Source organism: Streptomyces sp. UF-297, assembly GCF_058245575.1.
Window position 1 is genome coordinate 1 of the sequence record NZ_JBSIBZ010000061.1, and the last position, 57,671, is coordinate 57,671.

The 57,671-nt window shown below is 71.9% G+C and carries 46 protein-coding genes and 1 tRNA gene; 19 read left to right on the top strand and 28 right to left on the bottom strand.

From position 1 onward, the window contains the following. Nucleotides 1–61: 61 nt before the first annotated feature. From AC4IJH_RS28675 to uvrB, 4 genes are all read right to left on the bottom strand, one after another. The gene (locus AC4IJH_RS28675) at nucleotides 62–1,045 is read right to left on the bottom strand and encodes a TerC family protein (protein ID WP_490854793.1); all 984 of its coding nucleotides are present in this window, start codon (nucleotides 1,043–1,045) and stop codon (nucleotides 62–64) included. 269 nt (nucleotides 1,046–1,314) lie between these two features. Next, nucleotides 1,315–3,219, bottom strand: a complete 1,905-nt coding sequence (locus tag AC4IJH_RS28680; protein WP_490854794.1) for a TerD family protein — start codon at nucleotides 3,217–3,219, stop codon at nucleotides 1,315–1,317. A gap of 95 nt (nucleotides 3,220–3,314) precedes the next feature. Continuing rightward, nucleotides 3,315–3,893, bottom strand: coding sequence for a TerD family protein (locus AC4IJH_RS28685; RefSeq protein WP_490854795.1), 579 nt, complete (start codon nucleotides 3,891–3,893; stop codon nucleotides 3,315–3,317). A 181-nt stretch (nucleotides 3,894–4,074) separates the two neighbouring features. Continuing rightward, complete coding sequence (gene uvrB, locus AC4IJH_RS28690; RefSeq protein ID WP_490854796.1) at nucleotides 4,075–6,225, bottom strand: excinuclease ABC subunit UvrB; 2,151 nt, start codon at nucleotides 6,223–6,225, stop codon at nucleotides 4,075–4,077. A 413-nt stretch (nucleotides 6,226–6,638) separates the two neighbouring features. Here uvrB and AC4IJH_RS28695 point away from each other — a divergent pair, with 413 nt between their 5' ends. The 3 genes from AC4IJH_RS28695 (at nucleotide 6,639) to AC4IJH_RS28705 (ending at nucleotide 8,908) form a co-directional block, all read left to right on the top strand. Then, on the top strand, nucleotides 6,639–7,550 hold the full coding sequence (locus AC4IJH_RS28695; RefSeq protein ID WP_490854797.1) for a glycerophosphodiester phosphodiesterase: 912 nt from the start codon (nucleotides 6,639–6,641) through the stop codon (nucleotides 7,548–7,550). Nucleotides 7,551–7,709: 159 nt separating this feature from the next. After that, nucleotides 7,710–8,306 (top strand): methylated-DNA--[protein]-cysteine S-methyltransferase, encoded by a 597-nt coding sequence (locus tag AC4IJH_RS28700; protein ID WP_490854798.1) that lies wholly within the window; start codon nucleotides 7,710–7,712, stop codon nucleotides 8,304–8,306. A gap of 53 nt (nucleotides 8,307–8,359) precedes the next feature. Beyond that, nucleotides 8,360–8,908 (top strand): DUF1697 domain-containing protein, encoded by a 549-nt coding sequence (locus tag AC4IJH_RS28705; RefSeq protein ID WP_490854799.1) that lies wholly within the window; start codon nucleotides 8,360–8,362, stop codon nucleotides 8,906–8,908. 58 nt (nucleotides 8,909–8,966) lie between these two features. On the opposite strand, the gene AC4IJH_RS28710 is transcribed toward AC4IJH_RS28705, so the two are convergent. The 6 genes from AC4IJH_RS28710 to AC4IJH_RS28735 all read right to left on the bottom strand — a co-directional run bounded on the left by AC4IJH_RS28710 (nucleotide 8,967) and on the right by AC4IJH_RS28735 (nucleotide 13,687). Continuing rightward, complete coding sequence (locus AC4IJH_RS28710) at nucleotides 8,967–9,557, bottom strand: DUF1349 domain-containing protein (RefSeq protein WP_490854800.1); 591 nt, start codon at nucleotides 9,555–9,557, stop codon at nucleotides 8,967–8,969. Between the two features lie 49 nt (nucleotides 9,558–9,606). Next, nucleotides 9,607–10,086, bottom strand: a complete 480-nt coding sequence (locus tag AC4IJH_RS28715) for a type II toxin-antitoxin system PemK/MazF family toxin (protein WP_490854801.1) — start codon at nucleotides 10,084–10,086, stop codon at nucleotides 9,607–9,609. A gap of 256 nt (nucleotides 10,087–10,342) precedes the next feature. Beyond that, a complete protein-coding gene (locus AC4IJH_RS28720) occupies nucleotides 10,343–10,993 on the bottom strand; it encodes a nucleoside/nucleotide kinase family protein (RefSeq protein WP_490854802.1) in 651 nt (216 codons plus the stop codon). Nucleotides 10,994–10,997: 4 nt separating this feature from the next. Then, nucleotides 10,998–11,456, bottom strand: coding sequence for a hypothetical protein (locus AC4IJH_RS28725; RefSeq protein ID WP_490854803.1), 459 nt, complete (start codon nucleotides 11,454–11,456; stop codon nucleotides 10,998–11,000). Nucleotides 11,457–11,586: 130 nt separating this feature from the next. Beyond that, on the bottom strand, nucleotides 11,587–12,393 hold the full coding sequence (locus AC4IJH_RS28730; protein ID WP_490854804.1) for an IclR family transcriptional regulator domain-containing protein: 807 nt from the start codon (nucleotides 12,391–12,393) through the stop codon (nucleotides 11,587–11,589). Between the two features lie 349 nt (nucleotides 12,394–12,742). Continuing rightward, complete coding sequence (locus AC4IJH_RS28735; RefSeq protein WP_490854805.1) at nucleotides 12,743–13,687, bottom strand: quinone oxidoreductase family protein; 945 nt, start codon at nucleotides 13,685–13,687, stop codon at nucleotides 12,743–12,745. Nucleotides 13,688–14,148: 461 nt separating this feature from the next. Between AC4IJH_RS28735 and AC4IJH_RS28740 the strand changes: the two genes are divergently transcribed. Both AC4IJH_RS28740 and AC4IJH_RS28745 read left to right on the top strand, forming a co-directional pair. Further along, on the top strand, nucleotides 14,149–14,346 hold the full coding sequence (locus tag AC4IJH_RS28740; RefSeq protein ID WP_490854806.1) for a hypothetical protein: 198 nt from the start codon (nucleotides 14,149–14,151) through the stop codon (nucleotides 14,344–14,346). Next, nucleotides 14,309–15,817, top strand: a complete 1,509-nt coding sequence (locus AC4IJH_RS28745) for an NAD(P)/FAD-dependent oxidoreductase (RefSeq protein WP_490854807.1) — start codon at nucleotides 14,309–14,311, stop codon at nucleotides 15,815–15,817. Before AC4IJH_RS28740 ends, AC4IJH_RS28745 begins: the two co-directional genes overlap by 38 nt. 412 nt (nucleotides 15,818–16,229) lie before the next feature. On the opposite strand, the gene AC4IJH_RS28750 is transcribed toward AC4IJH_RS28745, so the two are convergent. From AC4IJH_RS28750 to AC4IJH_RS28760, 3 genes are all read right to left on the bottom strand, one after another. After that, a complete protein-coding gene (locus AC4IJH_RS28750; protein WP_490854808.1) occupies nucleotides 16,230–18,092 on the bottom strand; it encodes a helicase-associated domain-containing protein in 1,863 nt (620 codons plus the stop codon). Nucleotides 18,093–18,106: 14 nt separating this feature from the next. Further along, nucleotides 18,107–19,723: an SWIM zinc finger family protein gene (locus AC4IJH_RS28755; protein WP_490854809.1), complete on the bottom strand. Its 1,617-nt coding sequence runs from the start codon at nucleotides 19,721–19,723 to the stop codon at nucleotides 18,107–18,109. 83 nt (nucleotides 19,724–19,806) lie between these two features. Continuing rightward, on the bottom strand, nucleotides 19,807–22,752 hold the full coding sequence (locus tag AC4IJH_RS28760) for an SCO1167/SCO6262 family helicase (protein ID WP_490854810.1): 2,946 nt from the start codon (nucleotides 22,750–22,752) through the stop codon (nucleotides 19,807–19,809). A 399-nt stretch (nucleotides 22,753–23,151) separates the two neighbouring features. Between AC4IJH_RS28760 and AC4IJH_RS28765 the strand changes: the two genes are divergently transcribed. Next, nucleotides 23,152–24,894: a UvrD-helicase domain-containing protein gene (locus AC4IJH_RS28765; protein WP_490854811.1), complete on the top strand. Its 1,743-nt coding sequence runs from the start codon at nucleotides 23,152–23,154 to the stop codon at nucleotides 24,892–24,894. Between the two features lie 29 nt (nucleotides 24,895–24,923). After that, nucleotides 24,924–25,208 carry a DUF6343 family protein gene (locus AC4IJH_RS28770; protein ID WP_490854812.1) on the top strand — a complete coding sequence of 95 codons (285 nt, stop codon included), beginning with the start codon at nucleotides 24,924–24,926 and terminating at the stop codon, nucleotides 25,206–25,208. Here AC4IJH_RS28770 and AC4IJH_RS28775 read toward each other — a convergent pair. The 7 genes from AC4IJH_RS28775 to rpsA all read right to left on the bottom strand — a co-directional run bounded on the left by AC4IJH_RS28775 (nucleotide 25,190) and on the right by rpsA (nucleotide 32,495). After that, a complete protein-coding gene (locus tag AC4IJH_RS28775; RefSeq protein ID WP_490854813.1) occupies nucleotides 25,190–25,642 on the bottom strand; it encodes a tetratricopeptide repeat protein in 453 nt (150 codons plus the stop codon). The two genes, AC4IJH_RS28770 and AC4IJH_RS28775, sit on opposite strands and share 19 nt — an antisense overlap. 332 nt (nucleotides 25,643–25,974) lie before the next feature. Beyond that, on the bottom strand, nucleotides 25,975–26,217 hold the full coding sequence (locus AC4IJH_RS28780; RefSeq protein WP_490854814.1) for a DUF3592 domain-containing protein: 243 nt from the start codon (nucleotides 26,215–26,217) through the stop codon (nucleotides 25,975–25,977). Nucleotides 26,218–26,543: 326 nt separating this feature from the next. Then, complete coding sequence (locus tag AC4IJH_RS28785) at nucleotides 26,544–26,933, bottom strand: cupin domain-containing protein (RefSeq protein WP_490854815.1); 390 nt, start codon at nucleotides 26,931–26,933, stop codon at nucleotides 26,544–26,546. 38 nt (nucleotides 26,934–26,971) lie between these two features. Continuing rightward, the gene (coaE, locus tag AC4IJH_RS28790) at nucleotides 26,972–27,586 is read right to left on the bottom strand and encodes a dephospho-CoA kinase (RefSeq protein ID WP_490854816.1); all 615 of its coding nucleotides are present in this window, start codon (nucleotides 27,584–27,586) and stop codon (nucleotides 26,972–26,974) included. A 252-nt stretch (nucleotides 27,587–27,838) separates the two neighbouring features. Further along, complete coding sequence (locus tag AC4IJH_RS28795; RefSeq protein ID WP_490854817.1) at nucleotides 27,839–28,828, bottom strand: proteasome assembly chaperone family protein; 990 nt, start codon at nucleotides 28,826–28,828, stop codon at nucleotides 27,839–27,841. Nucleotides 28,829–28,958: 130 nt separating this feature from the next. Continuing rightward, the gene (locus tag AC4IJH_RS28800) at nucleotides 28,959–30,506 is read right to left on the bottom strand and encodes a flavin monoamine oxidase family protein (RefSeq protein WP_490854818.1); all 1,548 of its coding nucleotides are present in this window, start codon (nucleotides 30,504–30,506) and stop codon (nucleotides 28,959–28,961) included. Between the two features lie 477 nt (nucleotides 30,507–30,983). Beyond that, nucleotides 30,984–32,495, bottom strand: a complete 1,512-nt coding sequence (rpsA, locus tag AC4IJH_RS28805) for a 30S ribosomal protein S1 (protein WP_490854819.1) — start codon at nucleotides 32,493–32,495, stop codon at nucleotides 30,984–30,986. Nucleotides 32,496–32,871: 376 nt separating this feature from the next. On the opposite strand from rpsA, the gene AC4IJH_RS28810 reads away from it, so the two are divergent. After that, entirely contained in the window at nucleotides 32,872–33,699 is an 828-nt protein-coding gene (locus AC4IJH_RS28810) for a class I SAM-dependent methyltransferase (protein ID WP_490854820.1), read from the top strand. Nucleotides 33,700–33,733: 34 nt separating this feature from the next. After that, complete coding sequence (locus AC4IJH_RS28815; RefSeq protein WP_490854821.1) at nucleotides 33,734–36,367, top strand: ATP-dependent RNA helicase; 2,634 nt, start codon at nucleotides 33,734–33,736, stop codon at nucleotides 36,365–36,367. A gap of 21 nt (nucleotides 36,368–36,388) precedes the next feature. Here the strand turns inward: AC4IJH_RS28815 and AC4IJH_RS28820 are convergent, their stop codons facing one another. From AC4IJH_RS28820 to AC4IJH_RS28835, 4 genes are all read right to left on the bottom strand, one after another. Continuing rightward, complete coding sequence (locus AC4IJH_RS28820; RefSeq protein WP_490854822.1) at nucleotides 36,389–37,072, bottom strand: hypothetical protein; 684 nt, start codon at nucleotides 37,070–37,072, stop codon at nucleotides 36,389–36,391. A gap of 36 nt (nucleotides 37,073–37,108) precedes the next feature. After that, nucleotides 37,109–38,128, bottom strand: coding sequence for a cell envelope lipid trafficking protein PgfA (gene pgfA, locus AC4IJH_RS28825; protein ID WP_490854823.1), 1,020 nt, complete (start codon nucleotides 38,126–38,128; stop codon nucleotides 37,109–37,111). 14 nt (nucleotides 38,129–38,142) lie between these two features. Continuing rightward, on the bottom strand, nucleotides 38,143–38,277 hold the full coding sequence (locus AC4IJH_RS28830) for an SPW_0924 family protein (RefSeq protein ID WP_490854824.1): 135 nt from the start codon (nucleotides 38,275–38,277) through the stop codon (nucleotides 38,143–38,145). Nucleotides 38,278–38,562: 285 nt separating this feature from the next. Further along, complete coding sequence (locus tag AC4IJH_RS28835; protein WP_490854825.1) at nucleotides 38,563–40,527, bottom strand: lytic transglycosylase; 1,965 nt, start codon at nucleotides 40,525–40,527, stop codon at nucleotides 38,563–38,565. A 175-nt stretch (nucleotides 40,528–40,702) separates the two neighbouring features. Between AC4IJH_RS28835 and AC4IJH_RS28840 the strand changes: the two genes are divergently transcribed. Further along, nucleotides 40,703–41,545, top strand: a complete 843-nt coding sequence (locus AC4IJH_RS28840) for a DUF4184 family protein (RefSeq protein ID WP_490854826.1) — start codon at nucleotides 40,703–40,705, stop codon at nucleotides 41,543–41,545. On the opposite strand, the gene polA is transcribed toward AC4IJH_RS28840, so the two are convergent. Further along, entirely contained in the window at nucleotides 41,531–44,269 is a 2,739-nt protein-coding gene (gene polA, locus AC4IJH_RS28845; RefSeq protein ID WP_490854827.1) for a DNA polymerase I, read from the bottom strand. The genes AC4IJH_RS28840 and polA overlap by 15 nt on opposite strands. 134 nt (nucleotides 44,270–44,403) lie before the next feature. Between polA and AC4IJH_RS28850 the strand changes: the two genes are divergently transcribed. The 7 genes from AC4IJH_RS28850 to AC4IJH_RS28880 all read left to right on the top strand — a co-directional run bounded on the left by AC4IJH_RS28850 (nucleotide 44,404) and on the right by AC4IJH_RS28880 (nucleotide 53,414). Next, entirely contained in the window at nucleotides 44,404–46,686 is a 2,283-nt protein-coding gene (locus AC4IJH_RS28850; RefSeq protein ID WP_490854828.1) for an FdhF/YdeP family oxidoreductase, read from the top strand. A 103-nt stretch (nucleotides 46,687–46,789) separates the two neighbouring features. Next, a complete protein-coding gene (locus AC4IJH_RS28855; protein WP_490854829.1) occupies nucleotides 46,790–47,263 on the top strand; it encodes a PaaI family thioesterase in 474 nt (157 codons plus the stop codon). A 500-nt stretch (nucleotides 47,264–47,763) separates the two neighbouring features. Continuing rightward, nucleotides 47,764–48,984 (top strand): branched-chain amino acid ABC transporter substrate-binding protein, encoded by a 1,221-nt coding sequence (locus AC4IJH_RS28860; protein WP_490854839.1) that lies wholly within the window; start codon nucleotides 47,764–47,766, stop codon nucleotides 48,982–48,984. 102 nt (nucleotides 48,985–49,086) lie between these two features. Further along, complete coding sequence (locus tag AC4IJH_RS28865) at nucleotides 49,087–50,016, top strand: branched-chain amino acid ABC transporter permease (RefSeq protein ID WP_490854830.1); 930 nt, start codon at nucleotides 49,087–49,089, stop codon at nucleotides 50,014–50,016. Nucleotides 50,017–50,021: 5 nt separating this feature from the next. Continuing rightward, on the top strand, nucleotides 50,022–51,806 hold the full coding sequence (locus AC4IJH_RS28870; RefSeq protein ID WP_490854831.1) for a branched-chain amino acid ABC transporter permease: 1,785 nt from the start codon (nucleotides 50,022–50,024) through the stop codon (nucleotides 51,804–51,806). Nucleotides 51,807–51,813: 7 nt separating this feature from the next. After that, nucleotides 51,814–52,698, top strand: coding sequence for an ABC transporter ATP-binding protein (locus AC4IJH_RS28875; protein WP_490854832.1), 885 nt, complete (start codon nucleotides 51,814–51,816; stop codon nucleotides 52,696–52,698). Beyond that, on the top strand, nucleotides 52,695–53,414 hold the full coding sequence (locus AC4IJH_RS28880) for an ABC transporter ATP-binding protein (protein ID WP_490854833.1): 720 nt from the start codon (nucleotides 52,695–52,697) through the stop codon (nucleotides 53,412–53,414). Before AC4IJH_RS28875 ends, AC4IJH_RS28880 begins: the two co-directional genes overlap by 4 nt. A gap of 197 nt (nucleotides 53,415–53,611) precedes the next feature. Here the strand turns inward: AC4IJH_RS28880 and AC4IJH_RS28885 are convergent, their stop codons facing one another. Further along, the gene (locus AC4IJH_RS28885; protein WP_490854834.1) at nucleotides 53,612–54,274 is read right to left on the bottom strand and encodes an ANTAR domain-containing response regulator; all 663 of its coding nucleotides are present in this window, start codon (nucleotides 54,272–54,274) and stop codon (nucleotides 53,612–53,614) included. A gap of 95 nt (nucleotides 54,275–54,369) precedes the next feature. On the opposite strand from AC4IJH_RS28885, the gene AC4IJH_RS28890 reads away from it, so the two are divergent. Beyond that, nucleotides 54,370–54,444, top strand: a tRNA-Leu gene (locus tag AC4IJH_RS28890). 108 nt (nucleotides 54,445–54,552) lie between these two features. After that, complete coding sequence (locus AC4IJH_RS28895) at nucleotides 54,553–55,323, top strand: transcriptional regulator (protein WP_490854840.1); 771 nt, start codon at nucleotides 54,553–54,555, stop codon at nucleotides 55,321–55,323. Nucleotides 55,324–55,347: 24 nt separating this feature from the next. Here AC4IJH_RS28895 and pyk read toward each other — a convergent pair whose 3' ends face one another. Beyond that, nucleotides 55,348–56,784 (bottom strand): pyruvate kinase, encoded by a 1,437-nt coding sequence (pyk, locus tag AC4IJH_RS28900; RefSeq protein ID WP_490854835.1) that lies wholly within the window; start codon nucleotides 56,782–56,784, stop codon nucleotides 55,348–55,350. A gap of 157 nt (nucleotides 56,785–56,941) precedes the next feature. Continuing rightward, nucleotides 56,942–57,655: an SIMPL domain-containing protein gene (locus AC4IJH_RS28905; RefSeq protein WP_490854836.1), complete on the bottom strand. Its 714-nt coding sequence runs from the start codon at nucleotides 57,653–57,655 to the stop codon at nucleotides 56,942–56,944. Nucleotides 57,656–57,671 lie beyond the last annotated feature (16 nt).

Genomic DNA, 57,671 nt, shown 5'->3' on the forward strand with positions numbered 1-57,671 from the left:
CCCCCCCCCCCCCCCCCCCCCCCCCCCCCCCCCCCCCCCCGCCGCTTGGTGTGACGGCAGGTCAGGCGTCTATGGACTGCCCGGCCTTCGTCTCGGCCTCGGCCTGCTTCTTGGAGGCCCGCAGGCTGGTGACCGTCGTGATGACCAGCACACCGCAGATGACGGCCAGCGACACCGGGGTGCTGATCGTCGGGACGTGCACCCCGGACTCGTGCAGGGCGTGCAGCACCAGCTTCACACCGATGAAGCCGAGGATGACCGACAGGCCGTAGGAGAGGTGGACCAGCTTCTTCAGCAGACCGCCCAGGAGGAAGTACAGCTGCCGCAGGCCCATCAGCGCGAAGGCGTTGGCGGTGAAGACGATGTACGGGTCCTGGGTGAGGCCGAAGATCGCGGGGATGGAGTCCAGCGCGAACAGGACGTCGGTGGTGCCGATCGCCAGCATGACGATCAGCATCGGCGTCATCAGCCGCTTGCCGTTCTCCATCACGAACAGCTTGGTGCCGTGGTACTGGTCGGTCGAGGGGAAGCGCTTCTCGACCATCTTCAGGAAGCGGTTCTCCTCGAACTCCTCGTCCTGCTCCTCGGCCCGCGCCTCCTTGATCAGCTTCCAGGCGGTCCAGATGAGGAAGGCGCCGAAGATGTAGAAGACCCAGGAGAAGTTGGCGATGATCGCGGCGCCGGCCCCGATGAAGCCCGCGCGCAGGACCAGGGCGATGAGCACGCCGATCATCAGGACGCGCTGCTGATAGATCGCGGGGACCGCGAACTTCCCCATGATCAGGATGAAGACGAAGAGGTTGTCCACGCTCAGGGACTTCTCGGTGATGAAGCCCGCGAAGAACTCACCGGCGGGCTGTCCGCCGCCGAACAGGAGCAGGCCGAGCCCGAAGAGCGCGGCCAGTGCGATCCAGACCGCGGTCCAGATCCCGGCCTCCTTGATGGAGACCTCGTGCGGTTTGCGGCCGCCGATGAAGAAATCGGCGGCGATGAGGGCACACAGACCGAGGATGGTCAGGACCCACATGGTCAGGGAAACGTCCACTGCTCCTCCGGCAGAGTCGTACGGCACTAACAGCGTCGTCGCTGCCGGAGGTCTCTTCCACCCGAGATCGCCGCTTGGCGGTGATCACTGAGCAGGGCCGGCGCCCCGGGATCGTCAATCCGTGATGACGGGTACGCCGCAGCAGGGAATACTCCCCTCCGCACAAGAAAGAGTAAAGGAATGCCAAGGAATAGTAAAGAGCGGGGCTTTCTGGCTGGTCAGAGCGATGTCATGGACGGCCGGTCCGGCGCGGCCCGTACCGTCCGCGGTCAGCGGGCGTAGCCCCGACGGGGCGCGAGGGCCGTGTCCAGAACCTGCCGCAGCACCGGGCTGCCGTGCGGCGGCAGCGGCGGCTCGTACGTCCAGGCGTGCCCCACCCAGGGGTCGGCGAGGTGACTGTCGGGCACCGGCGTGATCCGCAGCAGCGCGCGCCACAGCGGGTCCAGGACCGGCCCGTACTCCTGGGCATCCGCGCGGTCGGCGACCATCAGCAGATGCACGCCGACCGCCGGGCCCTCGTCGGCCAGATAGCGCAGCTGGTTGACGGCGCGGTCGTCGAAGCCGTGCGGGAAGTCATGAACGATCAAGAGCTGGCTGCCCAGGTCCATGTCCTCGGGCAGGGAGTCCACGGCGCCGCTGCGGACCGCCATCTGCACCAGCTCCACGCGCCGGGTCAGGGCGGCCAGCACCGCGGTGACGCCCTCCGTGCCGGCCGCGGGCGGCTGCCGCAGCGCGCCGGACTCGGTCAGCGGGGCGAGCGCGGGCGCCGCCGCACCGGCCGGGTCGATGACGTGGACCGCGAACTCCTCGGGCGGGTGGACCGCCAGCAGCCGCACCGCGATCGCGACGGCGGTGTCCATGGCGAGCCGGCGCACTTCGGAACCGCTCAGCAGCGTGGCCGCATCGCCCGCTGCCCGGCCGCTGTCGATCCACAGCCCGCGGTCCAGGGGGAGGCGTACGAGCATGGGGATGCGCAGGTCCATGCGCTCGGGCAGATGCAGATCGCCCAGGCGCAGCGCGGCCGGGGGCTCCTCGGGGAGGGTGTGGCGCTGCCAGACCGGGCTGTCCCAGCGGGCCAGGGAGGGCGGCAGCGCGGGCTCCACGACGGCGGCTTCGGCGGCGAGCTGGGCCAGGTCGCGGTCCAGGACCTCGCGGGCCTGGGCGACCAGGCGGGTGTGCTTGTCGTGGGCCTCGGCGCGGGCGGCGTCGGCTGCGGGGCCGAAGCGGGTGTGCGGGTCGGCGAGCGCCTCGTCCAGCTCGCGCTCCAGGCGCGACTCGGCGAAGTCGGCGGCGCTGCGGTAGGCGGCGGTGGTGCGGGCCAGGTCCTCGAACATGCCCCAGACCTGGTTGTAGAGCCGCTCCTCCATGGTCCGGCCCTCGGCGTCGCCCGCGACGGGCTGGTGGCCGCCGGGCGGCGGGGCGGGCGCCTGCGAGACGGGGACGGCGGGGGCACGGCCGGGGTGGCGGTAGTCGATGCCGCTTCGCGAAGCAGCGGGAGCCGCGGCGCCGGTGGCGGCCGTCGCTCCGGTGGCGGGCCGGGCCGGGTCGCTGCCGCCGACGGCAGCCGTCCGCAGGGGGCGCTCGCCCTCGGCCGTACGGGGCGGGGCGGCGACCGAGCGCGCGGCGCCGCGTACCACCTCGTCCTCGATGGCGGCGGCCAGGCGGGCGGCGTCCGGCAGCCCCTGGTCGTGCAGCATCGCGGCCAGGCCGCCCGCGTACCCCTGGCCGATCGCGCGGACCTTCCAGGCGCCCTGGCGGCGGTACAACTCCAGGGCCACCACGGCGGATTCGGAGCCGAGGTCGGTGATGGTGTAGCCGGCGACGGCGGTGCCGTCCAGGCCCGTGACGGCGATACGGGGCGCGGGCAGGGCGCCGAAGCGCACCGGGCCGCTGGTGCCCGACGGCAGCGCCAGCAGCACGCTCACGCGGTGCACCGCGGCGGGCAGCGCCTGGAGGTCCAGGGCGAGCCGGTGGTCGGCGGCGGCCTGCCGGGGCACTTCGATGCCGGTCAGCCGGGGCGCACCGGGGTGGGCCACCGCGTCGGCGTCGGGCAGCCTGCCCTGCTCGTCGCCGAGCGTGACACCTGCCACGACGGGACCGCCCGCCGAGATCCGGATCTCCAAACGGGTCCGGTCCAATGGATGGTTCTGTCCCCGGACCAACTCGGCCGTCATCGTCGTCTCCCCCTGTGGTGTTCTGTACGCCGCTCGGCGCGGCCGCCGGGGCTGCGTGTGCGCCCCGGCGGACCGCCGTGTGCCGGCCGCTGTGCTTAAAGGTGCGGCAGGATCGCCGGGACCACGTCCTGGAAGGTCCGGCCGACCGAGGGCTCGCCGATGGCGGTCATCTGCCAGCCCGCGCCGCTGCGGTGCACCTTGGTCATGATCTGCGCGGTGTAGTTGCCGCCGCCGGTGAGGGTGTAGCGGGCCAGCTCCTGGCCGGTGTTCTCGTCGACGAGGCGGCAGAAGGCGTCCTGCACCTCTTCGAAGGTCTGGCCGGTGAAGGAGTTGACGGTGAACACGATCGTGTCGACGTGCACCGGCACCCGGGCCAGATCGACCAGGATCGCCTCGTCGTCGCCGCCCTGTCCGGCGCCGCCGACCAGGTTGTCGCCGGTGTGCCGCACCGAGCCGTCGTCGCTGACCAGGTGCTGGAAGAAGACCACGTCCACCGGCTGCTTGTCGGCGAACAGCACGGCCGAGGCGTCCAGGTCGATCTCGCGGGTGCGCGAACCGAACAGGCCCCGGCGGCGGGCGGAGCGCCAGCCCAGGCCCATCCGCACCGCGGTCAGGCTCCCCCCGCCGGACTTCTCCAGGCTGATGCCCTGACCCTTCGACAAGTTGACCGACACGGCCGTCCCCTGCTTCCTCGCTCGTGATCCCCTGGCCGCCTTGCCGGCGGCCCCACTCGACCCTATGCACCGGGGCGGGCGGCCGGCGCACCCACCCCGCTTTTTGTGGCATTCCTGCAACACAGCCTGCCGTGTCCGTACCTGCGGCGGTACGGTGCGCGGGCCCCCCGTGACAGCTGTGTCAGCGCAGCCCCGCCTCCCGCATGTGCCGCAGCTCCTTCTTCAGCTCGCCGACCTCGTCGCGCAGCCGGGCGGCGACCTCGAACTGCAGCTCGGCGGCGGCCGCGCGCATCCGGTCGGTCATCTCCTCGATCAGCTCGGCGAGTTCGGCGGCGGGGCGGTCCGTGGGGGTGGCTTTCGCCTTGCCCTTGGCGCCCTTGGCGGACGTTGCCGCCTTGCCGCCGAGCGCGGGGACCGGGGCCTTGCCCTTGGCGCCCTTGTCCTGCTTGCCGTCGGCCGCCTTGCGGTAGCCGGAGCCCAGCAGCTCCTGGGTGTCGATCTCCTCGCGCGCGATGGTCGCGACGATGTCGCCGATCTTCTTGCGCAGCGGCTGCGGGTCGATGCCGTGGGCCTTGTTGTAGGCGAGCTGCTTGTCGCGGCGGCGGTTGGTCTCGTCGATGGCCTTGGCCATGGCCGGGGTGATCTTGTCGGCGTACATGTGCACCTGGCCGGAGACGTTGCGGGCCGCGCGGCCGATCGTCTGGATCAGCGAGGTGCCGGACCGCAGGAAGCCCTCCTTGTCGGCGTCCAGGATCGCCACCAGGGAGACCTCGGGCAGGTCCAGGCCCTCGCGCAGGAGGTTGATGCCGACCAGGACGTCGTACTCGCCGGCCCGCAGCTCGCGCAGCAGCTCCACCCGGCGCAGGGTGTCCACGTCGCTGTGCAGGTAGCGGACCTGGATGCCCAGCTCCAGGAAGTAGTCGGTGAGGTCCTCGGCCATCTTCTTGGTGAGGGTGGTGACCAGGACGCGCTCGTCCTTGTCCGTGCGCGTACGGATCTCGTGCACCAGGTCGTCGATCTGGCCCTCGGTGGGCTTGACCACGACCTCCGGGTCCACCAGGCCGGTCGGCCGGATGATCTGCTCCACGAAGCCGTCGCCGCGGGAGAGTTCGTACTGGCCGGGGGTGGCGGAGAGGTAGACGCTCTGGCCGATGCGCTCCTGGAACTCCTCCCACTTCAGCGGGCGGTTGTCCAGCGCGGAGGGCAGCCGGAAGCCGTGCTCGACCAGGGTGCGCTTGCGCGAGGCGTCGCCCTCGTACATCGCGCCGATCTGCGGGACCGTGACATGCGACTCGTCGATGACCAGCAGGAAGTCGTCGGGGAAGTAGTCCAGGAGGGTGTTGGGCGGGGAGCCGGGCTCGCGGTCGTCGAAGTGCATGGAGTAGTTCTCGATGCCGGAGCAGGTGCCGATCTGGCGCAGCATCTCGATGTCGTACGTCGTGCGCATGCGCAGCCGCTGGGCCTCCAGGTGCTTGCCCTGCTTCTCCATCGTGGCGAGGCTGTCGGCGAGTTCGGCCTCGATGCCGGAGATGGCCTTCTCCATGCGCTCGGGGCCTGCGACGTAGTGGCTGGCGGGGAAGACGTACAGCTGCTGGTCGTCGCTGATGACCTCGCCGGTGAGCGGGTGGAGCGTGGACAGCGCCTCGATCTCGTCGCCGAACATCTCGATGCGCACGGCGAGTTCCTCGTAGACCGGGAAGATCTCGATGGTGTCGCCGCGCACCCGGAAGGTGCCGCGGGTGAACGCGAGGTCGTTGCGGGTGTACTGGATGTCCACGAAGCGGCGCAGCAGCTGGTCGCGGTCGATCTCCTCGCCGACCTTGAGCGTCACCATGCGGTCGACGTACTCCTGGGGCGTGCCCAGGCCGTAGATGCAGGACACGGAGGCGACCACGACCACGTCACGGCGGGTGAGCAGCGAATTCGTCGCGGAGTGGCGCAGCCGCTCGACCTCCTCGTTGATGGAGGAGTCCTTCTCGATGTACGTATCGGACTGCGGGACGTACGCCTCGGGCTGGTAGTAGTCGTAGTAGGAGACGAAGTACTCGACGGCGTTGTTGGGCAGCAGTTCGCGGAACTCGTTGGCGAGCTGGGCCGCGAGGGTCTTGTTGGGCGCCATGACGAGGGTGGGGCGCTGCAGCTTCTCGATCATCCACGCGGTGGTCGCCGACTTGCCGGTGCCGGTCGCGCCCAGCAGGACGACATCCTTCTCACCGCCGCGGATGCGTCGCTCCAGCTCGGCGATGGCCGCCGGCTGGTCGCCGCTGGGCTGGTACGGGCTGACGACCTCGAAGGGCGCCACCGTGCGTTCGATCTTTGATACGGGCCGCATGTGGTCCACCGTACGACCCGCCACTGACAACCGGGCCCCTCAACGCTGCGACCTGCGGTGACGCTCGGTGACGCGGGGGCGTCCACAGGGTGTCCGCACGCCGTCGTACAGGCCTGTGCGAGATGAATTCCGCGGCGGCGCCGATTGCGCAAGGCCGGATCAGGACAGAGCACCGTCAGGAGCGATCCTCCGGCCACCGGGCGGGAAAGCCGGGGCCCGGGGGCTTGCACCGGGCCGGGACCGCATGTCCGTTGCGCGGGCCGAGGGGGACAACCCGGCCCATCGGCATCCAAACATGGGGCAGAGGCCACTTCTCGTTCAATAGCTGTCCATCCCGCGCCTGTCTTCCGGTACGCCGCAACTGCGACCCTCTGCCCGTCCGCCGCCCGTGCACCACGTCATGAGGAGCCTGTATGCGTGTCCGTTCCGCCGCAGCCGTCACCGGTACGCTCGTGGGCCTGTCCGCGCTCTTCCTCCCCGCAACAGCGGCCGCGACCACGACCACGGCAGACACAACCAGGGCCACTGCCGCGGCCGGTCAGCACAAGACGGTGGTCGTCGCCCACCGGGGCGCCTCCGCCTACGCCCCCGAGAACACCCTCGCCGCCGTCGACGCGGCCGACAGACTCGGTTTCGCCTGGGTGGAGAACGACGTCCAGCGCACCAAGGACGGCGAGTTGGTCATCATGCACGACCCGACGCTCGCCCGGACGACCGATGTCGAGCGGGTCTTCCCCGGCCGCGCCCCCTGGAACGTCTCCGACTTCACCCTGGAGGAGATCGAAAAGCTGGACGCGGGCAGCTGGTTCAGCGCCAAGTACGCCGGTGAGCGGGTGCCCACCCTTGAGGACTACATGGACGCCGTCGAGGACAACGGCCAGAAGCTGCTGATGGAGATCAAGAAGCCGGAGCTGTATCCGGGCATCGAGCGGCAGACGCTCAGGGAACTGCGGCGCCAGGGCTGGCTGGACCGCCAGCACGTCAAGCGCCGGCTGGTCATCCAGAGCTTCAGCGCCGACTCGGTCAAGAAGGTCCACGCGCTGCGCAGTGACATCAAGACGGGCTTCCTGGGCACCCCCGACGTCGCGGACCTGCCCGCGTACGCGAAGTTCGCCGACCAGATCAACCCCAACCACACCACCATCGACGCCGGTTACATCGCCGCCGTCAAGAAGGTGCGGGGCGCGCACGGCCGCCCGCTGGAGGCCTACGCCTGGACCGTGGACAGCGGGCCCAGGGCGCTCCAGGTCGCGCGGATGGGCGTCACCGGCATCATCAGCAACAAGCCGGACGTCGTACGGGACGCGCTCAGGGACGCGAAGTAGTCCCGGGCGCTCCGGGCCCGGCCGCAGCGGTGCGCGTGCGCGTGCGGGTTCGTACGCCTCGTACGGGTGCGTACGCCTCGTACGGGTCACCCGCCTCGTACGGGTACGTCCGCGGGCCGGGCGCGGGGCGTTGTCAGTGGCGGGTCCTACTCTGAATCCGTGACGAATTCACAGGGGTCGCCGGGGCCCGAAAGCCCTGCCCGGCCGGACAGCGCGGAGACTCAGCAACGGCGCGAGTGGGCCTGGCGGGTGCTGGAGACCCCCATCGGCCCGCTGCTGCTCGCGGCGACCCAAGAAGGCCTGGTGCAGGTCGGCTTCCACAGCGATGCGAGGACGACCCGCCGGGCCCTGGCGCGCCTCACCCAGATCTTCGGCGGTGAACCGCTGCCCGGTATACCCCACTTGACCACGGCCGTGACGGAACTGACCGCGTACTTCGCCGGTGAACTGCACGACTTCAGCGTGCCGTTGGACTGGTCGCTGTCCTCGGGGTTCAACCAGCGCGTGCTGCGCGAGCTGGCGGCGCATGTCCCCTACGGCAGCGTGGTCGGCTATCAGGACCTGGCCGACCGGGTCGGCGAACCGGGCGCCGCCCGCGCGGTCGGCGCGGCCATGGGCTCCAACCCCCTTCCCATCGTGGTCGCCTGCCATCGCGTGGTGGCCAGCGACGGCGGGATCGGCGGCTTCGGCGGCGGTCTGGAGACCAAGCGCCGACTGCTGGCCCTGGAGGGCGTCCTCCCCGAACCTCTCTTCTGAGCCCGCCTGAGCCCGCCGCGGCCCGAGTGACCCCGTACGAAAGGCACCCCAGCATGCCCCGCCATATCGCCCTGCTCCGCGGCATCAACGTCGGCGGCCACCGGAGGTTCCCCCTGGCCCGCCAGCGCGAGGTGGCGCAGTCCCTCGGCCTCAAGGACGTCACCGTCCTCCTGCAGACCGGCAACATCGTCTTCGCCGACCCCGGGATGCCGCCGGAGGAGACCGCCCGCGCCCTGGAGGCGCGGATCGCCGCCGAGATGGGCTTCGAGGTCCCCGTCATGGTCCGCACCCGCGACGAACTGGCCGCCACCGTCGCCGCCAACCCCTTTCCGCAGGCCGTGGCGGACCCCAAGTCCCTGCACGTCACGTTCCTGTCCGAGGCGCCGCGGGACACCTCCGGGCTGGACAGCCTGGATCTGGCGTCCTACGCACCGGACCAATTCCGGCTGGCCGGCCGCGAGTTGTACCTGTGGTGCCCGGACGGCATCGGCCGCTCCAAGCTCGCCGTGGCGCTGACCAACGCCTCCGTACGGCTCGGCGGCACGGCCACGGCGCGCAACTGGAACACCGTCTCCAAGCTGCTGGCGCTGGCGGACGCCTGAGGCGGCGACGGCGGGGCGGGCACGGCGCGGCGCGGGCCGGGGCAGCCCCGGGCCGGGCTCAGTGCAGTGAGACGTCGGCGGCCCCGGCCGCGAAGCGGGTGAAGCGCACCCGCAGCCCCGCCCGCTGCGGCGCGCAGCAGTAGGGGCCCGCGGTGGCGTGCGCGTTTGGTGCCAGCGGGGCCAGCCGTACCGTGCGCCACGGTTCGTGCTCGCGCCGCGCCCGTACGGTCAGCGCGTCCCCGGCCCGGCTGACGCGCACGGTGACCTCGCGCCCCGCCCACTGCGGCACCGGCGCCAGCGACCAGTCCGAGCACCCGTGGGTGACCACCGCGCCCAGCTGCGGCACGCCGTCGCTCATCTCCACCCCGGCCTTGACCCAGGTGCGTTCGTCCACCCGCACCATCGCCCCTGCCTGGTCGTACAGCTCCTCGAAGGCGGCGACGAAGGACACCTCGACCGCCGTGCCCGACGGGAACGGCACCAGCAGGGCGTGGCCGCTGTCCCGCACGAAGCCGTAGCCGGTCCGCCGCCAGAAGTCGCTCCCGCGGGCCGCCGTGACGCTCAACCCGCCGCCGGTGCGCCGCACTTCGAGCGGCGGGTTCAGCCACTGCCCCGCGTCCCAGCCGAGGTCCGTCATCGCGCCGTCCATCCCGCCCCTTCCTCGCTCCCCGGCCCTGCCCCCGTCCCGGTCGGCGCGCTCAGCGCCAGCCGTAGCACTCCCGCAGCCGCCCCACCACCAGGTCGAAGCGCGGCCGGTCCAGGGCGCAGGCCTCGCGCCGCATGCCGTCCGGGTGCACCCGCAGCACCCGGTCCAGGCCGACCCAGGAGTCGCGTCCCGCGCTGTCCCACGGCCCGGCGCCGATCCCGACCCACTCGCGGTCGTGGTCGTGGCGCTTGCTGGAGAGTTGTACGGCCAGCAGGGTGCCCAACTGCTCGCGGGCCACGACCAGTACGGGCCGGTCCTTGCCGCGGCCGTCGTTCTCCTCGTACGGGACCCAGGTCCACACGATCTCGCCGGGGTCCGGGTCGCCGTCGGGGTCGGGCGCGTAGGAGGTGCGCACCGGGCCGACCTCGTGCGGGCGGGCCTCCACGGTCGCGGCGGGCCCGTGGCTTCCGGGCCGCGCCAGGTCTCCGTCGTGCCCGTTCCGTCCGTCTCGTTCATCGAAAGGCGTGCTCACGCGCTCACGCTAACCGGCGGGGCCGGGCGGCGGCGAGGGCGACACCCGCCGCTCGCGCGCAGGGCCGCGCGGGGCCCGACGGGCCGCCGTCCACGGCCGGTTGTCAGTGGTCACCCCTACCGTTTTCAGCAGGGGGCGACCACAGGGGCCGCCCGGGGAGGGGCCCGCCATGTCCGAGGCCGACGGGACGACGTATCCGGCGCTGTCCGAAGGAGGGGGCAGGCACATGGGACGAGTGGGGCGACCGGCGGGCGGGTCAGGCCGCGTCCTGGGCCAGGCCGCTCCAGGCCGGGCGGCGCGGGTCGTCCGCGCGGACCACGACGTCGGCGGCCTCCTCTGGCCGCACCTCGTCCTCGTAGCGGGCGAACGCCGGCAGCGTCCACCGCTCCTCCTGGGGCATGCGCCGGGCCAGCGCGGCGGGCGACAGCTTCAGGTGCACGCTCAGATCGAAGGGGAACCACTGCCCGAGCAGCAGCGGGCCGTGCAGCACCAGCACTCCGCCGGGCGGGAGATGGACGTACGGGCTGCGGGTGGCCCGGTCCTTCTGCGCGTCCCACAGGTCGGGCAGCACCCGGCCGGTGCCGCCCGGGTCCAGCGGGGTGAGCACCTCACGCCACAGCGCGCCCCGGTCGAACCACTGCGAGTAGTACGCGTCGGGGTCCTCGCGTCCGTACTCCAGGCGCAGCGAGGCGGGGCGCAGGAACCCGAAGGCCCCGGCCGTGCGGACGAAGCGCCCGCGCAGCCGCAGGGCCTCGGCGAGGCGGTGGGCCGTCTCGCCGGGCCGGGCGGCGGGGGCACCGTCGACCGCCACGCGCAGCCAGGGGCTGCCGTCGTGTGCCCGTGCCCCGGCGAGGTGCCCGGCGAGGGCGTCGGTCAGTTTCTCCCAGGTGATCGCTTCCAGCCGCACGGGGTCATTGTGCCGCGTGCGGCGGCCGGGGCGGCGGGGAGCCCAGGGTGAGGCGGGAGACCGTACCGGCCTGGATGACCGGGCCGTGCTGGACGCCGCCGCTGATGCTGTTGTGCACGCCGCCCGCGGCGCGCGCCCGGCTCCCGGGCTCCAGTTCGTCCAGGAGTTCCCGGAGTTCGGCCGCCGCCGCGGGGTCCTCGCGCAGCACCCGGCGCAGCCTGCCCCGCCAGGCCGCCTCGACGTCCCCGGCGGCCGCGCTGTCGCCTTCGTCGCGTGCCGCGACCAGGTCCACGCGGGAGGCGTCCAGTGCCGCGCCGACCTCCTCGGGACCGTCCTCCCGCGCGCCGCGGCGCGAGAAGAAGGCGGTGATCCGCTCCTTGGCCTGGGTCCAGCCGTCCGTGGCCATCAGTGTCACCAGCGTCGTCGCCCCCGAAGTGGCCAGCGCCGTCAACTCCGCTTCCATACAGCCCCCTTGGCCGTGTCCGCAACCATGGCCGCGCTCGCGGCGCCGCCGCCTCCCCCGCCCGCCGGACGGTGTCGCTGCCACGCCGGGCGGTGTGGCAGCCACCCTAGGGCGCAACCGCCCCCGCGTGTCACATGGCGGACCAGTCGGCCCCGTGCAGGCTGATCTTGGCCGCCGCTTCCTTCGTCGCCTCGATGACGCTCTCCGGCACCGTCGGCATGACGGACTTGAGCTTGAGGAGCAGCACGGCTCCCATGATGGCGCCGTCCCACACGATGGGGGCCGCGCAGGAGTTCCAGCCCGCCATGCACTCCTCCTGCCCCAGCGCGTACCCCAGGTCGCGGACCTCGTCCAAGGAGGCCAGCAGGGTCTCCTTGTCCCGCAGCGCACCCGGACCCGCGTGCTCGGGCACGGGCTCGGCGAGGACCCGCTGCTGCACCACCTCGGGCAGATACGCCAGGATCGTGCGGCCCGAGGCGCCGGTGCGCAGGGAGCGCGTCACCGACAGCACGTCCCGCGTCGTCATGCCCAGTTCGGCGAGGTCGGAGTCGCCCACGGCCATGTCGACGCACTGCCGCTGGGCGCCGGCGAACGGCGCCACCATGTAGAGGAAGGCGAGCCCGCCGTCGGTGGCGGTGCGCAGCTCCTGCAGGACCGTCTGCGCCGTCTGGCCGTCGAGCCGGTAGTCGAGCGCGGTGAACGCCAACTGCTGGGCGGCGGAGGTCCGCAGGCGGTACATGCCCCGGTCCACCCGCTCGAATATGCGCTGGTAGATGCCGGACTGCAGGATGCGGTAGACGACGGAGTCGTCCAGGCCGGTGTACTCGGCCACCTCACCGGGCCCGTGGGCGGATCCGCCGAGCTCGGCGAAGGCCGCCTGGACGAGGAAGACCCGCTCGGCGTGACTGGTACCCGCTGTGTTGGTGCTGTTGCGCATGTGTGCTGTCTCCCTGGCAGTCATGCGCGCCCGGAGGCGCCTGGAATTACCCGTGCGGTGCGGTGGTCCGCCGCCCCGCTGATCGGTCCCCCGCGTGTCCCCGTGGGTCCTGGTCAGTCCTGGTGAGCCCTGGTCGGTCCTGGTCGGCCCGTTCGTGTTCGGTCTGGTCCTGGTCCGCCCGGTCCTGATCGAGTCTGGTCCGCCGAGTCCTGATAGAGCCTGCGCCGTCCGGTCCCGGTCGGGCCTGCGTGACGCTCGCCTTCCCCGGCCCTGCGTCACGCCCGTCGTCCCCGTGCCCCGTACCCCGCGGGCCGCCCGCTCCGCGCGGGCGGCCGCGCGGTTTACCGGCTCACCGGGCGACATCCAGGGCGAGTTTGCCGATCTGGGCGCGTGCCGCCAAGTCGCGGTGGGCCTGTGCGGCCTCGCCCAGCGCGTAGGTCTTGCCCAGGAGCGGCTTGAGCGAGCCGGAACGGACCCCCTCGAACAGCGCCTTCATGGAGGTGGGCAGGGCGCTGCGGTCCGCGTACAGCTGGGGGAGCCAGAACCCCGAGAGCGTGATGGAACGTTCCATCAGGGTCCTGGTCGACACGGTGGCCAGCTCGCCGCCCGCGTACCCGTACACCGCCAGGCGCCCGCGCGGGGCGACGGCGGCCAGGGTGCGGTCGAAGGTGGCGCCGCCGGTCATCTCCAGGGCCGCCTGGACGGGGCCGCCCGCCGCGTCCAGGATGCGCTCGGCGAGGTCCTCGGCGGTGGAGTCCACGGCCGCGTACGCCCCGAGCTCCATGGCCGTACGACACTTCTCGGGGCTCCCGGCGAGCGCGACGACCCGGGCGCCGGCGTGCGCGGCGAGCTGGACGGCCAGCGAGCCCAGGCCGCCCGCCGCGGCGGGGACGACCACCGTCTCGCCCTCGGTGATCCGCAGCGAGGTGAACAGCAGGTGCCAGGCGCTGTTGCCCTGCAGGGCGAGGGCCACGGCGTGGTCGTCGGAGATGTCGTCGGGCACGTCCCACAGGACGCGGCGGTGCAGCAGCGCCTTGTGCGCGTACCCGCCGCCGCGGGTCAGGCCGACGACGCGGCGGCCGCCGTCCACGGTCCCCACGATCTCGTTGCCGGGGATGTACGGCAGCTCGACGGGCGCGAGGTAGGAGTCCCCCCTGACGTGCACATCCGCGTAGTTGACGCCCGCGCGGGCCACCTCGACCAGGAGGTGAGCGCCGCGCGGCTCGGGGTCGGGGACCTCTTCGAGCCGCAGCACCTCCGGGCCGCCGAACTCCCGCATGACTATCGCGTGCACACTTCTCCCTTTGACGTAACGGATCTGGAGGTACCGGAGGTAACGGACTTGGATGTAACCGGCATCGACATGACGGACTCGGATGTGACGGACTTACAGGTTCTGTGCCCGCACAGCGTAGGCACGGTGATGCTCTATGTGTCGCCCCGCATAGATTTCACGCCAACCCTCGCACCAGCACTGGCCTCCGCTTTCTCACATACTGAGATACCCGACCCCCCTTTCTCTTTGGGCGAGAAATGACAGGCCCGAGCGCCTCCCCCGGCAGTAATTTGCCCTAAATATGGCCGATTTGACACCGTCAGACGGAATCCGCGCGTCAGCCCCGCCTCTCAGGTACCAGAAGTGATCGCCGCGCCCTACCATCCCCGGAAAGGCTGGCGGTAAAGCGGCACGGTCCGGGCAGCAGCCCGGGACGGTGGCGCAGGACGCGGCCTGGAGCGCGGCTCAGGGGGAACAGCGTGGTCAAGAACACGGGGGACGGCACGGCGGGCTTCTTCGCCGTGATGCCGGAACGGCGGACGATCCGGGTCTTTCCCCGGGGGTCCCCCTCGCCCCACCGCCGGGCGTACGCCCCGCAATCAGGCCCGAGCATCCGCCACGCCCAGAAGAAGGCCGCCCATGAACCCGTCGAGCAGTTCACCCGGTTCGAGCCGTAACAGCCGCACCAGCCGTACCAGCAGCGGACAGACGCTCCGGATCCCCCGACCCCACCTCGCCGTGGTCCTCGGCGGCGGCCTCGCCGGCATGCTGACCGCCGCCGCCCTCTCGGAGAAGGCCGAGGTCATCGTCGTCGAACGGGACCGGCTGCCCGCCACGGCCGCTCCCCGCAAGGGACTTCCGCAGGCCCAGCACGCCCACTTCCTGTGGTCCGGCGGCGCGCGCGCCATCGAGCGGCTGGTGCCCGGCACCGCCCGGGAGCTGCTGACCAACGGCGCGCACCGCATCGCGCTGCCCACGGGGCTGGTCAGCCTCGCGGCACAGGGCTGGATCCGCCGCTGGCCCGAGACCCAGTTCCTGGTGGCCTGCTCGCGCGACCTGCTCGACCAGGTCGTACGGCGGCGGGTACTGGCGCAGCCCGGCATCACCGTGCTCCAGAGGTCCGCGGTCGAGGGGCTGGCGGGCACGTCCAAGCACGTCACCGGGGTGTTCGTACGCGACCTGACCACCGGCGCCGTGAGCCGCCTGGACGCCGACCTCGTCGTGGACACCACCGGTCAGGCCTCCGAGGCGCCGCGCTGGCTCACCGACCTCGGCCTGCCCGCCGTACGCGAGGAGGTCATGGACTCCGGGCGGGCCTACGCCAGCCGGATCTACCGGGCGCCCGTCGGCACCGAGAACTACCCCGTCGTACAGGTGCATGCGGATCCGAGCCGGCCCGTGCCCGGGCAGACGGCGACGCTGGTGCCCATCGAGGGGCAGCGCTGGCTGGTGACCGTCTCCGGTACGCGGGGCGGGCAGCCGATGAAGGACGGCGACCGGTTCGTGTCCTTCGCGCGCCAGGTGCGCCATCCCGTCGTCGGCGATCTCATCGCCGCCGCCGAGCCGCTCAGCGACGTCCGGCTCACCCGCGGCATCGTGGAGCGCCGCCGCCACTTCGAGCAGTTGAAGTCGTGGCCCACCGGCTTCGTCGTCCTCGGCGACGCGGTCGCCACCTACAACCCCGTCTACGCACAGGGCATGTCGGTGGCCGCGCACAGCGTCGCCGCGCTGCGGGGCGCGGTGCGCTCGCGCGGACTGGACGACCCGGGCCTGGCGCGCGCCCTCCAGCGGTCCATCGGCCGTATGGTGCAGGTCCCGTGGGAGCTGACCACCGGCCAGGACGTCCACTACCCCGGCGCCGCGGGACCGCGCCCGACCGCCGCCACCCAGCTGCTGCAGGGCTACTTCGACCGCGTCGTGACCACCGCCGCCGGACGCCCCTCCACCGCCCGCGCCCTCTTCGAGGTCCTGACCCTCTCCGCCCCCGTCAGCCGCCTCCTGCGCCCCTCGGTCGCCCTCGGCGCCCTCCTGGGCCCCGGCCGCACCCCCCTCATCAACCCCCCGCTCACCACCTCTGAACGGTCCTCCAGCCCCCTCCGCCCCACACCGGTACCGTCGTCGTCCGCCGCGTCGACACACCAGATATGAGCCGGGGGCGAGCCCGCCCCTGACGGCGCGGGCCGAGGGCGAGGCGGCCGGGGGCCCAGCGCGGGCCGGGCTCCCGGCTGCCTCAACGGCCCCCGTCCAACCACTGCGGCGGTACGGCGCAGCCGCGGGGAGCCACGACAAGTGCGTACCGGGGCAGCGGGTGTACCCGAACCGCGCCCGGGTGCACTGCCTCAACGGCGCCCGTCCAGCTACCGAGGGCGATACGGGCGGCCGCCGCGAGCAGCGCCATGTAAGTACGGGACGGCGCTTGCGTGCCCAGGGCGCGTCGGGGCGTCGCCTCAACGGCCCCTCGGGCGAAGGGCGGTGAGGCGGTACGGGGCGGGTGCGGGCAGTGGCGGCGGGGCCGGGTGCAGCGGCGGGGCGGTGTGGGGGCATGCGAGTGCCCGCGTGATCAGGCGTGTTGGTCCAGTAGGCGTCGGGCCAGGGCCAGGTGGTCGGAGGGGCGGCGGCCGGGGGTGGGGGCCTGGGTGCGGTGGCTGGGGGTGCGTTCGATGAGGGTGGTGCCGCTCTCGGCTTCGAGGACGGGGGCGTAACCGGCGGCGCGGAGGGCGGCGAGCGTGGCGTCGGGGTCCTGGGCGCTGATGAGGACGGTGGGGGCGACGGCGCGCAGGCCGAGGGGGCGCAGCGCGTGGTGGGCGACCAGCTCCCGTACGAGCGCCTCGTCGTCGGAGCGGATGCAGCAGGCGGTGCGTACGACGCGTACCCGGCCGTGCGTACGGGCCGTGTCCTTGATCAGGTACGTGAGGGGGTGCGGCAGGGGGCCGGTGGCGGAGGCCGCGGCGAGGTCCGCGAGGAGGGTGTCGGGGGTGTGCCCGGCGTCCAGGGCGCGGCGCACGGAGGCGGGGGTGAAGCGCCAGGTGATGGCCTGATCCTCGGATTCGCGGTCGGCGGCGAGGGCGAGCAGGCCGGTCAGCGCGGCCGAGGGCGCACCGGGGACGACGGCCGTCAAGTCGGTCTGGAAGAGGGCCTGTTGGAGGGGTGGCGGGAGGATGTCGCGCAGTGGTGCCGCCAGTGCGGCGGGGTCGTCGGGGGCGGCGGCGAGCAGCGCGTGCCCCAGCGGGGTGAGGGTGTCGTGGGCGACGAGGCCGAGGAACGCGGCCTCCTGGAGGGTGTGGGCGGCCCTTTCGTGGCTCAGGGGCTGGTCCGCCAGGGCCAGGGGGCGGTGCCAGGCCGCGGAGTCCAGTACGGGGTCGAGCGCCGTGAGGGTCGGGGCGCCGGGGGCCGGGAGGGGCGTTCCCGTACCGGCGGGCAGGTCGGCCAGGGCTGCCAGCAGGGCGTGGCGCAGCGCCGGGGCGTAACGGTCCTCGCCGCGTACCAGCGCCGTGGGGGTCTGGCCGAAGGGCGTGTGGGTGGGGATGGACCACAGGCCCGCCCATGCGGCCAGGACGGGGGCCAGGCGCTCGGCGGGCGAAAGGTCCAGCCACTGGTCGTAGGCGCCGGTGGGCAGGGCGGTGGTGCCGGAGGGGGTGCGGGTCAGGGCGATCAGGCCCGCGGCGAGGCCGAGGTCGAGCAGCAGCCGGGTGTGCGGCTCGCTCGCGCCGGACGCCTTGGCCAGGCGCTTGATCTCCCGTACGGCCAGGCCACCGGTCTTGCGCAGGGCGGCGGGCTGCTCGGCAAGGGCGGCGAGCAGCCGGTCCACCGCTGCGGCGAAGGCGGTGGCGGCGGCCTGCGCCTCGGAGCGCAGCGCCGCGGCGTCGGCCTGGTCCGGATGCGGGGCGGGGCAGGGGGCGGCGGGGGTGAACGGACCGAGGTCGTGCGCGGCGAGGAGCTGCGGCGCGCGCGGCGGCACGACGATGTGGCCGTCCTCGGTGACGGCCGCGAGACCGTCCTCGCACAGGTCGTGCAGGGCCGCGGCGGCGCAGTCACGGGCAGGGCCGGGGGCGTCGGTGCCGAGGGCCGCGTGGATCTCCTCGACGGGGACGGGCGCGGTGGCCAGGTCGGGGAAGGACAGCCGGTGCGCCATCAGCGACTGGTAGTCGGCTCCGGGGGCGGGCGCGGCGGGGCCCGCGGCGCCGCTGCGGGCGGCGGCCTGGCTGAGGCCGGCGGCGGTGGCCAGGACCTTCAGCCGGGGGTGGTCGAGGTGCAGTACGAGGTGATGGAGGGCCTCGTAGGACCACAACGCGGCGGCCAGCCCGCGGAGTTGGGTGGCAGCGGGCCGGCGGGAGAGCGGCTCCGCGTGCCGGGTGAGGAGTGCGGCGAGCTGCTCGGGCGTGCGCCGCGCGAGGAATCGGGTGAGTGTGTCCAGGCCTTCCACGGTGACGACCCTAATCACTGCGCGAGGCGGGCGGTGAGGGTGGTCAGCGCGACCACGGGATCGGGGTCGGCGGCGCCGGCCGGCCACCAGTCGTCACGGCCGGGGTCCGATTCGTACGGATACCAGCGGCCGTCGTGCCCGAAGCGCAGCTGTACGCCGCCGTCGGGAGCGGTGAGGTGATTGTGGCGAGGCCGCAGGAGCGGCAGCCCGGCGGCGGTCAGCGCACCCCGCGCACGGTCGAAGTCGCCCGCGGGAGGGTTCCACGTGACCTCGAGAACGCCGAGCCCCTCGCTTCCTCCCTGCCGCCACGCGGCAACGGCCCGAGCCACCTCCGCTGCGCTACGGCCGGTCGCCTCGGCGATGTCCCGGTACAGCGCGCGGGTCGTGGACGTCAGCCCGGCGGTGGGGTGCGCACCGGCGGCGAGACGGATGGCGTCCTGCCACAGGTCAAGGACGGGGAAGAGGGCCTCGGCCGCCGGAGAGAAGGCGGGATCGGGGGTGACTGGGGCCGGAGTGCTTGGGGCGGGGGCGGTTGGGGCGGGGGTGGTTTGGTCGAGCGCGGGTCGGTCGGGCACAGGCCGGTCGGACGCAGGTCGCTCGGACGCAGGTCGCTCGGACGCAGGTCGCTCGGACGCAGGTCGCTCGGACGCAGGTCGTTCGGCCGCTGTCAGAGCGTCCTTGTCGGGCGCCTGGGCTCGCGGGGCGGTGTCGGGTCGGCTGGGCGGGTGGACGGCGGTCAGGTAGGCGTGGGCGCGGGTCACGGCGTCGGCGGCGAGGAATGCCACGGAGGTGGAGTCCACGGGCAGTCCGTCGGATTCGGGCAGAGACGGGGGATGCCCGGGGGTGGCGGGCAGTGAGAAGGGTGGCGGGAGGGGCGGGAGAGGGCGGTCGGCGAGGGCGGCCCGCGCCGAGAGGCCCGACGTCACCCGGGGCCGCGGAGGGCCGGGCGCCCGCGTCGACGGGGCGCGGGTTTCCTCGGCGGCGAGGGCCGTGTTGCGGCGGGACAGCTCGTCCAGGAGCTCGCGCTCGCCCCGTCCGCGCATGAGGAACAGGACGAACGGGTCGGCGTCCAGGAGACGCGCCACCTGGAAGCACAGCGCCGCGGCGTGCTTGCAGGGGTGCCCGCGGTCGGGGCACGAGCAGTGCGGGGCCAGGTCGCCAGGCCCCGGGAGGAGACCCACGCCCGCCTCGGCCAGGGCGCGCGGCAGCTTTCTGCCCAGCAGCGCGGCGAGCTGGGCCGGTTCGGCGGCCACCGCGTCCAGGAGGGCGTCCCACTCCTGGTCCGCGAGCGTCCGCAGCCGGATGCCGGTGGAGTACGGGCGGGGGCGGCTGCCGTGGACGACTGCCGTGATCCGGCCCGGTGTGATGGTGATGGTGCCGACGTTGCCGTCGCGGGCGTACGTACGGCCGCGGGCGAGCCGGGCGGGGTCCAGCGCGGCGGCCTCCAGCGCGTCCAGCCAGGCACTTCCCCACCAGGACTCCGCGAACAGCCCGCGGGCACCGGCCCGGGCCGGCAGTGGCGGGAACGTACGCGAACGGTCCGCGTAACCCGCGGTGTCCGTACGGCCTGAGCGGCCCGCCTGTCCGGTCCGGCCCGAGCGGCTCGCGGCGTCCGTACGGCTACGGCTCATGCGTCCCGCGCCCGCGCCCCTCGCACGCTCCGGGAGGCCTTCACCGCGCTCCGGGAGCCGTTCACCACGATCCGGTCGGGGACTCATCCGGTCCTCCTCAAGGAGACGAGGTCGGCCAGCTGCGCGTCGGTCAGTTCGGTGAGCGCGGACTCGCCGCCCGCGAGCACCGCGTCGGCCAGCGCCCGTTTGGAGGTGAGGAGTTCGGCGATGTTGTCCTCGACCGTGCCCTCCGCGATCAGGCGGTGGACCTGGACGGGCTGGGTCTGCCCGATGCGGTACGCCCGGTCGGTGGCCTGCTCCTCCACCGCGGGGTTCCACCAGCGGTCGTAGTGGATCACATGGCCCGCCCGGGTGAGGTTGAGGCCGGTGCCCGCCGCCTTCAGGGAGAGCAGGAAGACGGGCACCTCGCCCGACTGGAAGCGGTCGACCATCTCCTCGCGCCGGGCCACGGGCGTACCGCCGTGCAGCAGTTGGTGCGCGATGCCGCGGGCGGCCAGGTGCTTCTCCAGCAGGCGCGCCATCTCCACGTACTGGGTGAACACCAGCGTCGCGCCGCCCTCCGCGAGGATGGTGTCCAGGAGTTCGTCGAGGAGTTCGAGCTTGCCCGAGCGGGCGGTCAGGCCCGGCGCGGTCTCCTTCAGATACTGCGCGGGGTGGTTGCAGATCTGCTTCAGGGCCGTGAGCAGCTTCATCACCAGGCCGCGGCGGGCCATGCCCTGGGCGGCCTCGATACGGGCGAGCGCCTCGCGGACCACGGCTTCGTACAGCGCCGCCTGCTCGCGCCCCAGGGCGACGGGGTGGTCCGTCTCGGTCTTGGGCGGGAGTTCGGGCGCGATCCCCGGGTCGGACTTCTTGCGGCGCAGGACGAAGGGCCGCACCAGCCGGGCCAGGCGCTCGGCGGCTTCCGGGTCCTCGCCGCCCTCGACCTCGCGGGCGTGCAGGGCACGGAAGGTCTTCAGCGAGCCGAGCAGGCCCGGCGTCGTCCAGTCCAGGAGGGACCACAGCTCGGAGAGGTTGTTCTCCACCGGGGTGCCGGTCAGGGCGATCCGGGCGGGTGCCTTGATCCCGCGCAGTGCCCGCGCGGTGGAGGACCGGGGGTTCTTGACGTGCTGCGCCTCGTCGGCCACCACGAACGCCCAGGTGTGGGCGGCCAGTTGGGCGGCGCTGCCGCGCATCGTTCCGTAGGTGGTCAGCACGAAGCCGTCCGTCACGCCGTCCAGACTGCGGTCGCTGCCGTGGTAGCGGTGTACGGGGGTGCCGGGGGCGAAGCGTTCGATCTCGCGCTGCCAGTTGCCCAGGAGAGAGGCCGGGCAGACGACGAGCACGGGGGCGGCGGGTCTGCGGTGGAGGTGGAGGGCGATGACCGTGATGGTCTTGCCCAGACCCATGTCGTCGGCGAGGCAGCCGCCGAGCCCGAGGGAGGTCATGGTGTCCAGCCAGGCCAGGCCGCGCAGTTGGTAGTCGCGGAGGGTGGCGCGCAGCCCGGCGGGCTGGGGCAGGGAGCGGACCTCGCCGGTGAGGCGGGCGCGAAGAGCGGCGAGCGCGCCCAGCGGCACGACCTGGACCTCTTCGCCGTCCACCTCGGCCGTGCCGCTCAGGGTCGTGGTGAGCGCCTCCATCGGGTCCAGATAGCCCAGTTCGCGTTTGCGGGCCTTGCGTACGAGGGCCGGGTCGACCAGCGTCCACTGGTCGCGCAGCCGTACCAGGGGGCGGTGGGCCTCGGCGAGGGCGTCCATCTCCCTTTCGGTGAGCGGCTCGCCGTCCAGCGCCAGCTGCCAGCGGAACTGGAGCAGTTGCCCGGTCTCGAAGAAGCCGAAGCCGTCCGCCGCCGAGCCGGGTGCCGGGCGCAGCACCGCGGCGGCGGTCAGGCCGCGGGCGAGTTCCTTGGGCCAGTGGACGGCGATTCCGGCGGCGCCCAGGCGGGGTGCGGCCTCGCCGAGCAGTTCGTACAGCTCCTCCTCGCTCAGGGGGAGCACGTCGGGGACGGGCCGCTTGAGGAGGCGGGCGAGCGGGGGCCAGAGGCGGGCCGCGCGTCGCAGGGCGAGCAGGGTGTCCACGCGGGCCCGCGCGCCGAAGTGGTCCGGGCCCTCGCCCTCCCAGAGCCGTCCGGCGTCGGCGACCAGCGTGGGGTCGGTGAGGCTGTGCACCTGAAGGACCACGGCCGCCGCGCTGCGCTCCTGAGCAGGCCCGTGCTCGAGCGCGCCGTCGTCGTCCGTCTCCTCGCCGCCGCTCTCCGCGGCCTGCTCGCCCCGCAGGTCGAAGAGCTTGCGCGACGATAGGTCCAGTCGCAGCGACAGCCGTACTCCGGCGTCCACTCCGGCCGCCACCTCCGCGGCCCACTCCCGCGCCGCGGGCAGCCGCTGCGGGTCGCCCGCCGCGAACGGCGCACCGGCCACCAGTGCCGCGGCCGGAGTACGGGGCAGCGTGTCCACGACCGCGTCGACGAAGGCCCGCACCAGAGGTCCGGGATCGGGCACCTGCAGCGGCCGGCTGCCGGGGACCGGGGTCGCGTACGCCTCGACGGGCATGGCCGCCGAGACGGCCCGCAGATGCGCGACGTCCTCGGGGTCCAGCGGGCCGGCGCGCCAAGCGTCGATGTCCTGCGGGGTCAGGCCGGGCAGCAGCCGTCCGCGCGCGGCGAGATGCAGGGCGTGCAGCGCTGCGGCTCCCCAGCAGGCGGCGGCCGGATGCGCGGCCGGGTCGTGCCGGGCGCGGACCAGCAGGGGTACCGCGTCGGCCACGGACAGCAGCAGCGCGGGGACCGTACGGCCGCGGGCGCCGCTGCCGTGCCGGCGCGCGACGGTCAGCCCGGTGGGCTCCGCCGGCGCCCCGGCCACCTCGACCTGCGGAAGCGGGGCGCCGTCCGGCTGCCAGAAGGCGACCGTGCCCGCGCGCGGGGGCTCGGCGGGCTCGAAGACCACCGCGCAGCGGGTGAGCAGCGCGGCACCGGGCCCCGCGACCCGTGCGGCACCGGTCGCGGCGCCGGAGTCCCGGCCCACGCCCGCCGCCCTGCCCCACTGCTCCGCCATGCCGCCCCTCCGATCCCGCTCGATCCGCCGCACCCGCCCCGCCGGTCCCACTCCGACCTGCGATCCTACGTTCGCCCGCGCGCCCTTCCCCTCGGCCGCCGCACCGACCTGCGCCCGCTTCGTCCGCCCCCTCACCGGACCGACTTCCGTCCCGCTCACCTCGGCCGTCCCTCTCATCCCGCGCCCCCTGAACTCTCGTCGCGCTGCGGCACCGCCGCGATCGCAACTCTGCGTGAGATCGATGGAAGCAGACGCCACTGACAATCCCGCATCGGACGCCGCTGACCAGCAATTTTCCCCCGGATCTCGAAAGTGCCCCACGCCGGCCCGCCAGGACCGCTACCGTGAGTCACAACGTCACTCTCTGTGACGGATCGAGTGGCTGGGCGAGGAGGGCGTATGGACAGCAGCACGGGCGGCACCCGCGTCGGGGGCGCCCCCACCCCCGAGCAGAGCGCCGCCACGGACGCCTTCCGGGACGGCGCACACCTCGTCATCCAGGCCGGAGCCGGTACGGGCAAGACGACCACCCTCGCGATACTCGCCGACAGCACCCGGCGGCAGGGCCGCTACATCGCCTTCAACAAGTCGATCGCCCGGGACGCCGCCCGGCGGTTCCCCGCACAGGTACGGTGCGGCACCGCGCACTCCCTCGCGTACGCCGCCGTGGGCCGCCGGTACCGGAGCCGGATGAACGCCCCGCGGCAGGCGGGATGGCGGACCGGCGCCGCCCTGGGCATCGATCCCGGCACGAACGTACGGATCGGGGCGCGCCGGGTGAACAACAGGGCGCTCTCCCACACCGTTCTGCGCACCGTCACCCACTTCTGCCGGTCCGCGGACCCCGAGCTCGCCCCGCACCACGTCCCACGGCTGCGCGGCGCCGAACACGACGCCCTGCACGCGCAGTTGGCCGACCTGGCCCTGCCCTACGCCCGGCGGGCCTGGGCCGACCTCCAGCACCCGGACCGCGGCGTCGTGCGGTTCGAGCACGATCACTACCTGAAGATCTGGGCGTTGAGCGACCCCGTCATCGCGGCGGACTTCCTGCTCCTGGACGAGGCGCAGGACACCAACCCCGTGGTGGAGCAGATCTTCACAGCCCAGCGGGAGCACGCCCAACTGGTGCTGGTCGGCGACTCCGCACAGGCCATCTACGGGTGGCGCGGCGCGCGGGATGTCATGACCGGATTCGACGGCAGGCAGCTGAGCCTGTCCCGGTCCTTCCGCTTCGGCCCCGCGCTCGCCGCGGAGGCCAACCGCTGGCTGACCATCGTCGACGCCCCCATCCGCCTCGTCGGATCGCCGCTCCTGCCCACGGAGTTGGGCCCCGTGCCACTGCCGGACGCGACCCTGTGCCGGTCGAACGCGGGGGCGATGGTGGAGGTGATGAAGCTGCTGGACAAAGGCGAGCGGGTGGCGCTGGCGGGCGGCGACGGACCGCTGGGCTCGCTGGCCAGGGCGGCGCACGACCTCAGGTCCGGCAGACGCACCACGCACCCCGAGCTGATGCTCTTCGAGTCGTGGGAGGAACTGCGGGAGTACGCCGGATACGACCCGTCAGGACGCGATCTGCTCCCGCTGGTCGACCTCGTGGACGAGCACGGCGCGGACGCGGTGCTGCAGGCCCTGGGCCGGCTCACGGACGAGCGCTCCGCCCAGGTCACGGTGTCCACGGCGCATCGCGCCAAGGGGCGGGAGTGGCCGACCGTCCGTATCGCCGAGGACTTCACCGGCCCCGAAAACCTCGACGAGACCGACGAGAACGGGGAGCCCCTGCCCGGCCCCATCGATCTCGACGAGGCCCGCCTGGCGTACGTGGCGGTGACCAGGGCCCGCACGCGGCTCGACATGGGCGGACTCGCGTGGATCAACGGGCATCCGGCGGGCGATCCCCGGGCCGCGACGGAGACGGCGACGGTGAAGGTGACCGCGACGGCCCTGCCGACTCCGGCGGCCGACAACGCACGAGGTCAGAGCGCCGCACCGGAAGTTATCCACAGGAAAAGGGGGGCGCGTGACGGCTCGGCCGATCGGGAGGATCCTGGAAACAGGAGCTCGAAGAGGCAGGAGCAGCAGCTCGGCGAGAAGGACAGCAAGGACAACAAGGACAGCGATACCAGCGAGAAAAACCAGGAGTAGCGAAAGGGCACGATGGGTGGTGAACGGTGATGCGTACGGGAAGTGAGCCGCTGCAGGCGCGCAGTCCGCTGCGGATGCGGAGCTGGCTGGCACTGTGGGGGCTGATCTGGGCGGCGGCCGGTGCCGTGGCCTTCGCGATCGCCGGCCGCCCCGGCTGGGCGGCGGCGTGCGCCGTGGTGGCGGTGGTGGCGGCCACCGATCTGGTGCTGGTCATCCGGCACATACGGCAAGGCCCGCACTACCAACCGGGCAGGGAGATACCGCCGTACGAACCGGACCGCGACGACGCAGGCCGTCAGTTACCGAAACCCTGACCCGGCCCGGCCGTCCCCGCCCCACCGTCCCCACCTTCTTCATCCCTGCCCTCGTCGAGCACGCCCCGCGGATCGTGCTCGAAGCGGGCCGCCTCGAGGAACTGCGGGCGCGGTTCGAGGGCCGCGGCGAGGCGGAAGTGCCGCACCGCCTCCTCCGGGCGGTTGGCGCGCTCCAGTGTGCGTCCCAGCGCGAAATGGGCGAAGGCGTTGTCCGGCTCGCGCTCCAGGACGATCTGGAACTCCAGCTCGGCAGGGCGCAGTTGGGCCGCCAGGAAGAAGGCGCGGGCGCGCAGCAGCCGGGCGGCGGTGTTTTCGGGATGGGCGGCGATCACCGGGTCCAGGAGCTGCACCGCACCGCGTGGGTCCCGGGCCGCCAGCAGCTGCTCGGCGGCGCGGAAGTTGATGACATAGGTCTCAGGAGTGCGCTCGGGCACGGCCGTCTCCTCTCCGGTGATCCGGGCAGGCCCTCGTCGCGCCCAGTCGCGGCCGTCCTGTGGTCGTTACGTGCGGCACAACAATCCCGGCGCTCGCAGAATTCCCCGTCTGCCGCGCCGTACGCGTCCCACGCACCACCCATCACAACAGCACGAAATAGCAGCACCGAACCACAGCAGCACCAGACAGGGGCATGCACAGCAGCACGGAGATGCCAGACGAGAGGCAAGACACCCCCAAGCCCCCAAGCCCCCAAGCCCCCAAGCCCCCAAGCCCCCAGCCCCTAACCCCAGCCGCTAACCGCTAACCGCTAACCGCTAACCGCTAACCGCTAACCGCCGAACACCACCACACACACCGCGACCGCCAGGAGCAGCACTCCCGCTGCCACGAACGCCCAGTCCAGCGCGGCGCGTTCCCTGCGGTGGACCAGCACGCTGCGCGGATCGTCGGGGTCGTAGGTGACCAGCACCCGTTCCCCGTCGGCGAGCGGCCGGCGCCGCGTCGGCGGCACCGGCGAGACGATCTCCATCACCCGCCCGTCCGCCGTCTCGAACTGCAACAGCGGACGCACGTCCGCACTGCCCCCGCCCGAAGTCCCGGCCCCACCACCGGCCCTACCGCCCTGATCCAAACCGTCACCCGAGCCACCGCCCGGACGCCGTGCCAGCGCCCACGCATGCGCACCCCGCGCCCGTATCCTCCGCGCCTCCCGCAACCCGGCCGCCCCGGCCAGCACCATCACCAACCCACCGAGCGCGGCAAACCCCGCGAGCACCACCAGCGCACCCACGCCCCACCTCCCAGCTCACACCCGCCACCAGCCGAGGCCCCGATGCCCAACACCGGCCCGGCCCCCACTACAGCCACCAGCCGCCACCAGCCACCAGCCACCAGCCCCTAGAGACTGACGTGATAGGCCTTGCGAAGCGTCTCGTGCACGGTCCACCGCGTACGGTCGCCCTCGCGCAGCACGCACACATCGCCGGGCCCGATCTTCAGCACCGGCCCGCCCTCGACCTCGACCGTCGCCCGCCCGCTGATCACCACGAACATCTCGTCGGCCTCGGTGTCCGTCACCACCCCCGGCGTGATCTGCCAGATGCCCCGCGCCTGCGTGCCGTCCGGGGACTCCCACAGCACCTTCCCCGTCACCACCGGCTCACCGGACACCACCTGCCCGGGGTCCAACGGCTCCGGCTCCAGCTCGGAGTCGGGAATTCCGGATACGTTCACCGCGAAGGAGGCGGGGCCCGCCGCTGCCGCGGCCTCAAGGTCAGTAGCGCTCATGGCCGCTGAGCGTACCGACCTCCCTCGACCGACCCGCCTCAGCCCTCGGGCAGGGCCTCCGACCGCCGCGCCAGCAGTTGCTCCCACACCGCCCGTACCTGCGGTTCCAGCGCCTCCAGCGGCCCATCGTTGTCGATCACGAAATCCGCGATCGCCAGCCGGGCCTCGCGCGTCGCCTGCGCCGCCATACGGGCCTTCGCCTCGTCCTCGGCCATCCCGCGCAGCGCCATCAGCCGCTCCAGCTGCGTCTGCGGGGCGGCGTCGACCACCACGACCGCGTCGTACAGCGGCGCCAGGCCGTTCTCCGTCAGCAGCGGCACATCGTGCACCACCACCGCGTCCGGCCCGGCCGCCGCCTCCAGCTCCAGCGACCGCTCCCCCACCAGCGGGTGCACGATCGCGTTCAACGCCCTGCGCCGGTCGGGGTCGTTGAAGACGATTCCGCCGAGCTTGGGCCGGTCGAGCGTGCCGTCCGCCGACAGCACACCGTCCCCGAACTCCTCGACCACGGCGGCCAGTCCGGGTGTCCCCGGCTCGACGACCTCCCGCGCGATGCGGTCCGCGTCCACGATCACCGCGCCATAGGACGCCAGCAGCCGCGACACCTCGCTCTTGCCCGCGCCGATACCACCCGTGAGCCCAACTTTCACCATGCGCCCCACGCTATACGGTGCCCGAGGAACGCCATCGATCCGGACCGACGAGCACACATCCCCGTTCCGGCCCAGTCCGGACCGACAAGCGCACCCCCCCAGTCCGGACCGACGAGCACACATCCCCGTTCCGGCCCAGTCCGGACCGGCAAGCGCACATCCCCAGTCCGGACCGACGAGCGCACATCCCCGTTCCAGAGCAGCGAGCACGCATCCCGGACAGCGGCAGCCCTACGCCGCCTCGCAGCAGCCCTATACAGCCCCGGCGCCGCCGCCCGTACCGGCGCCGCCCCCGCTCTCCCCGCCGCTCTCGCCCTCCCGCTCCGCCAGGAAGCGCTCGAACTCCCGGCCGATCTCGTCGGCCGAGGGCAGCTCCACGGGCTCGGCGACCAGGCTCTGCCGGGTCTCCGCCCCTGCCACCGCGTCGTATTGGTGCTCAAGTCCGCTGACCAGCGCGACCAGTTCCTCGTCCCCCTCGGAGATCTGCCGTTCGATCTCCTCCTGGGTGCGCAGCGCCTCCGTGCGCAGCGCGTGCGCGGCGCCGGGCAGGACGAGTCCGGTGGCGGCCGTCACGGCCTCCAGCGCCGTCAGCGCCGCGTCCGGGTAGGGCGACCTGGCGACGTAGTGCGGTACGTGTGCGGCGACCCCCAGGACGTCGTGCCCGGCCTCGGCCAGCCGGTACTCGATCAGCGACTCCGCGCTGCCCGGCACCTGCGCCTCGTCGAAGAAGCTGCGGTGCCCGGGCATCAGGTCGATGCGGTTGCCGTGCGGGGTGATGCCCACGGGGCGGGTGTGCGGCACGCCCATGGGAATGCCGTGGAAGTTGACCGAGAGCCGTACGCCCAGTCGCTCCACCATCTGCAGCACCGCCGAGGAGAAGCGCTCCCACTCCACGTCCGGCTCGGGTCCGGACAGCAGCAGGAAGGGCGCCCCGGTCGTGTCCTCGACCAGCCGCAGCTCGATGCTCGGGGTCTCGTACGCGCTCCAGCGGTGGCGGTCGAAGGTCAGCAGCGGGCGGCGGGCCCGGTAGTCGACGAGGCGGTCGTGGTCGAAGCGGGCGACGACCCGGTGCGAGAGCCCGTCCAGCAGCCGCTCCACGATCTGGTCGCCGGTCTCGCCGGCGTCGATGTAGCCGTCGAAGTGGTACAGCAGCACCAGTCCGGCGGAGTCGTCGGCGGTCATCGCCTCGACTGCCGCGAGCCCGCTCGGCTCCCATTCGTACAAACCCTGGGGATCCAACACAGTGACCGCTCCTCCTCGTGTTCCTCTGGCAGAACACCGGGCGGCGGACGGGCATTCCCCCCGAGGTCGCCGTCCTCCCGTACGGCCACCCGGCCTCCCACCACCCGGCCTCCCGCCGCCCGGCCGCGCCTCAGGCGAGCACCCGCCGGTGCAGCTCCGTGACCACCTTGCGGGCCGAGGCGAACGCGCCGTGCTGCCAGGCGATGGTGTAGCTGAGGTAGTCGCCCGCGAAGTAGACGCGGCCCGCGGGCTTGTTCAAGGCGGCGAACGGCGCCGCGTCCGGGCCGCCCTCCAGCGTGTGCCAGGCCGCTTCGATGTGCGGGGTCTGGCGCCAGTGCTGGGAGAACGAAGAGGCCAGCTCGGTGCGGTACTTCGCGCCGTGGATGGCCACGCCCCGGGCCACTGCCCGCCGTTCGCGCTCCTTCGGCGCCAGGGCGGCGTAAGCGTCCGCGTCGCCCTCGAAGTTGTAGTAGCCGATGACGATGCCCCGTTCGCCGTGGAAGCCGTGGGAGGGGTACCAGATCACGTTCACGTCCAGGTCGGTGTCCGTGATGCCGCCGTAGATCCGGTGGTCGCGTTCCCACCAGCGGTTCTTGTACTCCAGGCCGAGCTTGGCGGCGGAGAAGGGCGCGCAGGCCGTGAGCGCCTGCTGCACCGTGCCGCCCAGGTTGTGCGGGGTCTTGGCCAGGATGTTGGGCGGGAGGGCCGCGATGCAGTAGTCCGCCTCCAGGACGTGGGTGCGGCCCTGCTGCCGGTAGGTGACCCGCACGCCGTCCGCCCGGTCCGTGATCTTGGTGACCTCGGCGCCGGTACGGATCCTCCGCTCCCCCACCGCGCGGGCGAGCGCCCGGGGAATGCGGTCCATGCCGCCGACCGGCTGGAACATCAGCATCGCCTGGTCGTAGCCGAACTCGAAGGAGAAGGAGCGGCCCACGCCGCTGGCCAGCACTTCGGAGACGTCCGGTACGGGGGCGAGCACGGTACCGGGGGTGCCGGCCGCGCCCGGGTCCGTACGGTACCCGCGCCGCTCGCTGCCCTGATAGCGCCAGCTCTTGGCGGGATCGCCGGGCAGCCGCCCGCCGATGTCGCCGAAGTCCCGCAGGAACTCCAGCAGCCGCTCCCGGTCCTGCGCGGTCAGTTCCTTGTCGAGCGCCCCTTTGTCGGTCGCCTTGGCCAGCAACTCCGAGACACAGCCGTAGACATCGGCCTTGGCGGTACGAAAGCGCGCCGGCCGGCCCATCCCGGACCGCTCGTTGTAGATGTACGCACTGGCGTTCGCGTTGGTGAACACCTCCAGCGGTACGCCGAGTTCCCGGCAGTAGTCCAGCGTGACCATCCACTGGGGGATGCGCGCCGGCCCGGTATTCATGTAGTGCCCGTCGGCGAATTCCGCGGTCTGGGTGTGCCCTGCGGTGTCCGTGGCCGAATCGCCGTTGCGCACCGTGAAGTTGCGGCCCCCGGTGCGCTTCCGCGCCTCCAGGACCGTGCAGTCGTACCCGGCCTTTCCCAGTTCGTACGCGGCCGTGAGCCCCGCGATTCCGCCGCCCACGATCGCGATCTTCGCCGCGGCCTTGCCGGCGAGGGTGAAGTCCCCCGGCTTCGGGGCGGTGAAGAGCGGCTCGGCGGCCGCGGCCCGGGCGGTGGGCGCCAGCCCCATCGCTCCCATGGTCGCGAACATCGCTCCTGCCCCGCCCGCTACGCCGACGGCCTGCAGAAATCCCCTCCGACTGACATCCGACATCGTCCAACCCCCGTGTCTTTGCGCCTTATTACCCAAAGAGACGCGAATTCGGACGCTCAGGATGCTCATCCCGAGTTATGAAGAATCGCCACACCTCACCAACTCCCCCATATTTCAGGACAGTTGACCGGCCACCCCACAGCCCCAGACCACCCCACAGCCCTATACCACCCCACAGCCCTATACCACCCCACAGCCCCAGCCCCCACCACCAACCCACGCCTCACATCGCCATCCCCCTGGCCCAGCAAAAGCCGCCGCCCCTGGCCCAACGAAAACAGCCCGTCCGGCACTTGAGGACAGTGCGCCCGCAGGCCGTCGCCGCCCACCAGCCGCCCGGGCCGGGCATGACGAAGGCCCGCCCCCCAGCAGGGGGCGGGCCTTCGTTATCGGCTACTGCCTAGCGGCGAGCATTCAGCTCTGGCCGCCCGCCAGCTTCTCGCGGAGCGCGGCCAGAGCCTCGTCCGACGCCAGGGCGCCGGAGTTGTCCGCCGACTCCGAGGAGTACGAGCCGCCGGAGACGTTGCCGCCACCGGTGCTGCCGCCGGCCGCCGGCGCCGCAGCGCCCTCGGCCGCAGCCTGCTCGTCGGCCTCGCGGGACTTGATGACCTGAGCCTGGTGCTGCTCGAAGCGCTGCTGCGCCTCGGCGTACTGGGTCTCCCACGCCTCGCGCTGGGCGTCGAAGCCCTCCAGCCAGTCGTTGGTCTCCGGGTCGAAGCCCTCGGGGTAGATGTAGTTGCCCTGGTCGTCGTAGGACGCGGCCATGCCGTACAGGGTCGGGTCGAACTCGACCGCGGCCGGGTCGGCACCGAAGGACTCGTTGGCCTGCTTCAGCGAGAGGCTGATGCGACGGCGCTCGAGGTCGATGTCGATGACCTTGACGAAGATCTCGTCGTTGACCTGGACGACCTGCTCCGGGATCTCCACGTGGCGCTCGGCCAGCTCGGAGATGTGGACCAGGCCCTCGATGCCCTCGTCGACGCGCACGAACGCACCGAAGGGAACGAGCTTGGTGACCTTACCCGGGACGACCTGACCGATCTGGTGGGTCCGGGCGAACTGCTGCCACGGGTCTTCCTGGGTCGCCTTGAGCGACAGGGAGACGCGCTCGCGGTCCATGTCGACGTCGAGAACCTCGACGGTGACCTCCTGGCCGACCTCGACAACCTCGGAGGGGTGGTCGATGTGCTTCCAGGACAGCTCGGAGACGTGAACCAGACCGTCGACGCCACCCAGGTCCACGAAGGCACCGAAGTTGACGATCGAGGAGACGACGCCGGACCGCACCTGGCCCTTCTGGAGGGTGGTGAGGAAGGTCTGGCGAACCTCGGACTGGGTCTGCTCCAGCCAGGCACGGCGGGACAGGACCACGTTGTTGCGGTTCTTGTCCAGCTCGATGATCTTGGCCTCGAGCTCCTTGCCCACGTAGGGCTGAAGGTCGCGGACACGGCGCATCTCGACCAGGGAGGCCGGGAGGAAGCCGCGGAGGCCGATGTCGAGGATGAGACCACCCTTGACGACCTCGATGACGGTACCGGTGACGATGCCGTCTTCTTCCTTGATCTTCTCGATGGTGCCCCAGGCACGCTCGTACTGGGCGCGCTTCTTCGAGAGGATCAGGCGACCTTCCTTGTCCTCCTTCTGGAGAACAAGGGCCTCGATCTCGTCACCGACGGCGACGACCTCGTTGGGGTCGACGTCGTGCTTGATGGAGAGCTCGCGGCTCGGGATAACGCCTTCGGTCTTGTAACCGATGTCGAGCAGGACCTCGTCCCGGTCGACCTTCACGATGACGCCGTCGACGATGTCGCCGTCGTTGAAGTACTTGATCGTCTCGTCGATCGCGGCGAGGAAGGCTTCCTCGTTACCGATGTCGTTGACCGCAACCTGCGGGGTGGTGGCGGTGGTCTCGGTGCTGCTCGTCATGTGGGAAAGGGCTCCGGTACGGACATTGAAGTCGTAGGTACTGCTACGCCGAGAGCCCGTATCGCCTCTGCATAAGCCGGACAGCGTTAGAGGCGCACTTTCGGAAAGCTCCGAATCCGAATCCGAAGAACCGGCAAGCGCCTCGACAACCGAGGGGACATACAACAGATGCAAGCGCGACCTGCTCCGTCTGAGGTGCGCAGGCCCGCAGCGCAACTTGTAGCATACGGGGGCAGCCGGACACGGTCAATGCGCGAAGGCGCACACCCGGGGCGGAACGCCCCATAACCGGCACTAGCAATGTTTCGCGAGGCCAAGAAGGCCTCACTGTCCTCTGCAGCTACAAGCTCAGGCGAAGAGTACGACGACGGGCGCGATGATCCAAGAACACGAGCCGGAGGCCACCCGGCGTGACGCCTCGGACGCGGAGAGCAGCCGGGCCAGCCGGGGCTGGTGGGACCGCAACGCGGACGAGTACCAGAGCGAGCACGGGGCCTTCCTGGGCGACGACCGCTTCGTATGGGGTCCCGAGGGCCTGGACGAGGCCGAGGCGCAGCTGCTGGGGCCGACCGCCGGGCTGAAGGGGCAGCGGGTCCTGGAGATCGGGGCGGGCGCGGCCCAGTGCTCGCGCTGGCTGGCCGCCCAGGGCGCCCGCCCGGTCGCCCTGGACCTCTCCCACCGCCAGCTCCAGCACGCCCTGCGCCTCGCCGACGGCGACCCTTCCCAGGCCCCCTCCCGCTTCCCCCTCATCGAGGCGGACGCCGGGGTGCTCCCCTTCGCCTCCGGCTCCTTCGACCTCGCCTGCTCCGCGTACGGCGCGATCCCCTTCGTCGCCGACCCGGTACGGGTGATGCGCGAGGTGCACCGAGTCCTGCGGCCCGGCGGCCGCTGGGTCTTCTCCGTGACCCACCCCATCCGCTGGGCCTTCCCCGACGAACCGGGCCCCGAGGGCCTCTCGGTGGCGGCCTCCTACTTCGACCGCACGCCGTATGTGGAACAGGACGGCGCGGGGCGCGCGGTGTACGTCGAGCACCACCGCACCCTCGGCGACCGCGTACGCGACGTGGTCGCCGGCGGCTTCCGGCTCCTGGACCTCGTCGAACCGGAGTGGCCCGAATGGAACTCCCAGGAGTGGGGCGGCTGGTCCCCGCTGCGCGGCCACCTCATCCCCGGCACGGCGATCTTCGTCTGCGAGGCCGCCTGACGGCACCCGGCCGCCCGCCAGGGAGACTGGGCAGGTGATCCGCCACGACATTCTCGATCAGCTGCCCGTACGGACCGCCCTGCCCTCGCTGGAGGAGGCGCTGGGCAGCCACGGCACGGCGGTGCTGTGCGCGCCGCCGGGGACGGGCAAGACGACCCTGGTGCCGCTGGTCCTGGCCGGGCTGGCCGGCCAGGGGCCCGTGCGGCGGGTACTGGTGGCCGAGCCGCGGCGGATCGCGGCGCGGGCGGCGGCCCGCCGGATGGCGTGGATGCTGGGCGAGCGGCCCGGCGAGCGCGTCGGATTCACCGTGCGCGGCGAGCGCACGGTGGGCCGGCGGACCGTGGTGGAGGTCGTCACCACCGGCGTGCTGTTGCAACGGCTGCAACGCGACCAGGAGTTGGCGGGCGTCGACGTCGTCGTACTCGACGAGTGCCATGAACGCCACCTCGACGCGGACACCGCCGCCGCCTTCCTCCTGGACGTACGCGAGACGCTCCGCCCCGACCTGCGCCTGGTCGCGGCCTCGGCGACGACGGACGCGCAGGGGTGGGCCGAGCTGCTGGGCGACGCGCCCGTAGTGGAGGCGCAGGGCATCACGCACCCGGTGGAGGCGGTGTGGGCGCCGCCGGAGCGCCCCGTGCGCCCGCCGCACGGCATGCGGGTCGATCCGGCACTGCTGACGCACGTCGCCGCGGTGGTACGGCGCGCACTGCGGGAGCGCGAGGGCGACATTCTGTGCTTCTTGCCCGGAGTGGGGGAAATCTCCCGTGTGGCGGGCCAGTTGGGAAGCGAGAGCGGCGTCGAGGTGCTCCAGGTGCACGGGCGCGCGCCGGCCGCCGTGCAGGACGCGGTGCTCGCGGGCGGTACGGGCACCCGGCGGGTGGTCCTGGCCACCTCGGTCGCCGAGTCGAGCCTGACGGTGCCGGGGGTACGGGTGGTCGTGGACTGCGGGCTGGCACGTGAACCGCGTACCGACCACGCCCGCGGGCTGAGCGCGCTGACGACCGTACGGGCCTCTCAGGCATCCGCCCGCCAGCGCGCGGGCCGGGCCGGCCGCGAGGCGCCGGGCACGGTCTACCGCTGCTGGTCACCGGCCGAGGACGCCCGGCTGCCCCGCTTTCCCTCCCCCGAGATCAAGGTGGCGGACCTGGCCGCCTTCGCCCTCCAGGCCGCCTGCTGGGGCGCCCCCGACGCCTCCGCTCTCGCCCTGCTGGCCCCCCCGCCGCCCGGCGCGATGGCCGCGGCCCGCGAGGTCCTGACGGCGATCGGCGCGGTGGACGCGGCAGGCCGCGCGACCCCGCGCGGCACCCGCATGGCCCGCCTCGGCCTCCATCCCCGGCTGGCCCGGGCCCTGCTGGACGGGGCGCAGCACATCGGCGCGCGCCGGGCCGCCGAGGTGGTCGCCCTCCTCAGCGAGGAACCGCCCCGCGAGTACGGCGACGATCTGGCCGCGGCCTGGCGCACGGCCCGCCGCGGCACCGACCCCTATGCCTCCCGCTGGCGCCAGGAGGCGCGGCGGCTGGCCTCGGGCCTCGCCGCGTCGGGCGGGGAGGACGGCCCCTGCGCCGCCCCGCTCGACGGCGAGGAGAGGGCCGGGTCGGTAAAGGCGGCGGGAGCAGCGGTGTCCGGCGCCGCGGAACGTCACTCGCGAGCGTCCGGCGGTGGCACCGGTGGTGGGCGTGAGGTGTGGAGTGACGACGCGGCGGCCGGTCTGGTGGCCGCGCTGGCGTTCCCGGAGCGGGTCGGGCGCGCGCGGGGCGAGGGGGCGTTCCTGATGGCTTCGGGGACCGGGGCTCAGTTGGGGGACGGGTCGCGGCTGCGCAGTGCCGGGTGGCTGGCGGTGGCGGTGGCGGACCGGCCCGTGCATGCCGCGTCGGCGCGGGTGCGGCTGGCGGCCGTGATCGAGGAGGAGACCGCGCGGGAGGCGGCGCGGGCGCTGTACCGGGCGGGCGAGGAGGTCCGGTGGGCCGACGGGGACGTGGTGGCGCGGAGCGTCTCACGCCTGGGCGCCATCGAGCTGGTGGCCAGGCCGCTGACCTCCCCCGACCCCGTGCTCGTACGGGAAGCGCTGGTCACCGGGCTGCACCGGGAGGGCCTCGGGCTGCTGCGCTGGTCGGAGGGGGCCCGTACGCTCCGGCGCCGGATGGCCTTCCTGCACCGGGAGTTGGGCGCGCCGTGGCCCGACGTGGCGGATGCGGCGCTGCTGGAGCGTACGCAGGAGTGGCTGGAGCCCGAGCTGGGCCGGGCGCGACGGCGGGCGGATCTGGGGCGGATCGAGGCGGGGCAGGCGCTGTCGCGGCTGCTGCCGTGGGCCAGTGGTGACGCGGCCCGCCTGGACGAGCTGGCGCCCGAGCGCATCGAGGTGCCCAGCGGGTCGCGGGTGCGCGTCGACTACGAAGGCGAGCAGCCCGTGCTGGCCGTCAAACTCCAGGAGCTCTTCGGCTGGCAGGAGTCGCCGCGGATCGCCGGGGTGCCCGTACTCGTCCATCTCCTCTCCCCCGCCGGCCGTCCGGCGGCGGTGACCGCCGACCTGGCCTCGTTCTGGCAGGACGGCTACCGGTCGGTGCGGGCGGAGCTGCGCGGGCGCTATCCCAAGCACCCCTGGCCGCAGGACCCGTCGACGGCCGAGCCGACGCGGCACACCACGGCGCGGCAGAAGCGCGGGTGAGAAGAGCGGCGCGGGGCGCCGTCAGATCGCTGCCCCCTGTCCGAGCAGATCGCAGGCGTACCACTCGGGCAGGGAGGCTCGGGCGGGGAGCGGGCGGTCGGGGCGGACGGGGACGATGACCAGGACGTTGCGGATGAAGCAGGCGTAGCAGACGGGGTCGGGGTCCTGGGCCAGGAGCAGGGCGCGGTCGCCGGTGTGCCAGAGGGCGAAGTGGCGTCGGGCGGTGGGCGGGGAGTCGGTGGCAAGGTCGGCGCGGGCGGCGGTGGCGACGGGGTGGCCGTAGCGGGCCGTCAGGAGGCCGGCGGCGGCCTGCCAGTCGGCGTCCAGGCGGGCGCGGCCCTGGTCGGCGTGGAGGCTCCAGCCGCGGGCGCCGCCCCAGACCGCGGCGAGGTGCTCGGCGTCGGGCACGCCGTCGTATTCGGGGTCGTAGACGCAGAAGGTGGCCCAGGCCGTTTGATGCGCCGGGTGCGCCGCATTGGCGGGCTCGGCCGCGCGGTGGGCCGAGCGGTGTGGAGCGGGGGCGTACGGGGCGGTCCAGACGACCTGGCCCGCGGCGGTCTCGTAGGAGTCGTCGAAGTCGGAGTAGCGCCAGCCGCGGGCGGCCAGGAAGGCGTCGAAGGATTCGTCGTTCTCGCAGGTCAGGCGGCTCAACTCGACGATTTGGGCGATGACTTCGTCCGTCACGGGGCAGCTCGCTAGCGTCATGGGTCAACGTTACGGGCCACCACTGACAGTGGATCTTCAGGCCGGGGTGGTCTGCGGTCCGGGGGCGGGATCCGGGTCGGGAGAGGGGCCGGCCGGTGCGCTGCCGGCGGGCCCGGGGCGGCGGCCGCGGGCTTCGAAAAAGAGGCTCAGGGCCAGCAGGAGGACGCCCAGCCCCAGGAATCCCCAGGGAAGGTAGCTGGTCAGCAGCAGGACGAGCCGGCGCTGGGAGGTGACCAGGGCGACGGTGGAGTCGATGTAGTCGGGGCGCATCTTCACATGGCCGGCGAAGGCGGTCACCGTGCCGCCGCCGGGCAGCAGATCGCCGCCGCGCAGCTCTTCCTTGTGGATCTCCTGGCCGTTGACGGGCGCTCCGGTGACGGGGTCCACCCAGAACATCCGCTTGGTGGTGTACCACCGGGTGGTGCCCGTCTTCGCGACGGACTCGGGGGTCAGGCCCTTGACCGGCAGCTTCTTGGGGAGCGGGACCTTGGTCCAGGGGATGGTCTGCTCGAAGTAGTAGACCTCGAGGCCGCGGAAGGCGACGGTGCCCTTGTAGTGGATGGGCGCGGAGGTGCGGGTCTGGGCGTCGAAGTAGCTGTAGTCGCGCTTCTCGGTCAAGAAGGGCCACTTGAACTCGATGCCGCCGCGGCGCACCGGGTCGCCGTCGACCATCTCGCCGGTGGCGTGCACCGGGGCCTGGGAGTGGGCGTCGAAGATATAGCGCTCGGGGATCTGGGAGACCATCTTCCCGTCGGGCCCGGCGATGTGGGAGAGGGCGTCCCAGACCACGACGTCGCGGCCCGCGGTGCGCTCGATGCGCTCGGACTCCTCGACGTTGCCCTTGAGGGTCTGCACGATGGTGACCTTGGGGACCTTCTTGGCCTTCATCGTGCCGTAGTCGATCAGCGTCGCGGGCTTGGCCTCCAGCACGGTCGCCTGGTACTGGCTGGGCGGGATCTTGGCGAGCCGCGGGAAGGCGTACCACCGCAGCAGCGGGGACAGCGCGGCGAAGAAGACGGCGAAGGCGAGCAGGATCAGGCTTGCCTTGCGGCGCATGGCGGCTGCCTCCCTCAGGGGTGGTCGGGGACGGTGGTCAGCAGCGGCTCGGGGGACGTCTCGCCGCTGGGCGCGCCGATGCCGGTCATGACGAGGACGAGGGCGAAGGCCGCGGCCAGTCCGATCGCGGCGGCGACGAGAGCGCGCATGCCCGGCCTCCCTGGGGGTTCCATGGGCTGAGACGGTGTGCTGGTACGGCGTACGGAAACGGCTTGCTGATACGGCGAGTTGGCTCGGGTGCGGCGATCGGGCTCGGGTACGGCGGTGGAGTGCGGCGTGCTGATGCGGCGTCAGAACTGGGGCACCGTAGCAATGCGCGGCTCAGATGAGAACACGTTGCACCCCATACGCACGACGCCGCCGTACCGGGCGGAGCGTGAACTCCGGTCGGTACGGCGGCGGTCGGGGGTGCCGGTGCCCGCGGCGGGGGTGCGTCAGGCGGCGGGCGGCGCCGTCACGGTCAGCTCGACGATCAGCTCGGCGCCGTCGGCGGTGGTCAGGCGGAGCCGGAAGGTCCCGGTGTGCTCGTCGGTGTAGATCTTGGGGAGCACGAGGAGGCCGTCGGCGTCCGTCTTGAGGGTGGTCAGGGTGCGTACGGGCTTGTCCTTGGCGGGGTCCGCGGTCTTGTCCCCGGCCTTGTCCTTGCCCTGGCCCGCGTCCGCGGACTCGTCGGACGCCCTGCCCGAGGGCGTGGTGCCCTTGCCCGCGCTCGTGTCGCCGCCCTCGCCCGCACCGGCCTGCTCGGCCTTGAAGTACGGCCCCTTGTCGTTCTCCACGGGCTTGGCCGGGTCGTCGGTGACCATGGTCGCGGTCACCGGTACGCCCGCGGCGGCCTTGCCCTTGAAGGTCGCCTTGACCTCGACGGTGCCCTCGTCCAGGGCCTGGCCCGCCACGACCGTGAGCTTCTTGTCGGAGGTACGGGCGAGCCGGTCGGCCTTGGGTGCGGGGCGGGCCTTGACCGTCGCGGCGAAGTCGGCGGCCGGTACGTCGTGGCCCACGGCGGTGGCGCGTACGACGAAGGAGCCTGTCTTGCGTCCGGCGCGCAGCACCGGCGCGGTGGCCACGCCGTCCTTGCCGGTGAGGACCGTGACGTCCTTCGCGCCGCCGGGGAAGCGGGCGTCGGTGGTGCCGCGGATCTCGTAGCGGACGCGCAGGCCCTCGACCGCCTTCCCCTTGGAGTTCTTCGCGCGCACGGCCGGCCGGTCGGCGAACTCCTCGTCCGCCGTGGCGCTCACACTGCGCTCGCCCACGCGCTCCAGGCCGGTGAGCGTGGGGGGCTGGCTGGGCTTGGGGGGCCGGCTGGGCTTGGGGGGCGTCGGCTTGCCGCTGTCGCCGCCCGGCTTGTGCGGCGGGGAGGGCTTCTCCTGGCCGCCGGGCTCGGACGGGTGGGGCCTGGGGGTGGTGCCCGGGCCGGAGCCGTGGCCGGAACCGCCGCCGCTGCCCTGCCCGCTGCCCTTGCCGCCGCCGCGGGCACCGCCGTCGCCCCGGCCGCCGCCGGTGCCCGTACCGGTGCCGGAACCGCTGCCGGTGCCCGGCCCGCCGTGGCTCTTGGGCTGCTTGGGCCGCACCCCGGAACCGTCCGGCACCTCGTGCGTGCCCCTGCGGTAGTAGTCGAGCCAGGACAGCACGGTGCTCAGGTAGGCCGAGGAGCGGTTGTAGCCCAGGATCGCGCGGTCCAGGTCGCCCTGGACGCTCAGGTCGCGGTTGCCGTTGCACAGGTAGTGGCCGGCCGCCAGCGCCGCGTCGTAGATGTTGTTGGGGTCGCGCTTGCCGTCGCCGTTGCCGTCGGCGCCCCAGCCCTTGCCGTCCGGGCCGCCCTGCGCCCAGGTGGAGGGGATGAACTGCATCGGGCCGATGGCCCGGTCGTGGGTGGTGTCGCCGTCGTACAGGCCGCCGTCGGTGTCCGAGATGTTCGCGAAGCCCTTGCCGTTGAGCTGCGGGCCCCGGATCGGGGTGCGGGTGGTGCCCTCGTCGTCCACGTCGCCGCCGTTGGCCTGCCCCGACTCGACCTTGCCGATCGCGGCGAGCAGCTGCCAGGGCAGCTTGCAGCCCGGGTCGGAGGCGCCGATGGAGGACTCGGCCTTCTTGTAGGCGTCCAGGACCGTCGCCGGGATGCCGGCCTCGGCCGGGCCGGTGCCGATGGTCCCGTCACCGCGCCCGGGGCCCTTGGAACTGCCGGGCGGTACGGGGCTGTTGAGGGGCGGCAGCTCGGTGTAGTAGGGCGAGCCGCCGTCGATGGGGACGTCGGCGGGCGGCGGCGGGGCCGGGTCTCCCGTGCCGCTGGTGAGGCGCTCGGTGGCGCCCGGTGCCTGGGAAGCTGTCAGCGCGGCCAGGGCGAGCGCCGCCACCGCGGTCGTGGCCGCGCCCCTGTAGAACCGCCGCCCGAACTTGGCTGCCATACGTCCCGTCCCCTCCACGTTGACGCGCCGTGGTCCTGACACGGCGCAGCGCTCCCCGGCGCTCCAACTCAGGTGACACTACGACAACTCCCGGCGCGCATCCACTGCGCACCGGCCCCCGGCTACCGCTGCGCGAGTCCCGACATAATGATCCGAATCGATCGGGGAGAGCACAGTGCCGTTCACACTCAGTCATGCAGCCGCCGTTCTGCCGGCCATACGCCGCAACGGAACGGCTCACGGGCCGCTGATCGCCTCGGCGCTGGTGGCGGGATCCTTCTCCCCGGACCTGACGTTCTTCGCGGACTCCCTCGTCCCCGGCGGCATGCTCTTCGGAGACTTCACGCACTCCCCGCTCGGGGTGCTCACCGTGGACGCCGCCATCACCGCGGCCCTGGTCGGCGGCTGGCTGCTGCTGCGCGAGCCGCTGGCGGCGCTGCTGCCCGCGTCCTGGCAGGGCAGGGCGTACGGGCTGATGCGCGGCCGGTCCTGGCGCGGCAGGCCCCCGTGGGCGATCGCCCTGTGGCTGTATGTCTCGGCCGTACTGGGGGCGTTGACGCACATCGTGTGGGACGCCTTCACACACGGCGGCCGCTGGGGGACGCGGCTGCTGCCCGTACTGAACCAGAGCGTCGCGGGCCTGCCGGTCCACACCGTGGTGCAGTACGGGACCTCGGCGCTGGCGCTGGGCGGGATCGGCGCCTTCCTGTGGTCGGGATGGCGGCGCACCGCACCCGTCCCGGCGCCCGCGCGGCTGCCGGCCCTGACGGTGGGCGGGCGGCTGCTGGCCGTGGCGCTGCTGGCGCTGGGCGCGCTCGCCGGGACCGTGCACCGCTGTGTGCGGGCGCACGGCGTCTACGGCGACGCGGCCACCTGGTCCGACTACATACCGACCGTGCTCTTCGGCGCCGGTGCGGGACTGGCCCTGGCACTGCCGCTGTTCGCGGTGGCGGTACGCGTCCGCCACCGCGCGCGGCAGGCCGGGCCCGAGCCGGAGCGGATGTCAGTGGGCGGCTGACTCCCAGTCCTTGCCGGAGCCCACCGACACATCCAGCGGGGCGCGCAGCTCGACGGCGCCGGCCATCTCGCGCCGCACCAGCTCCTCGACCTGCTCGCGCTCGCCGGGCGCCACCTCCACCACGATTTCGTCGTGCACCTGGAGCAGCATCCGCGAGGTGAGCTCCGCGGCCCGCAGCGCCTCGTCCACCCGCAGCATCGCGATCTTGACGATGTCGGCGGCGGTGCCCTGGATCGGGGCGTTCAGCGCCATCCGCTCGGCCATCTCGCGGCGCTGGCGGTTGTCGCTGTTCAGGTCGGGCAGATAGCGGCGGCGGCCCAGGATCGTCTCCGTATAGCCGGTGGCGCGGGCCTCCTCCACGACGCGCTGGAGGTAGTCGCGCACCCCGCCGAAGCGCTCGAAGAAGTTGTCCATCAGCTTGCGGGCCTCATCGGGCTGGATGCCCAGCTGCTGGGACAGGCCGAAGGCCGACAGACCGTAGGCCAGGCCGTAGGACATCGCCTTGATCTTGCGGCGCATCTCCGCGTCCACCTGGTCCTTGGGGACGGTGAAGACGTGGGAGGCGACGGTGGTGTGCAGGTCCTCGCCCGAGGTGAACGCCTCGATCAGGCCCTCGTCCTCGGACAGGTGGGCCATCACCCGCAGCTCGATCTGGCTGTAGTCGGCGGTCAGCAGGCTCTCGTACCCCTCGCCGACCACGAAGCCGCGGCGGATGGCCCGGCCCTCGTCCGTGCGCACCGGGATGTTCTGCAGATTGGGGTCGGTGGAGGACAGCCGGCCGGTGGCGGCCACCGTCTGGTTGAAGGTGGTGTGGATACGGCCGTCGGGGGCCACCGTCTTGATCAGGCCCTCGACGGTGGTGCGCAGCTTGGCCTGCTCACGGTGGCGCAGCATGATCACCGGGAGCTCGTTCTCGGTCTGGGCCGCGAGCCAGGCCAGAGCGTCGGCGTCGGTGGTGTAACCGGTCTTGGTCTTCTTGGTCTTGGGCAGGCCCAGCTCGCCGAAGAGGACCTCCTGGAGCTGCTTGGGCGAGCCGAGGTTGAACTCGTGGCCCGCCGCGGCGTGCGCCTCCTGCACGGCCTGCTGCACCGCGGCCGCGAACTGCTGCTCCATACGGTCCAGATGGGCGCGGTCGGCCGCGATGCCCGCCCGCTCCATACGGGCCAGCAGCGCGCTGGTGGGCAGCTCCACATCGCGCAGCAGCTCGGCGGCGCCGACCTCCGCCAGCCGCGCCTCGAAGGCCTCGCCCAGATCCAGGACCGTACGGGCCTGGGCCATCAGGGCGTCCGCCTCGGCCTGCTCGTCCACGCCGAAGGCCAGCTGCCCGCTGTCGGCGGCGGCCGGGGCCAGATCGCGGCCCAGGTACTCCACCGAGAGGGCGTCCAGCGCGAAGGAGCGCCGGCCCGGCTTGACCAGATAGGCGGCCAGCGCGGTGTCCATCGTGACGCCGTCGATGCTCCAGCCGTGCTCGGCGAAGACCCGCATCAGACCCTTGGCGTTGTGCATCACCTTGGGGCGCGAGGCATCCGCGCTCCAGGCGGCGAACGCCTTCTCGTCGCCCTCGGCCAGCTGGGAGGGGTCGAACCACACGGCCGGGCCCTGGGCGGTGGCCAGCGCGATCTCGGCGACCGAGCCGGCGCCCAGCGCCCAGGTGTCGACCGTGGCCACGCCCAGCGCGCCGCCGGCGTGCTCGGCCAGCCAGGGCGCCAGCTCACCGGAGCCGATCACCGCGCCGTCCACCTCCACACCGGCGGCGACCTGCACCTCCTCGGCGGCGTCGGCGGCGCCCGGGTCCACCGCCAGCAGGCGGTCCCGCAGCCCCTGGTTGCGGATCTCCAGCGCGTCCAGGAAGACCGTGAGCGCCTGGCGGTCGTACGCGGCGCGCACCAGCTCGGCGGGGCCGCACGGCAGCGCCACGTCGCGCACCATCTCGGTCAGGCGGCGGTTGAGCTTGACCGCCTCCAGGTGGTCGCGGAAATTCTGGCCCGCCTTGCCCTTGACCTCCTCGGCCCGCTCCACCAACTCCGCGAACGAACCGAACTGGTTGATCCACTTCGCGGCGGTCTTCTCACCGACACCCGGGATGCCGGGGAGGTTGTCCGACGGGTCGCCGCGCAGCGCGGCGAAGTCCGGATACTGCGAGGGCGTCAGGCCGTACTTCTCCCGCACCTTCTCCGGGGTGTAGCGGGTCAGCTCCGAGACGCCCTTGGTGGGATAGAGGACCGTGACGTCGTCGGTGACCAGCTGGAAGGAGTCCCGGTCGCCCGTGACGATCGAGACCTGGAAACCCTGCTCGGTGGCCTGGGTGGCGAGCGTGGCGATGATGTCGTCGGCCTCGAAGCCCTCGACCGCGAACCGCTTGGCACCCATCGCGTCCAGCAGCTCGCCGATCAGCTCGACCTGCCCCTTGAACTCGTCCGGGGTCTTGGAGCGGTTCGCCTTGTACTCGGGGAACTCCTCCGAGCGCCAGGTCTTGCGCGAGACGTCGAAGGCGACCGCGAAATGCGTGGGCGCCTCGTCGCGCAGGGTGTTCGCGAGCATCGACGCGAAGCCGTAGATCGCGTTGGTCGGTTGCCCGGTGGCGGTGGTGAAATTCTCCACGGGCAGGGCGAAGAACGCCCGGTACGCCATGGAGTGCCCGTCCATCAGGAGCAGGCGGGGACGCTCGCCCCCGGCCTGATCGGTGCCGGTCGTTTCGCTCTTCTTCGCTGCCTTTGCTGCCACGCCCCCGATCCTGCCACGCCCCACTGACAATCCCCGCCGCGACAACCTCCCCGGGGCCGCTCCACAGCACTTCGTGCCAGGATTGGATACTGCATGCACGAGGCACCTACCTCTACCTCACAAGGGAGAACGCCATGGCAGGCAAGCCGCCCGCGTCGGACCCCGTCCAGGACGCGCCCGAGGTCAGCGGGCCCGAGCATTCCGCCGTCGGTCTGCCCGCCATCACCCACGCCCTGCGCATGTCCCAGAAGCAGATGGGCGTACGGCGCACGGCCCTGACCCTGCTGCGCGTCAATCAAAAGGACGGCTTCGACTGCCCCGGCTGCGCCTGGCCCGAGCCCGAGCACCGGCACACCGCCGAATTCTGCGAGAACGGCGCCAAAGCGGTGGCCGAGGAAGCCACCCTGCGCCGGGTCACCCCCGCCTTCTTCGCCGAGCACTCCGTCGCCGACCTGGCCCGGCGCAGCGGCTACTGGCTCGGCCAGCAGGGCCGGCTGACCACGCCGATGTTCCTGGACGAGAACGCCGGCCACTACGAGCCCGTCTCCTGGGAGCGGGCCTTCGACATCATCGCCGCCGAGCTGGACGCCCTGGCCTCCCCCGACGAGGCCGTCTTCTACACCTCGGGCCGCACCAGCAACGAAGCGGCCTTCCTCTACCAGCTCTTCGCCCGCGAGTTCGGCACCAACAACCTGCCCGACTGCTCCAACATGTGCCACGAGTCCTCCGGCTCCGCCCTCTCGGAGACGATCGGCATCGGCAAGGGCAGCGTCCTGCTGGAGGACCTCTACCAGGCCGACCTGATCATCGTCGCCGGGCAGAACCCGGGCACCAACCACCCCCGGATGCTCTCCGCCCTGGAGAAGGCCAAGACCGGCGGCGCGAAGATCATCTCGATCAACCCGCTGCCCGAAGCCGGCCTGGAGCGCTTCAAGAACCCGCAGACCCCCCTCGGCCTGACCCGCGGCACCGCCCTGACCGACCTCTTCCTCCAGGTCCGCCTCGGCGGCGACCAGGCCCTCTTCCGCGCCCTGAACCGCGGCATCCTCCAGACCGACGGCGCGGTCGACACGGAATTCGTACGCGAACACACCCACGGATACGAGGAGTTCGCCGCCGCGGCCCGCGCCGACGACGACTGGGAGGCGACACTGCGCGCCACCGGCCTGACCCGCCAGGAGATCGAACGCGCCCTTGAGATGGTGCTGGCCTCACAGCGCACGATCGTGTGCTGGGCGATGGGCCTGACCCAGCACAAGCACTCCGTCCCCACCATCCAGGAAGTGGTCAACTTCCTTCTGCTGCGCGGCAACATCGGCCGCCCCGGCGCCGGCGTGTGCCCCGTACGCGGCCACAGCAACGTGCAGGGCGACCGCACCATGGGCATCTTCGAGCGGCCCGCCCCCGCCTTCCTGGACGCCCTGGAGAAGGAATTCGGCTTCGCGCCCCCGCGCGAACACGGCTACGACGTCGTCCGCGCCATCCGGGCCCTGCGCGACGGGCAGGCCAAGGTCTTCTTCGCCATGGGCGGCAACTTCGTCTCCGCCACCCCCGACACCGACGTCACCGAGGCCGCCGTACGCCGCGCCCGCCTGACCGTCCACGTCTCCACCAAGCTCAACCGCTCGCACGTGGTCACCGGCGCCCGCGCCCTGATCCTGCCGACGCTGGGCCGCACCGAACGCGACGTACAAGAAGGCGGCGAGCAGTTCGTCACCGTCGAGGACTCCATGGGCATGGTGCACGCCTCCCGCGGGCGCCTGGCCCCGGCGGGACCGCAGCTGCTGTCCGAGCCCGCCATCGTCGCCCGCCTGGCCCGCCGCGTCCTGGGCAGCGCCAGCCGCACCCCCTGGGAGGAGTTCGAGAAGGACTACGGCACCGTCCGCGACCGCATCGCCGCCGTCATCCCCGGCTTCGAGGACTTCAACGCCCGCGTCGCCCGCCCCGGCGGCTTCGCCCTCCCGCACGCCCCGCGCGACGAGCGCCGCTTCCCCACCGCCACCGGCAAGGCCAACTTCACCACCGCACCCGTGGAGTACCCCGAACTGCCCGCGGGCCGGCTGCTGCTGCAGACGCTGCGCTCGCACGACCAGTACAACACCACCATCTACGGCCTGGACGACCGCTACCGCGGCATCAAGAACGGCCGCCGCGTGGTGCTGGTCAACCCCGAGGACGCCCGCGAACTGGGCCTGGCCGACGGCTCGTACACCGACCTGATCAGCGAGTGGCGCGACGGCGTGGAGCGGCGCGCCCCCGGGTTCCGCGTCGTCCACTACCCCACGGCGCGCGGCTGCGCCGCCGCCTACTACCCCGAGACCAACGTCCTGGTCCCACTGGACCACACCGCCGACACCAGCAACACCCCCGCCTCCAAGTCCGTGGTGATCAGGCTGGAGCCCTCCGCGCAGCAGTAGGCGCCCGGCCCGCCGCCCGGCCCCGGGCCGGGCGCCCGCGCGGTGACCTGATAGGAACATTCCCATCTCAACGATCACCGGGTGAGCGAAGGAGCCACTGGGCATGGGCGAGCAGAGCACGACCAAGTTTCCGCAGGAGATCCTCGACCAGTGGGCGGGGCTCGGCCTGGACCTGCCCACGCTGTTCTCCGCCGGGCACCTGGGCCGCCGGATGAGCGTGCAGGTCCTTCAGGCGGCCCCGGACCGGGTGGTGGGGACCATGCCGGTGGAGGGCAACACCCAGCCCTACGGCCTGCTGCACGGCGGCGCGTCCGCGGTCCTGGCCGAGACCCTCGGCTCGGTCGGCTCCATGCTGCACGGCGGCCCCACCAAGCTCGCCGTGGGCGTGGACCTGAACTGCACCCACCACCGCGGCGTCCGCTCCGGCCTGGTCACCGGCGTCGCCACCCCCGTGCACCGCGGCCGCTCCACGGCCACGTACGAGATCGCCATCACCGACGAGCGGCAGCGGCGGGTCTGCACCGCCCGGCTGACCTGCATGCTCCGCGATGCGGACGCCGGCGCCTACCGCAGCTGAGCGGGCGCGGACGCACCCCGCACCACGGCCCCGCACCGGAGAGATTTCCGGGCGGGGCCGTTCGCACGCCCGGCTCCGGCACGGCCCGGCGACGTAACACAGCGTGAACATGCTCACCGTACGGTCACCCCACCAGCCCCATACGCCCCAGCACCCCCGGGCCGCTCGCACCCGCACTCTCCGCTATGCGGACGCCCACCGGCACCCCCGCGCCAAATCCCCTACAGGAAGTGCGAGTTCGCACTCCGCCCCGCGTTCGCTCCCGCTGTAAGGACCATGAGGGCATAACGCTCATCGCAGGTCATAACAAGAGCGTCACATCCTGGTCAGCGCCTCTGCCCGTGCGCACAGCACCCCTCTAGAGTCACCGCCAGTCACCGCGCCGCCGGGCGCACTGCGAGCACCGACCCGGTACCACCCTGCACGGCCCGGTGCGCAACACGGTCGTGCGACAAGCACCGGCCGCGCCAAGGAAAGGACTGATCGTGCGTCACCGTTCCTTGCTCATCCTCACCACCGCGGTCACCGCAGGCGCCCTCACCATGTCCGCGTGCGGCTCCCGCAACGACGACAACGGCAACGGCAACGGCGGCAGCGGCAAGAAAGCCACCGTCGTCATCGGCCTGAGCGTCCCGCTCACCGGCGACCTCTCCGCCCTGGGCCAGGGCATCAAGAACTCCGCCCACCTCGCCGTACAGAACGCCAACAAAGCCGGCGAGGTCAAGAACGTCACCTTCGAACTACGCCCGCTGGACGACAAATCCCTGCCCACCCCCGGCCAGCAGAACGCCACCAAACTCGCCGGCGAAAAAGACGTCCTGGGCATCGTCGGCCCCCTCAACTCCAGCGTCGCCCAGTCCATGCAGCAGGTCGCCCAGTCCAACGGCGTCACCCTGATATCCCCGGCGAACACCACCCCCGACCTCAGCCAGGGCAAGAACTGGAAGAAGGACGACCGCAAACGCCAGTTCACCACCTACTTCCGCACCTCCACCACCGACGAGGTGCAGGGCGCCTTCGGCGGCAAATACGCCGCCGAGAAAATCAAAGCCAAGACCGTCTACGTCATCGACGACCAGAAAACCTACGGCGTGGGCCTGTCCGCCGCCTTCCAGGAGAAGTTCACCTCCCTGGGCGGCAAGGTCGTGGGCACCGAACACGTCAGCCCCGACGACCGCGACTTCAAGGCCGTCGTCTCCAAGGTCCGCACCGCCAAACCCGACCTCGTCTTCTACGGCGGCGAATACCCCGCGGCAGGCCCCCTGAGCCAGCAGCTCAAGGACGGCGGCGTCACCGTACCCTTCATGGGCGGCGACGGCATGTACAGCGCCGACTACATCAAGCTCAACAAAAAAGCACAGGGCGACTACGCCACCTCCGTCGGCAAGCCCGTCGAAGAACTCGCCTCCGCCAAGAAATTCATCGCCGACTACAAGGCCGCCGGATACAAAGAGCGCTACGAGGCCTACGGAGGCTCCTCCTACGACGCCGCCTGGGCCATCATCCAAGCCGTCAAAACCGTCGTCGACGCCAACGACGGCAAGCTTCCCGACGACGCCCGCAAGAAGGTCGTCGAAGCCATGAACAAGGTCAAGTTCGACGGCGTCACCGGCCCCGTCTCCTTCGACCAGTACGGCGACACCACCAACACCCTCATCACCGCCTACCAGGTCGACAAGGGCGCATGGAAGTCCCGTTACAGCGCGGAGTACAAGGGCTGACCCCGCCTCCCTGCACCACGGGCCGCGCCAGGACCCCGGTCCCCGGCGCGGCCCGCAGCACCCCGGCCCGCGTACCACTTCCCACACCACGGAGGCCCTGCGGTGAGTGAACTGCCGCAACAGCTGGCCAACGGACTCATCCTCGGCGCGATGTACGGACTCATCGCGATCGGCTACACGATGGTCTACGGCATCGTCCAGCTCATCAACTTCGCCCACGGCGAGATCTTCATGGTCGGCGGCTTCGGCGCGCTCACCGTCCACCTCGCACTCCCCAAGGACACCGCCCTCCTGCTCGCACTCCCCCTCATGCTCATCGGCGGCATCCTCGTCTCCGTCCTCGTCGCCGTCGGCGCCGAACGCTTCGCCTACCGCCCCCTGCGCACCGCCCCACGCCTGGCCCCCCTCATCACCGCCATCGGCCTCTCCCTCGCCCTCCAGCAAGCCATCTGGCAGTGGTACCCCGACGCCAAACAAGCCCGCGTCTTCCCCCAGTTCAAAGGCGCCCCCTTCGACGTCCTCGGCGCCACCATCCAGCGCGGCGACCTCTACGTCCTCATCGCCGCCCCCCTGTGCATGATCGCCCTCGGCATCTTCGTGTCCAAGACCCGCACCGGCCGCGGCATGCAGGCCACCGCCCAGGACCCCGACACCGCCAAGCTCATGGGCATCAACACCAACCGCATCATCGTGCTCGCCTTCGCCATCGGAGCCGCCTTCGCCGCCGTCGCCGCCGTCGCCTACGGCCTGCGCACCGGCGAAGTCCAGTTCCGCATGGGCTTCATCATGGGCCTCAAAGCCTTCACCGCAGCCGTCCTCGGCGGCATCGGCAACATCTACGGCGCCATGCTCGGCGGAGTCGTCCTCGGACTCGCCGAAGCCCTCGCCATCGGCTACGTCGAACACATCCCAGGCATGAGCCAGTTCGGCGGCGGAGCGTGGAAGGACGTCTGGGCCTTCGTCCTGCTCATCCTCGTCCTGCTGCTACGCCCCCAGGGCCTGCTGGGCGAACGCGTCGCGGATCGGGCGTGATACCGATGACCACCACCCACACCACCACACCGGGCACCCTGCCCCTGCCGGCCACCGGCGCCCGCATCACCACCATCATCGCCGCCCTGGCCACCGCCGCCTCCACCGCCCTGGCCTGGACCTGGAGCTCCGCCTTCCCCGGCGACCTCACCTACTACGGATCGCCCGCCGGCCTCCAGCTCCTCACCCTCGCCGGCGCCGTCCTGACCTGCTTCTTCGCCCTCGCCGCAACCGGCCTGCGCGGCCTGGGCTGGGCCGTCCCCGGCGGCCGAGGCGCCCCCGTACTGCTCCTGGCCCTGGGCACCTTCGTCACCACCTGGTTCACCCTCGGCGCCATCGCCGCCGACCTGGGCGGCCTGGCCAACCTCGAACCGGGCGGCTACGTCGCCGCCCTCACCTCACTGCTCACCCTGGCCGCCGCCCTCGGCCTGCCCGCCGACCGCACCCCCGACACACCACCACGCGGACCCTGGCAGCGCTTCACCAACTCCCTCACCTCACCTCCCCCCAAACGCCCCGCCGCCGAACTCCCCTCCTGGGCCGAAATCCTGATCATCGCCCTCGCCTTCGGCATCGCCCTGCTCATCTTCACCTACGGCATCGACGCCGAGGACGGACCGCCCTTCATCGGCTTCCTCCTGCTGGCCGCCTTCACCTTCCCGGCCGTCAACCGCTCCGGGCTCATGCAGCGCCTCGCCGCCATCACCCGCACACACCGCAGCGTGGCCCTCCTCGCCGCCTTCGTCGCCGCGGCCGCCTTCCCCTTCACCCAGGACAACGACACCTACACCCTCCTGGGCGCCAACATCCTCATCTTCGCCACCGTCGCCCTCGGCCTGAACGTCGTCGTCGGCCTCGCCGGACTCCTCGACCTGGGATACGTCGCCTTCCTCGGCGTCGGCGCCTACGCCGCCGCCCTGGTCTCCGGCTCCCCCGAATCCTCCATCGGAGTCCAATTCCCCTTCTGGGCAGCCCTGCTGACCGGAGCCGGCGCCTCACTCGTCTTCGGCGTCCTCATCGGAGCACCCACCCTGCGGCTGCGCGGCGACTACCTCGCCATCGTCACCCTCGGATTCGGCGAGATCTTCCGCCTGTCCATGCAGAACCTCAACGGCACCACCGGACCCGACGTCACCAACGGCGCCATGGGCATCCCCAACATCCCCCAACTGGAGATCTTCGGCTTCAACTTCGGCGAGACCCACACCATCCTGGGCACCCCCATCGCCCCGTACGGCAACTACCTGCTGCTGATGATCCTCGTCACGGCCTTCGTCGTCCTGGTCTTCCGCCGCTCCCACGCCTCACGCATCGGCCGCGCCTGGATCGCCATCCGCGAGGACGAGACCGCCGCCGTCGCCATGGGCATCAACAGCTTCCGGCTACGGCTGCTGGCCTTCGCCCTCGGCGCCACCCTGGCCGGACTCGCCGGCACCGTCCACGCCCACGTCGTCACCACCGCCACCCCCGACCAGTTCCAGTTCGCCGGCTCGGACGCCCCCAACTCCGCCTTCCTGCTCGCCGCCGTCATCCTCGGCGGCATGGGCACCCTCAGCGGCCCCCTCGTCGGCGCCGCACTGCTCTTCCTCATCCCCCAGAAGCTCACCTTCATGGAGGACTACCAGCTCTTCCTCTTCGGTGTCGCCCTCGTCCTGCTCATGCGCTTCCGCCCCGAAGGGCTCATCCCCGACCGCCGAAAGCAGCTCGAATTCCACGAGACCGGCCAGCTCGACGTACCCGAACAGCGCCTGCCCGACGGGGCCGTGAGCGCCGCCGAGACAAAGGCGTGACGACACCATGACCACAACCGCCACCAGCCCCACCGCCTCCGAGACGGTCCTGAACGCCGCGGGCGTCACCATGCGCTTCGGCGGACTCACCGCCGTACGGGCCGTCGACCTCACCGTCGGCAGCGGCGAGATCGTCGGCCTCATCGGCCCCAACGGCGCCGGAAAAACCACCTTCTTCAACTGCCTCACCGGCCTGTACGTCCCCACCGAAGGCACCGTCAGCTACCGCGGCACCCGCCTCTCACGCAAACCCCACCTCGTCACCAAAGCAGGCGTGGCCCGCACCTTCCAGAACATCCGCCTCTTCGCCAACATGACCGTCCTGGAAAACGTCCTCGTCGGCCGCCACACCCGCACCAAAGAAGGCCTGTGGTCCGCCCTCCTGCGCACCCCCGGCTTCCACAAGGCCGAGCGCACCAGCGAACAACGCGCCCTGGAACTCCTGGAGTTCACCGGCCTCGCCGCCAAACGCGACCACCTCGCCCGCAACCTCCCCTACGGCGAACAGCGCAAGCTCGAAATCGCCCGCGCCCTGGCCAGCGAACCCGGCCTCCTCCTCCTGGACGAACCCACCGCCGGCATGAACCCCCAGGAAACCCGCGCCACCCAGGACCTCGTCCTGGCCATCCGCGACCAGGGCACCGCCGTCCTGGTCATCGAGCACGACATGCGCTTCATCTTCAACCTCTGCGACCGCGTCGCCGTCCTCGTCCAGGGTGAAAAACTCGTCGAAGGAACCTCCGAAGTCGTCCAGGCCGACGAGCGCGTCATCGCCGCCTACCTCGGCACACCCTTCGAGGACGCACCCGGCGCGGAAGAGATCGCCGAGGTCCGCGCGGCCGAGGCCCGCACCGAGGAGAACCCACAGGACAGCGAGGGGGACGCCCGATGACCACCGCCCTGCTGGAGGTCGAGGACCTCCGGGTCGCCTACGGCAAGATCGAAGCCGTCAAGGGCATCTCCTTCACCGTCGAACCCGGCCAGGTCGTCACCCTCATCGGCACCAACGGCGCCGGAAAGACCACCACCCTGCGCACCCTGTCCGGACTCCTCAAACCCCTCGCCGGCAAGATCACCTTCGACGGGGAACCGCTCGACGGCGTCCCCGCGCACAAAATCGTCGAACGCGGCCTGGCCCACTCCCCCGAAGGACGGCGCCTCTTCCCCCGCCTGACCATCGCCGAAAACCTCCAGCTCGGCGCCTTCCTGCGCAAAGACACCGCGGGCATCACCCAGGACATCCACCGCGTCTACGAGCTCTTCCCCATCCTCGGCGAACGCCGCAAACAGGCCTCCGGCACCCTCTCCGGCGGCGAACAGCAGATGCTCGCCATGGGACGGGCCCTGATGTCCCGCCCCAAACTCCTGATGCTGGACGAACCCTCCATGGGCCTCTCCCCCATCATGATGCAAAAGATCATGGAAACCATCCGCGAACTCCGCTCCCAGGGCACCACCATCCTGCTCGTCGAACAGAACGCCCAGGCCGCCCTCTCCCTCGCCGACCACGGCCACGTCATGGAAACCGGCCGCATCGTCCTCTCCGGCACCGGCGACCACCTCCTCCACGACGAGTCGGTACGCAAGGCCTACCTGGGCGAGGACTGAACGGGCACAGACGACGGCCGCGATCCGGCCCGGCGTGATGCGGATACCGGCGAGCGGACCGCCGCCAACCGTCCACAGAGACACCCGTGTCGGCGCCGGAGCGCACAACACACGAGGACCCGCGCACCGATCACCACGGTGCGCGGGTCCTCGCGTACGAAGGGCGGGGCCTTCCGCAGGAGCGGCCCCCTGCCCCCCTACTGCTCCTTCTTCTCCTTCGCCGCCTTCTTCTCCTCGGCGTCCTCGATGACGGCCTCGGCGACCTGCTGCATCGACAGGCGGCGGTCCATGGACGTCTTCTGGATCCAGCGGAAGGCGGCGGGCTCGGTGAGCCCGTACTGGGTCTGGAGAATGCTCTTGGCGCGGTCGACCAGCTTGCGGGTCTCCAGGCGCTGGGTGAGGTCGGCGACCTCCTTCTCCAGCTCCTTCAGCTCCGTGAAGCGGCTCACGGCCATCTCGATGGCCGGCACCACGTCGCTCTTGCTGAAGGGCTTGACGAGGTACGCCATGGCGCCGGCGTCGCGCGCCCGCTCGACGAGCTCGCGCTGCGAGAACGCGGTGAGCATGAGCACCGGGGCGATGCTCTCCTCGGCGATCTGCTCCGCGGCCGAGATCCCGTCCAGGACCGGCATCTTCACATCGAGGATCACCAGGTCCGGGCGGTGCTCCCGCGCCAGCTCCACGGCCCGCTGCCCGTCCCCGGCCTCACCGACGACGGAGTAGCCCTCCTCCTCCAGCATCTCTTTGAGATCGAGACGGATGAGGGCCTCGTCCTCCGCGATCACCACACGCGTGGTCAAAGGCGGTACATGCGACTGGTCATCTTCGACGACGGGCTGCTCGGGCTCGGCGGCGCTCACGGATCTCCTCTTCCAGGAAGGTGGTGCCCCATGAGCCTACCCAGCTCCTGTATGGTGTTCCCACAGCGGGGAGGCAGTAGCCTTGGATTCCGCGAGCCCCGGTAGCCCAATTGGTCAGAGGCCATGGATTCAAAACCCATCCAGTGTCGGTTCGAGTCCGACCCGGGGTACTTTACCTTCGATTCCAAGGTCACTTGAGAATCGACATTCTTCACCCGTTCTAGCGGGTGTTCGCCGAACAGGCACGCGGCGGCAAAGATCCGGTCAAGCTCGTACCCATGTACGACCTCGATACGCGCAAGCGGGCTCTCGCACTCGTCTCACAAGGCCGCAGCCTGAACTCTGTGAGCAAGCAGACCGGGATATCCCGCTACGCGATTCGCCAGTGGCAAGTCCGCATCGAGCCGGTCTCCCGCACATCGGATTGCCCGCGCTGCGCATCCGAGCCACAACTGCCGAAAGACCACGCGGCGTACGCGTACCTCCTGGGCCTGTATCTGGGCGACGGCTGCATCAGCAGACACCGGCGCGGCGGTTATGCGCTGCGTATCGCGTGTGCCGACGCCTGGCCTGGGCTCATCGAAGCATGCCGCGAAGCCATCAAGCGCGTCTGGCCCGCGAACAGCGTCGGCGTGACCCAGCGGCAAGGCTGCGTCATGGTGACCACCTACAGCCACCATTGGCCGTGCCTGTTCCCTCAGCACGGCCCCGGCAAGAAACACGAGCGACCCATTGTTCTGGAGCCCTGGCAACAGCGGATCGTGGATGCGTATCCCTGGGATTTCATCCGCGGGCTGATCCACTCCGACGGCTGCCGGATCACCAACTGGGCGTCCCGCACGGTGGGTGGCGAGCGCAAGCGGTACGAGTATCCGCGTTACTTCTTCACCAATACGTCCGACGACATCGTGCAGCTCTACACGAACACCCTCGACAAGCTGGGGGTCGAGTGGAAGCCGACGCGGCAGTCCCGCAGGGCGCAGAACATCTCCGTCGCCCGGCGGGCATCCGTCGCGCTCATGGACGAGCATGTCGGGCCGAAGTACTGAGACCGCGGCCCGGCATGGGTGGGGCTACTTCGGGGAGTCGTCCTCGCCGATGTGGTGGACGCGGACGAGGTTGGTGGAGCCGGCGACGCCGGGTGGGGAGCCGGCCGTGATGATGACGACGTCGCCCTTTTGACAGCGGCCGATCTTCAGGAGCATCTCGTCGACCTGGGCGACCATCTCGTCGGTGGAGTCGACGGTCGGGCCGAGGAAGGTCTCCACGCCCCAGGTGAGGTTGAGCTGGGAGCGGGTGGCGGGGACGGGGGTGAAGGCGAGGAGGGGGATGGGGGAACGGTAGCGGGACAGGCGCTTGACCGTGTCGCCGGACTGCGTGAAGGCGACCAGGAACTTCGCGCCGAGGAAGTCGCCCATCTCGGCCGCCGCGCGGGCGACCGCACCGCCCTGGGTGCGGGGCTTGCTGCGGTCGGTCAGGGGCGGCAGGCCCTTGGCGAGGATGTCCTCCTCGGCCGCCTCGACGATGCGGCTCATGGTCTTGACGGTCTCGGTGGGGTACTTGCCGACGCTGGTCTCGCCGGAGAGCATCACCGCGTCCGTGCCGTCGATGACGGCGTTGGCGACGTCGGAGGCCTCGGCGCGCGTGGGCCGGGAGTTGTCGATCATCGAGTCGAGCATCTGTGTGGCGACAATGACCGGCTTGGCGTTGCGTTTGGCGAGTTTGATGGCGCGCTTCTGGACGATCGGGACGGTTTCCAGGGGCATTTCGACGCCCAGGTCGCCGCGGGCGACCATGATGCCGTCGAAGGCGGCGACGATGTCGTCGATGTTGTCGACGGCCTGGGGCTTTTCGACCTTGGCGATGACGGGGAGGAAGCGGCCCTCCTCGCGCATGATGCGGTGCACGTCCTCGATGTCGCGGCCGCTGCGCACGAAGGACAGGGCGATGATGTCGGCGCCGGTGCGCAGGGCCCAGCGCAGGTCGTCCTGGTCCTTCTCGGACAGGGCCGGGACGGAGACGGCGACGCCGGGAAGGTTGAGGCCCTTGTGGTCGGAGACCATGCCGCCTTCGATGACCTTGGTGCGGACGCGGGGTCCGGAGACGCCGGTGACCTCCAGGGTCACTTTGCCGTCGTCGACGAGGATGCGTTCGCCGACGGTGACGTCCTCGGCGAGGCCTTCGTAGGTGGTGCCGCAGAGGTGGCGGTCGCCTTGGACGGAGGGTTCGACGGTGATGGTGAACTCGTCGTCGCGTTCAAGGAGTACGGGTCCTTCGCTGAAGCGGCCGAGGCGGATCTTCGGGCCTTGAAGGTCGGCGAGGACGCCGACGTTGCGGCGGGTCTCCTCCGATGCCTTGCGGACCCGTTCGTAGCGTGCCTCGTGCTCGGCGTAGGTGCCGTGGCTGAGGTTGAAGCGGGCCACGTCCATGCCGGCCTCGACGAGTGCCTTGATCTGCTCGTACGAGTCGGTGGCGGGTCCCAGTGTGCAGACGATCTTTGCTCGGCGCATGGCATCGACCCTACGACTTACCGGCAAGTAGGGAACTGTGAGGAAGTGACTGCCCAACGTCCGCTGGATGAAAGGCTATTGACAATTAATTGAATGCGCGGAAGGGCGCTCTGATGAGCGGAAAGGCGGGTGTGGAAAGGCGGATTCCGGAACGTGGTCACAGAGTTGGGCGGGTCATGGTGAATCGGGCGTTGATGTGGGCGTAGACCTCTTGGCGCTCGGGTTCGAGGTCGAGGGCGGGGGCCGCCTCGGGGGCGCCGCCGGCGAAGGCGGCGTGGGCGCGCAGCATGCCGCCGGCGGGGGCGGTCATCGGGATGGGGTTCTCGGCGTCCAGGTCGGCGAGTTCGACGATGGCGTCGAGGCGGGCGCCGAGGGCCTCGGCGTATTCGCGGGCGCGCTGTACGGCTTCGCGTACGGCCTGCTGGCGGGCTTCGCGGTGGGCGGGTGAGTCGGGGCGCAGGGCCCACCAGGGGCCGTCGACGCGGGTGAGTTCGAGGTCGGCGAGGCGGGTGACGAGTTCGCCGAGGGCGGTGAAGTCGGCGAGGGTGGCGGTGCTCTGGACGCGTCCGTGGTAGGCGCGGATGCGTTCGTGGCGGCCTTTTTCGGTGAGTTCGGGGGTGATGGTGAAGGAGCCGGTCTCCAGTTTTTCGACGGTGTCGCCGTAGGACTTGATCAGGGTGAGGACTTGGTCGTTGCGGCGGGTGAGGTCGCTCAGGGCGGTTGTGCGGTCGGTGCCGCGGGCGCTGGTGGTGATGGTGATGCGGGCGATCTCGGGGTCGACTTCGAGGCGGGCTTCGCCGCGGACGGCCAGGCGGGGGGTGTCGGGGGTGCCGTAGGGGACGGGTGCCGGGGTGGTTGTGGGGTCGGTCATGGGTGCAGCCTGGCAT

Coding starts and splice junctions, on each gene's coding strand:
- AC4IJH_RS28880 (WP_490854833.1), top strand. CDS start 52,695: ATGACCACCGCCCTGCTGGAGGTCGAGGACCTCCGGGTCGCCTACGGC.
- AC4IJH_RS28850 (WP_490854828.1), top strand. CDS start 44,404: ATGGCAGGCAAGCCGCCCGCGTCGGACCCCGTCCAGGACGCGCCCGAG.
- AC4IJH_RS28725 (WP_490854803.1), bottom strand. CDS start 11,456: ATGGAAGCGGAGTTGACGGCGCTGGCCACTTCGGGGGCGACGACGCTG.
- AC4IJH_RS28695 (WP_490854797.1), top strand. CDS start 6,639: ATGCGTGTCCGTTCCGCCGCAGCCGTCACCGGTACGCTCGTGGGCCTG.
- AC4IJH_RS28785 (WP_490854815.1), bottom strand. CDS start 26,933: ATGAGCGCTACTGACCTTGAGGCCGCGGCAGCGGCGGGCCCCGCCTCC.
- coaE (WP_490854816.1), bottom strand. CDS start 27,586: ATGGTGAAAGTTGGGCTCACGGGTGGTATCGGCGCGGGCAAGAGCGAG.
- AC4IJH_RS28855 (WP_490854829.1), top strand. CDS start 46,790: ATGGGCGAGCAGAGCACGACCAAGTTTCCGCAGGAGATCCTCGACCAG.
- AC4IJH_RS28755 (WP_490854809.1), bottom strand. CDS start 19,723: ATGAGCCGTAGCCGTACGGACGCCGCGAGCCGCTCGGGCCGGACCGGA.
- AC4IJH_RS28760 (WP_490854810.1), bottom strand. CDS start 22,752: ATGGCGGAGCAGTGGGGCAGGGCGGCGGGCGTGGGCCGGGACTCCGGC.
- AC4IJH_RS28895 (WP_490854840.1), top strand. CDS start 54,553: ATGTACGACCTCGATACGCGCAAGCGGGCTCTCGCACTCGTCTCACAA.
- AC4IJH_RS28830 (WP_490854824.1), bottom strand. CDS start 38,277: ATGCGCGCTCTCGTCGCCGCCGCGATCGGACTGGCCGCGGCCTTCGCC.
- AC4IJH_RS28710 (WP_490854800.1), bottom strand. CDS start 9,557: ATGGACGGCGCGATGACGGACCTCGGCTGGGACGCGGGGCAGTGGCTG.
- uvrB (WP_490854796.1), bottom strand. CDS start 6,225: ATGCGGCCCGTATCAAAGATCGAACGCACGGTGGCGCCCTTCGAGGTC.
- AC4IJH_RS28905 (WP_490854836.1), bottom strand. CDS start 57,655: ATGACCGACCCCACAACCACCCCGGCACCCGTCCCCTACGGCACCCCC.
- AC4IJH_RS28800 (WP_490854818.1), bottom strand. CDS start 30,506: ATGTTCGCGACCATGGGAGCGATGGGGCTGGCGCCCACCGCCCGGGCC.
- pyk (WP_490854835.1), bottom strand. CDS start 56,784: ATGCGCCGAGCAAAGATCGTCTGCACACTGGGACCCGCCACCGACTCG.
- AC4IJH_RS28770 (WP_490854812.1), top strand. CDS start 24,924: ATGCGTACGGGAAGTGAGCCGCTGCAGGCGCGCAGTCCGCTGCGGATG.
- AC4IJH_RS28820 (WP_490854822.1), bottom strand. CDS start 37,072: ATGACGCTAGCGAGCTGCCCCGTGACGGACGAAGTCATCGCCCAAATC.
- AC4IJH_RS28680 (WP_490854794.1), bottom strand. CDS start 3,219: ATGACGGCCGAGTTGGTCCGGGGACAGAACCATCCATTGGACCGGACC.
- AC4IJH_RS28810 (WP_490854820.1), top strand. CDS start 32,872: ATGATCCAAGAACACGAGCCGGAGGCCACCCGGCGTGACGCCTCGGAC.
- AC4IJH_RS28730 (WP_490854804.1), bottom strand. CDS start 12,393: ATGCGCAACAGCACCAACACAGCGGGTACCAGTCACGCCGAGCGGGTC.
- AC4IJH_RS28875 (WP_490854832.1), top strand. CDS start 51,814: ATGACCACAACCGCCACCAGCCCCACCGCCTCCGAGACGGTCCTGAAC.
- AC4IJH_RS28745 (WP_490854807.1), top strand. CDS start 14,309: ATGAACCCGTCGAGCAGTTCACCCGGTTCGAGCCGTAACAGCCGCACC.
- AC4IJH_RS28870 (WP_490854831.1), top strand. CDS start 50,022: ATGACCACCACCCACACCACCACACCGGGCACCCTGCCCCTGCCGGCC.
- AC4IJH_RS28705 (WP_490854799.1), top strand. CDS start 8,360: ATGCCCCGCCATATCGCCCTGCTCCGCGGCATCAACGTCGGCGGCCAC.
- rpsA (WP_490854819.1), bottom strand. CDS start 32,495: ATGACGAGCAGCACCGAGACCACCGCCACCACCCCGCAGGTTGCGGTC.
- AC4IJH_RS28835 (WP_490854825.1), bottom strand. CDS start 40,527: ATGGCAGCCAAGTTCGGGCGGCGGTTCTACAGGGGCGCGGCCACGACC.
- AC4IJH_RS28765 (WP_490854811.1), top strand. CDS start 23,152: ATGGACAGCAGCACGGGCGGCACCCGCGTCGGGGGCGCCCCCACCCCC.
- pgfA (WP_490854823.1), bottom strand. CDS start 38,128: ATGCGCCGCAAGGCAAGCCTGATCCTGCTCGCCTTCGCCGTCTTCTTC.